The 57671-nt window shown below is 62.8% G+C and carries 41 protein-coding genes and 1 pseudogene (1 of these 42 running past the window's edge); 16 read left to right on the plus strand and 26 right to left on the minus strand.

The window, feature by feature from the left end:
• Positions 1-26 precede the first annotated feature (26 nt).
• The gene (locus tag PLU72_15305) at positions 27-986 is read left to right on the plus strand and encodes an exopolyphosphatase (protein ID HOT29541.1); all 960 of its coding nucleotides are present in this window, start codon (positions 27-29) and stop codon (positions 984-986) included.
• A gap of 136 nt (positions 987-1122) precedes the next feature.
• Here PLU72_15305 and PLU72_15310 read toward each other — a convergent pair whose 3' ends face one another.
• Both PLU72_15310 and PLU72_15315 read right to left on the minus strand, forming a co-directional pair.
• Positions 1123-1983 carry a hypothetical protein gene (locus PLU72_15310; protein HOT29542.1) on the minus strand — a complete coding sequence of 287 codons (861 nt, stop codon included), beginning with the start codon at positions 1981-1983 and terminating at the stop codon, positions 1123-1125.
• Between the two features lie 27 nt (positions 1984-2010).
• Positions 2011-3318, minus strand: a complete 1308-nt coding sequence (locus tag PLU72_15315; protein ID HOT29543.1) for a glycosyltransferase 87 family protein — start codon at positions 3316-3318, stop codon at positions 2011-2013.
• Between the two features lie 119 nt (positions 3319-3437).
• Here PLU72_15315 and PLU72_15320 point away from each other — a divergent pair, with 119 nt between their 5' ends.
• A complete protein-coding gene (locus tag PLU72_15320) occupies positions 3438-5027 on the plus strand; it encodes a peptide chain release factor 3 (GenBank protein HOT29544.1) in 1590 nt (529 codons plus the stop codon).
• 293 nt (positions 5028-5320) lie between these two features.
• Here PLU72_15320 and PLU72_15325 read toward each other — a convergent pair whose 3' ends face one another.
• Positions 5321-6091 (minus strand): alpha/beta fold hydrolase, encoded by a 771-nt coding sequence (locus PLU72_15325; protein HOT29545.1) that lies wholly within the window; start codon positions 6089-6091, stop codon positions 5321-5323.
• A 113-nt stretch (positions 6092-6204) separates the two neighbouring features.
• Between PLU72_15325 and PLU72_15330 the strand changes: the two genes are divergently transcribed.
• From PLU72_15330 to PLU72_15340, 3 genes are all read left to right on the plus strand, one after another.
• Positions 6205-7485, plus strand: coding sequence for an MFS transporter (locus PLU72_15330; protein HOT29546.1), 1281 nt, complete (start codon positions 6205-6207; stop codon positions 7483-7485).
• Positions 7486-7553: 68 nt separating this feature from the next.
• On the plus strand, positions 7554-8813 hold the full coding sequence (locus PLU72_15335) for a hypothetical protein (GenBank protein HOT29547.1): 1260 nt from the start codon (positions 7554-7556) through the stop codon (positions 8811-8813).
• Between the two features lie 96 nt (positions 8814-8909).
• On the plus strand, positions 8910-11243 hold the full coding sequence (locus PLU72_15340; protein HOT29548.1) for a hypothetical protein: 2334 nt from the start codon (positions 8910-8912) through the stop codon (positions 11241-11243).
• A 205-nt stretch (positions 11244-11448) separates the two neighbouring features.
• Here the strand turns inward: PLU72_15340 and PLU72_15345 are convergent, their stop codons facing one another.
• From PLU72_15345 to PLU72_15425, 17 genes and pseudogenes are all read right to left on the minus strand, one after another.
• Positions 11449-12888: an alpha-amylase family glycosyl hydrolase gene (locus PLU72_15345; GenBank protein HOT29549.1), complete on the minus strand. Its 1440-nt coding sequence runs from the start codon at positions 12886-12888 to the stop codon at positions 11449-11451.
• A 213-nt stretch (positions 12889-13101) separates the two neighbouring features.
• Positions 13102-14700, minus strand: a complete 1599-nt coding sequence (locus PLU72_15350) for a FumA C-terminus/TtdB family hydratase beta subunit (GenBank protein HOT29550.1) — start codon at positions 14698-14700, stop codon at positions 13102-13104.
• 79 nt (positions 14701-14779) lie between these two features.
• A complete protein-coding gene (locus PLU72_15355; protein HOT29551.1) occupies positions 14780-15784 on the minus strand; it encodes an alanine-tRNA synthetase second additional domain-containing protein in 1005 nt (334 codons plus the stop codon).
• A complete protein-coding gene (locus PLU72_15360; GenBank protein ID HOT29552.1) occupies positions 15781-16143 on the minus strand; it encodes a DUF4387 domain-containing protein in 363 nt (120 codons plus the stop codon). Before PLU72_15360 ends, PLU72_15355 begins: the two co-directional genes overlap by 4 nt.
• Positions 16140-17516: an acyclic terpene utilization AtuA family protein gene (locus PLU72_15365; GenBank protein ID HOT29553.1), complete on the minus strand. Its 1377-nt coding sequence runs from the start codon at positions 17514-17516 to the stop codon at positions 16140-16142. The genes PLU72_15360 and PLU72_15365 overlap by 4 nt, the downstream gene beginning before the upstream one ends.
• 149 nt (positions 17517-17665) lie before the next feature.
• Positions 17666-18907, minus strand: coding sequence for a methylaspartate ammonia-lyase (locus PLU72_15370; protein ID HOT29554.1), 1242 nt, complete (start codon positions 18905-18907; stop codon positions 17666-17668).
• A 157-nt stretch (positions 18908-19064) separates the two neighbouring features.
• Positions 19065-20504 (minus strand): methylaspartate mutase subunit E, encoded by a 1440-nt coding sequence (locus tag PLU72_15375; protein HOT29555.1) that lies wholly within the window; start codon positions 20502-20504, stop codon positions 19065-19067.
• 6 nt (positions 20505-20510) lie between these two features.
• The gene (locus tag PLU72_15380) at positions 20511-21980 is read right to left on the minus strand and encodes a glutamate mutase L (GenBank protein ID HOT29556.1); all 1470 of its coding nucleotides are present in this window, start codon (positions 21978-21980) and stop codon (positions 20511-20513) included.
• A gap of 128 nt (positions 21981-22108) precedes the next feature.
• On the minus strand, positions 22109-22555 hold the full coding sequence (glmS, locus tag PLU72_15385) for a methylaspartate mutase subunit S (GenBank protein ID HOT29557.1): 447 nt from the start codon (positions 22553-22555) through the stop codon (positions 22109-22111).
• Positions 22556-22571: 16 nt separating this feature from the next.
• Positions 22572-23570: a GntR family transcriptional regulator gene (locus PLU72_15390; protein ID HOT29558.1), complete on the minus strand. Its 999-nt coding sequence runs from the start codon at positions 23568-23570 to the stop codon at positions 22572-22574.
• A 147-nt stretch (positions 23571-23717) separates the two neighbouring features.
• A pseudogene (locus PLU72_15395) lies at positions 23718-24965 on the minus strand (malic enzyme-like NAD(P)-binding protein).
• The gene (locus PLU72_15400) at positions 24962-27472 is read right to left on the minus strand and encodes a transporter substrate-binding domain-containing protein (protein HOT29559.1); all 2511 of its coding nucleotides are present in this window, start codon (positions 27470-27472) and stop codon (positions 24962-24964) included. Before PLU72_15400 ends, PLU72_15395 begins: the two are co-directional and overlap by 4 nt.
• Positions 27473-27769: 297 nt before the next feature.
• Positions 27770-28648 (minus strand): hypothetical protein, encoded by an 879-nt coding sequence (locus PLU72_15405; protein ID HOT29560.1) that lies wholly within the window; start codon positions 28646-28648, stop codon positions 27770-27772.
• Positions 28649-28732: 84 nt separating this feature from the next.
• Positions 28733-30082: a uracil permease gene (gene uraA, locus PLU72_15410; protein ID HOT29561.1), complete on the minus strand. Its 1350-nt coding sequence runs from the start codon at positions 30080-30082 to the stop codon at positions 28733-28735.
• 100 nt (positions 30083-30182) lie between these two features.
• Complete coding sequence (locus PLU72_15415; protein ID HOT29562.1) at positions 30183-31328, minus strand: cation:proton antiporter; 1146 nt, start codon at positions 31326-31328, stop codon at positions 30183-30185.
• Positions 31325-32980 (minus strand): maltose alpha-D-glucosyltransferase, encoded by a 1656-nt coding sequence (treS, locus tag PLU72_15420; GenBank protein ID HOT29563.1) that lies wholly within the window; start codon positions 32978-32980, stop codon positions 31325-31327. The genes PLU72_15415 and treS overlap by 4 nt, the downstream gene beginning before the upstream one ends.
• A 21-nt stretch (positions 32981-33001) precedes the next feature.
• Positions 33002-35200 (minus strand): bifunctional alpha,alpha-trehalose-phosphate synthase (UDP-forming)/trehalose-phosphatase, encoded by a 2199-nt coding sequence (locus tag PLU72_15425; protein ID HOT29564.1) that lies wholly within the window; start codon positions 35198-35200, stop codon positions 33002-33004.
• Positions 35201-35450: 250 nt separating this feature from the next.
• On the opposite strand from PLU72_15425, the gene PLU72_15430 reads away from it, so the two are divergent.
• From PLU72_15430 to PLU72_15440, 3 genes are read left to right on the plus strand one after another with little or no spacing between them, the layout of a single operon-like run.
• Positions 35451-35981 carry a hypothetical protein gene (locus PLU72_15430; GenBank protein ID HOT29565.1) on the plus strand — a complete coding sequence of 177 codons (531 nt, stop codon included), beginning with the start codon at positions 35451-35453 and terminating at the stop codon, positions 35979-35981.
• Positions 35982-36021: 40 nt separating this feature from the next.
• Positions 36022-37353 carry a DUF2157 domain-containing protein gene (locus PLU72_15435; protein ID HOT29566.1) on the plus strand — a complete coding sequence of 444 codons (1332 nt, stop codon included), beginning with the start codon at positions 36022-36024 and terminating at the stop codon, positions 37351-37353.
• The gene (locus PLU72_15440; GenBank protein HOT29567.1) at positions 37350-37877 is read left to right on the plus strand and encodes a GDYXXLXY domain-containing protein; all 528 of its coding nucleotides are present in this window, start codon (positions 37350-37352) and stop codon (positions 37875-37877) included. The genes PLU72_15435 and PLU72_15440 overlap by 4 nt, the downstream gene beginning before the upstream one ends.
• Here PLU72_15440 and PLU72_15445 read toward each other — a convergent pair.
• Both PLU72_15445 and dnaK read right to left on the minus strand, forming a co-directional pair.
• Entirely contained in the window at positions 37874-38449 is a 576-nt protein-coding gene (locus tag PLU72_15445) for a phospholipid scramblase-related protein (protein ID HOT29568.1), read from the minus strand. The two genes, PLU72_15440 and PLU72_15445, sit on opposite strands and share 4 nt — an antisense overlap.
• 183 nt (positions 38450-38632) lie before the next feature.
• Positions 38633-40492, minus strand: coding sequence for a molecular chaperone DnaK (gene dnaK / locus PLU72_15450; protein ID HOT29569.1), 1860 nt, complete (start codon positions 40490-40492; stop codon positions 38633-38635).
• Positions 40493-40747: 255 nt separating this feature from the next.
• On the opposite strand from dnaK, the gene PLU72_15455 reads away from it, so the two are divergent.
• From PLU72_15455 to PLU72_15470, 4 genes are all read left to right on the plus strand, one after another.
• Positions 40748-41305: a flavodoxin family protein gene (locus PLU72_15455; GenBank protein ID HOT29570.1), complete on the plus strand. Its 558-nt coding sequence runs from the start codon at positions 40748-40750 to the stop codon at positions 41303-41305.
• Positions 41306-41361: 56 nt separating this feature from the next.
• The gene (locus PLU72_15460) at positions 41362-42843 is read left to right on the plus strand and encodes an MATE family efflux transporter (GenBank protein ID HOT29571.1); all 1482 of its coding nucleotides are present in this window, start codon (positions 41362-41364) and stop codon (positions 42841-42843) included.
• On the plus strand, positions 42840-44426 hold the full coding sequence (locus PLU72_15465) for a radical SAM protein (GenBank protein HOT29572.1): 1587 nt from the start codon (positions 42840-42842) through the stop codon (positions 44424-44426). Before PLU72_15460 ends, PLU72_15465 begins: the two co-directional genes overlap by 4 nt.
• 77 nt (positions 44427-44503) lie before the next feature.
• Positions 44504-46345 (plus strand): hypothetical protein, encoded by a 1842-nt coding sequence (locus tag PLU72_15470; GenBank protein HOT29573.1) that lies wholly within the window; start codon positions 44504-44506, stop codon positions 46343-46345.
• Positions 46346-46351: 6 nt separating this feature from the next.
• Here the strand turns inward: PLU72_15470 and PLU72_15475 are convergent, their stop codons facing one another.
• Positions 46352-47275, minus strand: coding sequence for a DNA/RNA non-specific endonuclease (locus PLU72_15475; protein HOT29574.1), 924 nt, complete (start codon positions 47273-47275; stop codon positions 46352-46354).
• 150 nt (positions 47276-47425) lie between these two features.
• On the opposite strand from PLU72_15475, the gene PLU72_15480 reads away from it, so the two are divergent.
• From PLU72_15480 to PLU72_15490, 3 genes are read left to right on the plus strand one after another with little or no spacing between them, the layout of a single operon-like run.
• Positions 47426-49894, plus strand: coding sequence for a HEAT repeat domain-containing protein (locus PLU72_15480; GenBank protein HOT29575.1), 2469 nt, complete (start codon positions 47426-47428; stop codon positions 49892-49894).
• Between the two features lie 44 nt (positions 49895-49938).
• Complete coding sequence (locus tag PLU72_15485; GenBank protein ID HOT29576.1) at positions 49939-50316, plus strand: STAS domain-containing protein; 378 nt, start codon at positions 49939-49941, stop codon at positions 50314-50316.
• 15 nt (positions 50317-50331) lie between these two features.
• Positions 50332-53220, plus strand: a complete 2889-nt coding sequence (locus tag PLU72_15490; protein HOT29577.1) for a SpoIIE family protein phosphatase — start codon at positions 50332-50334, stop codon at positions 53218-53220.
• A gap of 426 nt (positions 53221-53646) precedes the next feature.
• On the opposite strand, the gene ispH is transcribed toward PLU72_15490, so the two are convergent.
• The gene (gene ispH, locus PLU72_15495; GenBank protein HOT29578.1) at positions 53647-54492 is read right to left on the minus strand and encodes a 4-hydroxy-3-methylbut-2-enyl diphosphate reductase; all 846 of its coding nucleotides are present in this window, start codon (positions 54490-54492) and stop codon (positions 53647-53649) included.
• Between the two features lie 132 nt (positions 54493-54624).
• On the opposite strand from ispH, the gene PLU72_15500 reads away from it, so the two are divergent.
• Positions 54625-55893 carry a 4Fe-4S binding protein gene (locus PLU72_15500; protein ID HOT29579.1) on the plus strand — a complete coding sequence of 423 codons (1269 nt, stop codon included), beginning with the start codon at positions 54625-54627 and terminating at the stop codon, positions 55891-55893.
• 10 nt (positions 55894-55903) lie between these two features.
• Here PLU72_15500 and PLU72_15505 read toward each other — a convergent pair whose 3' ends face one another.
• Positions 55904-56950: an NAD-dependent epimerase/dehydratase family protein gene (locus PLU72_15505; protein ID HOT29580.1), complete on the minus strand. Its 1047-nt coding sequence runs from the start codon at positions 56948-56950 to the stop codon at positions 55904-55906.
• A gap of 175 nt (positions 56951-57125) precedes the next feature.
• Positions 57126-57671, minus strand: partial view of a fatty acid CoA ligase family protein gene (locus PLU72_15510; GenBank protein ID HOT29581.1) — the final stretch only. The gene runs 1128 nt beyond the window's last position; the window shows 546 of its 1674 coding nt (coding positions 1129-1674); its start codon lies beyond the right edge, outside the window; it ends in the stop codon at positions 57126-57128.

Raw genomic sequence — 57671 nt, forward strand, 5'->3', positions numbered from 1 at the left:
CATGATTATCAGGGAGGAAGTGGAGAATGACCGATACTGCCGTTGTCGAACATCAGGAGGGAAAACGGTTCCGCCTGGTCACCCGGAGTGATTTCGATGGTCTCGTGTGCGCCGTCCTGTTCAAGGAACTCGGGATGATCAACGACATCAAGTTCGTGCATCCGAAAGACATGCAGGACGGAAAGGTCGAGATTTCCTCGAACGATATCACCACGAATCTTCCCTATGTGAACGGCGCGCATCTGGTGTTCGACCATCACCTGAGCGAAACCCTTCGCAACTCGAGCCTCCAGCCGAACCATATCATCGATCCCGACGCCATGTCTGCGGCCCGGGTCGTGTATAACTACTACGGCGGGAAAAATCGCTTCCCGACCGTGTCTGAAGAGATGATGACGGCGGTCGACAAGGCCGATGCGGCGCGTTTCTCCGTGGACGAGATCCTTCACCCGACCGACTGGGTGCTCCTCAACTACCTGATGGACCCTCGAACGGGCCTCGGCAGATTCCGCAACTTCCGGATTTCGAACTACCAGTTGATGATGGACCTGATCGACTGCTGCAAGAACATGACGATCAAGGAAATTCTGGAGCTGCCCGACGTGAAGGAACGCGTCGACATCTACTTCGAGCACGAGGAAAAATTCAAGCAACAGCTGCGGGACTGCTCGACGATCCACAAGAACCTCGTCATCCTCGACCTCCGGAAGGAGGAGACGATCTGGGCCGGCAATCGGTTCATGATCTATGCGTTGAATCCGCAGTGCAATATATCGATACATGTGCTATGGGGGCTCAAACAGCAGAACACCGTTCTCGCGACGGGCAAGTCGATCGTGAACCGGTCGTCGAAGACCAACATCGGCCAGCTGATGCTCAAATACGGCGGTGGCGGTCACCACGCGGCCGGCACCTGCCAGGTCGACAACGACAAGGCCGAGACGGTTCTTAAGGAACTGATCGCCACGATCAACGCCGACGGCTGATCTTCGTCCGGCTGCTTTTACCGGGAAAAACGGCTTCCAATCCGCGACGGCGGGTGGGAGCCGTTTGTTCTCCCGGATGTTTCGGGGGTGATGTGTCGCACGTTCCGATTCCATGGCCAAAGCGGAAACAGCTGGGTTAGTTTCCCTCAGGCCCCTCCGGGGTTCGCGGCGGAACGTTTGGGGAACTCGGATCCTCTTCCCGAGTCGGTCGGCTGGAGCGGGGCGGCGGGACGATGGGGTCGGACAGTGGGGCGTCGGGAGAGCGGTCGACGGCGTCGGCGATGAACGAGACGTCGTCGATCGTGCGCAGCAGGGGGCCGATCTCGCTCTCGTTCTGCTCGAGGCCCGACAACTTGAGGCGCAGGCAGTTGAGCTTTGTGGCGAGCTGGATCTTTCCCGTCTCGAACTTTTCGACCGTGCTTCGGCGGCTGCGGAGGGCGGAGCTGTTCGCCGTCAGCGACTCCATCAGTTCCCATATTTCCTGTTTCTCACTGCCGGGCGGGGATCGGTGATACTGCTTCGACAGCTCGCGGAACCGCTCCTCGATGCGGGGCAGTTCCTCGCAGAGCAGTTCGTCGAGTTCCTCGACGCGGTCGCGCTCGAGGAACAGCCGGTCACGCATCGCTTCGATGCGGTGGCGGTAGGTCGTCATGCCTTTCCGCTTGAGAAGGGCAAGGAGGGGTTCGATCTCGTCGCGCACGGTCTCGATGCGGCGCCATCGATGCTCCCGGGCCCGGCGCATCCAGAGCCATCCTGCAAGGAGCACCGCGGAAGCGCCGAGGCCCCAGGCGGTCGTCACGGAGAGCGTCGCGAGGCCCTGGACCAGGGCTGTTGCCGCCGCCCAGACGAAGGCGAAGACGCTTTGGATGAGGGAAACGGCTGCGCCGAGTGCGAGCCTCGAAACGACCAGGAGCAGCACGAGCGATACGCCTGCCGCCATAGCGAGCCAGAACACGCATGCCGCGCAGCTTTGCTGGGTAAATCGCTTGATGGCCATGCTGAATCCTCCTGTGGGTGGCCGGGTCTACGGCCGGTGATCCGTGTCCGTGGCGAGTTTCGTCACGACACGCAGAAACAGGACCAGCCCGTAAAACGATGGGGTCAGGAACAGCCCGCGCCATCCTTCACGAAGCCATATATTCAATGATACATATTTTTCCGCCCATCCCGGGGGCCACCAGCATGCGAGCAGAAACGCGACGCCCGGCAGAATGAAACAAGACCGAAGCGTGCCGGCCTGCGACAGCCGGCCCAGGACGGCAAGGGCGGGGAACAGCAGGAGTGTGTGGTTGTAGAAGCCGTTCAGCGGCGAAAGCAGGAGCATGCCGACGAGCCAGGCGGAAAAAACGAGCGGGTCGGCGTCCGATACGCCTGCAGCCGACGACCGATCCTGAGTGGTTCCGCGCCGGGGGGCTCCGATCGACAGCCGGAGGCATGCGGCGGAAACGACCAGTGCGGCGGCGGTGGTCAGCACCGTGGCCGCCTGCGGCGCGTCGGCGATCGCCCGCACGTGGGGATTTTCCGAGAGCAGACGGCGGAAAAAGCCATTCAGGGAAATGTTGAATTCTCCTGTGACGGGGTAAAACGATGAGGCGAGGGTGGTCTGGAAGAACGCCGACCACTGACTGGCCCCACCCGCAAACGTCACGATCGCCGCAACGATGACGATCCAGGCGGCCGTCCAGGGGATCGTGCGGGGCGCCGTGCGGATGAATGCGAGGCAGAGAATGGCGGGGAACAGCTTGATGTGCGTGGCGACGGCCAGCAGTAGGCCGGCCGCGGCGGGAAACGTCGACGAAAGGCGCCAGGCCGGCAGGATCAGCGCGGAAAGCAGGAGACTGACCTGGCCCAGGTTGAACGTCATCAGCACCGGAGGCGAGAGAAAAAACAGGACGAAAGCCGGGATTTTCCACCCTTCCCACGTGGGCGGGGCCAGGGCATGCCAGGCAGCGAGAAACGAAACGACGAGCAGGCCGAGATTCACGAAAAACCAGAGATCCCGCGCGTGTTCCGGCGTCAGGAATCCGAACGGCCTGAAAAGATACGCTGCAAAAGGCGGATACAGAAAAACCTTCGTCTCGGCGGCCGCTTCCCGGCTGAGCTTCCCGGCCGCCTCCGGGCCGGGGGTCGAGTGATACGGGTTGCCGGTTGCCGTCAGGTCGACTCCGGCCTGCCTGAAAATGCGAAAATCGTCTTCCGCGGCGGGCATCCGAAGAACCCAGACGAAGATGACCAGCAGCGGAATGACGATCCGCGAGGCAGAGCGGAGCAGCCGTGCGGCGGCCTCGGAACCTGGCTCCGCAATGGCCTGTACGGTGCTGTGGTGATCCATCGGCCCAAGAATAGCATGTCCGTTCGCGACATGCACCCGCCCGTTGCTTGAGAAATGATTCAAATCGTGGTATAATCAACGTTTCCAAGGTATTCAACGCAGGATAAGGCGGGAAAGTCGTGAACGAGAAACACCTGGGCGAAATTGCAAAAAGACGCACGTTCGGCATCATCAGCCATCCCGACGCCGGCAAGACGACGCTGACGGAAAAGCTGCTGCTGTTCGGCGGCGCCATCCAGATGGCCGGCGCGGTCAAGTCGCGCAAGGCCGCGAAATTCGCGACCTCCGACTGGATGGCGATTGAGCGCGAGCGTGGCATCTCGGTCACGACCTCGGTCATGAAGTTCCATTACCGCGACTTCGAGATCAACCTGCTCGATACCCCCGGCCACCAGGATTTCTCGGAAGACACGTTCCGCGTGCTGACCGCCGTCGACAGCGCCCTGATGGTGATCGACAGCGCGAAGGGCGTCGAGACGCAGACGAAGAAGCTGATGGAAGTCTGCCGCATGCGCAACACGCCCATCATCACCTTCATCAACAAGCTCGACCGCGAAGGCCGCACGCCGCTCGAGCTCCTCCAAGACATCGAAAACACCCTGCAGATCGAATGCACGCCCCTCTCGTGGCCGATTGGCATGGGGCGAGACTTCAGGGGGGTCTACAACCTGTACAAGAAACAGATCCAGTTGTTCCGCGCCGGCGGCGAAACGAAGCCGCAGGATACGATCCTCATCGAGGATCTCGGCGATCCCAAGCTCGACGAACTGCTCGGCGACCAGGCGAACGACCTGCGCACCGACATCGAACTGCTGGAAGGGGCCGCGAATCCCTTCGACTTCGAACATTACCGGCGCGGCAACCAGACTCCCGTCTTCTTCGGAAGCGCTCTGAACAACTTCGGCGTGAAGGAACTGCTCGACGCCGTCGTCGAACTCGCCCCCCAGCCCCAGCCTCGCGCCGCCGTAACCCGCATCGTCGATCCGGCAGAGCAGGGCTTCTCCGGCTTCGTGTTCAAGATCCAGGCGAACATGGATCCGGCGCATCGCGACCGTATCGCGTTCCTGCGCATCTGTTCGGGCCGTTTCACGCGCGGCATGAAGGTCATGCACCATCGCCTCGGCAAGGAGATCGTCATCAAGGATGCGACGATTTTCATGGCTCAGGATCGAACCAACGTCGAAGAGGCGTATCCCGGCGACATCATCGGCATCCACAACCACGGTACGATCAAGATCGGCGACACGTTCACCGAGAAAGAGGTTCTCAAGTTCACGGGCATTCCGAACTTCGCCCCCGAACTGTTCAAACAGGTGCGGCTGAAAAACCCCCTCCGGGCGAAACAGCTTCAGAAGGGCCTACTGCAGCTTTCCGAGGAAGGCGCCGTCCAGGTGTTCCGACCGATCCTCAACAGCAGCGACTACGTCCTTGGTGCCGTCGGAGCCCTGCAATTCGACGTCACGATGGCCCGCCTGCGCGACGAATACGGCGTTGACGCCGTCTACGACCCGGTCGATTACGCCACGGCCCGCTGGCTCGTTTGCGACGACAAGACCGTGCTCGACGAGTTCGAGCGCAAGCACCGCTCCCGGATGGCCCTCGATTCGGAAGGGCATCTCACGTATCTCGCCGCCGATGTCTGGCGCCTGGGCAAGCTCATCGACGACTGGCCGGGAATCAAGTTCCAGACGTTCCGCGAACACTGCTGAGGCGTTCCAGAGAGCGCACCGCAAGGACGAAACAACCGAGATACAACCGTAGGGGCGGTTCGCGAACCGCCCCTACAGCGCGTATGCGGGAAAAAAAGAAGACCGGATCTTGTGGATCCGGCCCGAAATTATAAGGAGGCAAACAAAACCATGAACCTTTTCGGCCTGAAATGAGGTTTTCCGAAGGGTTCGCCGGCGGATGACCGCGTACGGGGCGAAACATTCCGAAATCATTCCGAACGTCCGCGGACGTCCGCAGACAAACTCGGACAAGCGAAATGCTGAAAATTTTTTCAGAGGTGCTCGTTCAGGAAGAGAATCGCCCGTTCCCAGGCATCGTCCCAGTCGTTCTCGCGCATCATGTGCCCCGAGGACGGATAGCCGGCGTGGAGGAGGGAGCCCGGGGCGGCGGCATACAGCGGGCGGAGCGTTTCCATGAACGAGACGGTCTCATCAGGCGGCACCACCGTGTCGCACCCCGCGGTAACGGCCATGAGGGGAACCGGGAAAAACCTGTCGGGGTTGCAGACCGGCCCTTTCGGCGGGAGTCCCGCCAGGCGCTGGTCCGGGGTGCGCCAGTCCGGGGATGCAAGGAAGAGGATGGCGACATCCGGCCGCGGGTCGTGCAGAAACGAGGCGAACGTGGTGAATCCTCCCATCGAGATCCCCGCCACGGCGACTCTTCCCCCCAGGCTGTGCCTGAAGTGGTCGATCAGCAGAGGAAGTTCCGATGCCGCTTCGGATACCATGCCGATGAACCGCTCATGCCGCTCCGTGCCGGTCGATGCGTCGAGTCGTTCGAGAAGACCGTCCCGACGCTCACCGTGGTGAGGGGCGTCGGGGCATACCGCGATGAACCCGGCCCTGGCCAGGCGCTCGAGTTCGGGGCGCTGCACCTCCTTGTCGACGCCGAGCCCGTGCGCGACGATCACGACCCGGGAAATGCCGCAATCCGATTCGGAAACGGCTCTTCTTGCGATCAGCAGAGGAATCGTTGTCGTGCCGAGTTTGAGGGTTCGGGCTGCCCAATGAACCGGGGGCGAGGCGTGGCCTGTCGGTGACATGAGCCGATTGTATGATGCGGGATCACCCGTCGGCAAGATGAGCCTGCGGCGGCAGGCGTCGGCGAAGCCCTGATTTGCACCCGGATCGCAAAAAGGGGTATCTTGCACACCAAATGGGATTGCACGACGGCCATGAATCCATCGCATCCGGCATATCCGGCGCAGCGAGCCTGTTCCCGGCCCTGGGATCGGCGAATTATCGTGCTTACTTTATAACCAACGGCTTCTCGCTGATCGGCACCTGGATGCAGCGGCTCGCCGTCAGCTGGCTCGTCTACCGGATAAGTCTCTCCCCGACGATGCTGGGGGCGGCGGATTTCGTGAGCCAGTTCTCGGCATTTCTCCTGATGCCGGTGTCCGGCGTGATCCTCGACGGTCGCGAATTGCGGCGCAGTATCTGGATCACCCAGATCGCGGCCCTGGTCCAGGCGACGATTCTCGCCGGCCTTACGCTCTCGGGCATGATCAATCTTCCGGTGCTCTTCGCCATGTGCGCGGTACTCGGCGCCATCAACGCCTTCGACATGCCCGGCAGGCATGCGCTCGTTCCGCAACTGGTCGAACGCCGCGAGCATCTCGCCAACGCGATCGCGCTCAACTCCTCCGCTTTCAACGCGGCCCGGCTCGTCGGGCCTTCTCTCGCGGGGCTGGCGGTTGCCGCCTGGGGAGAGGGAATCTGTTTCGCGCTGAACGCGCTGACGTTTCTGCCCATTGTTTGGGTATTGCCGCGGATGACCTTGCCGCAGAGTTCGATACGTCAGGGAAAAAAGCCTTTCCTGAACGAGCTGCGGGCCGGAATGTCCTACGCATGGCGGCATGAAGGGATCCGATCGATCCTGATTCTGATTTCCATCTTCAGTTTCACGGCGATGCCTTTTGCCGTGCTGCTGCCGGTCGTGGCGAAGGACGTCCTCGGCGGCGGGGCCGAAACGTTGGGCTTCCTGTTGGGGGCGCTCGGCCTCGGTTCCCTGGCCGGAGCGCTTCACCTCGCCATGCGGCAGAATGCGGAAGGGCTTGCGACGTATGTGCCGGTTGCGTTCACCTGCTGCGGCCTGTCGTTAGTGGCGTTCACGTGGATGTCGAGTCTGTGGCCGGCGATGATCCTCCTCGTGATTTCCGGATACTGGATGACGAGCGGCTGGGCGAGTGCCAACACACTTCTGCAGATGCAGACGGACGACGACAAACGCAGCCGGATCATGAGCCTCTATATGATGGCCTTCATGGGGATGTCGCCGTTGGGCAGTCTCATCCAGGGGGCGATAGCCCATCAGGCCGGCGTGGCCGCGACGTTGAGCGGCGGCGGAGTGCTTTGCATTCTTTCTTCCCTGGCGTTCATGCGCAAAAGCGGCTATTTCGGTTCCCGTCGCCAACGCCGTTCCTCCGGCTCGTGACCCTGCATGTGGCAGATGGAGTTTCGTGTGACCGCCGTTCATCATTTCATCGTTCGGGGAGATGCGCCGTGACTGCAAGACTCGCATTGATCGGCATCGTTCTGGTGCTTGCCGGACATGTCCTCCTCCAAGCCGGGGCGGAGATGACGTCTTCGATGGCATCTGGAAGCCCGCCTGCTGCCGCGACGGAGATCGTCGGAGGATCGGGAAACGGCGAAGCGGATGACGCCGGAGAGGCGACCGGAACCGCGGCTGCCGGTTTCCCGGAAAAGCCGCTTGCGCCGGGTGAGTGGGAGCCTTTCGTGGAGATGGACTCGCAGATTTTCCCATCCTATATTTTCGCGACGGCCCTTCTGAAAACGGATGAGGAACCATCCGCATCGTCTTCTCGCCTGCTCGGAGATCGCTACGGCCTTCTCGGGGTCTCGGTCTGCAGCCCCCGCGACAACGCGAAGATCAGGGTCGAACTGAAGCCGAACGCGATCATGGACGCCGTCGTCTTCGAAGGCGCGCTGCCGTTCGCGAGCCAGACATATTGGGTGTATCCGCAGGTTATCTACAACTACGACGCGGTGAAGGAACGCAGGCAGGCTGCGCCGTTCAACGTCGTCTTTTCGGTTTCGATCGACGGGGCGCCGCCGCAGGTAAAGGCGAAGACGGTGATGCTCCGTTCCGTCAATGACTGTGTCTACGGTTTCGTGAGCGCCGACGACGGTTCCTATGAAGACCACAGCTACATGTTCGCGGCGTACGTGAACGAGAACCATCCCATGGTGGACAGGCTTCTCAAGGAAGCCCTCGACACGAAGGCCGTGCAGTCGTTCGACGGGTATATTTCAGGTTCTCAGGAAACCGTGCTCGACCAGGTGTACGCCATCTGGCTCGCCCTCCAGAAGCGGGGAATCAGATACAGTTCGATCACGACCCCGTCGGCGCACTCCGACATCGTGCAGGTCCAGAACGTCAGGTTCATCGAGGAGTCCGTCGGGAACGCCCAGGCGAACTGCGTCGACGGCTGCGTCCTGATGGCATCGATGCTGTATAAAATCGGGATCAAGCCGTTTCTCGTGATTCTCGAGGATCATGCGTATCTCGGAATATATCTTGATGAGGCGAAGGAAACGTTCGTCTGCCTCGAGACGACGATGCTTTCGCAGGGAAAGGGACGCGGGTTCTTCGATTCGGTCATCGAGGAGACCACGGCCGAATACCTGAAGAACGAACAGAAATTCGAAGAGGACACGGATCCAAACTTTCAGATCATCGATATCGAGGATGCGCGCAGGCTTGGCATCACGCCGATCGTTTCGCCCAATGCGGCACGCTGATTTTTCGGGTGGTATGATATGTGACGGGCGGGATGAATTTCCGGAACGACGTCATTATATATAGTAAAATACATGTGAAGAGGAGAATGCTTGCGTATGTCCGAAGCACAGAATCCCTCGAAAGAGCGACACTCCTGGCGATTTTTTCGCTCCGGCGGCGTGGATCAGGTCTGTCTCGACTCGGGAGCCGATCTCGAGGCTCTGCGTGAGCTCGATCCTAAGCTGTGGATGGCCCTGAGCTGCCCGGTTCAGGGACTCGAACTGGACGCCGCGACCCTCGCCCTGATCGATTCTGATAAGGATGGGCGAGTTCGCGTGCCGGAAGTTCTGTCCGCGGTCGAATGGGTCTGCAGCCGGCTGAAAAATCCCGAGGATCTTCTGAAACGCTCGGAAACCCTGGCTCTGGCCTCGATCAACGACGCCGATGACGAAGGAAAACGGCTCGTCGCTTCGGCCCGCCGCATTCTGGCCGGGCTCGGCAAGCCGGATGCAGACACGATCGCCGTGACCGACGTGGCCGATGCCTCGAAAAAGTTTGCGGCGACGCGTTTCAACGGCGACGGCATCGTTCCTCCAGCCGCCGCCGGAGACGAGGCTGGGCGCAAGTTGATCGAGGAAATCATCTCCTGCGTCGGCGGTGTCGATGACCGAAGCGGTGTTCCCGGGGTGGACGAGGCGCGACTCGGCGTTTTCGTCGAGGCTTGCAGGGCATACGACGCCTGGTGGCGGGCGGGGGAAGCGGATCCGGCGATTCTTCCCTACCGGGGAGATACCGTTGCCGCGTATGCCGCGTTTTCCGCCGTCAGAGCGAAGATAGATGACTTTTTCACGCGCTGCCGGCTGGCGGCGTTCGACGCTCGTTCGACGGGACCCCTCAACCGGTCTGAAAAGGACTACGAGCAGATGGCGGTCAGGATGTTGTCTTCGGGAAGCCCCGAACTTGCCGATCTGCCGCTGGCCCGGATCGAAGCCGGATGGGCGCTTCCGCTGAACGATGCGGTCAACCCGGCCTGGACGAAGGCGATCGAAACCTTCAACCGGCTCGTCGTCCTGCCGCGACTTGGGGAAAAGACCGCCCTGACCTCGGCCGAATGGGACAAGATCGTCGCCACCTTCTCGGCACACGAAACATGGCTCGCCGGCAAGACCGGCACCTGCGTCGAGCGGCTCGGCCTGCCGCGCGTCCGGGCGATTCTGGGGGTCTCGCTCGACCGGAACGTTCGCGAACTGATCGCCCAGGACAAAGCCCTCGCTTCGGAGGCGGCCGCGATCGACTCGGTCGAACGGCTGGTGCGGCTGCACCGCGATTTATATACGCTTCTGAATAATATGGTGTCGTTCCGCGATTTCTACGATCGCAAGCGAGGCGCCGTTTTCCAGAACGGCACGCTGTATCTTGACGGGCGCAGTTGCGATCTCTGCATGCGCGTCGACGATGTGAGCAAACATGCGGCCATGGCGGCGTTGAGCCAGACCTACCTCGCCTACTGCGACTGCGTGCGCTCGGGAAGCAGTGAGAAAATGTCGATCGTCGCCGCCTTCACGGCCGGCGATGCGGAACTGCTCGCCGTCGGCAGACATGGCATTTTCGTCGATCGGCGCGGCCGCGACTGGGATGCGGTCGTGGTCAAGCTGGTCGAACACCCGATCAGCATCGGCGAGGCGTTCTGGACGCCCTATCGCCGGATCGGCCGGATGATCACGGAACAGGTGGAGAAGTTCGCAGGCGCCGGTGACAAGGCGATGCAGGAAAAACTTGCGGGTGGTATCGCAGGCGCCGCGGAAAAGGCCCAGGCGGCGGCCGCTCCCGCAGCCGGAGGCCCCCCGGCCGCCTCGCCGGCGTTCGACGTCGGCCGGTTCGCAGGTATATTCGCCGCTATAGGATTGGCGATCGGCGCGATCGGGACGGCCATAGCGAGCGTCGTCACCGGGTTCCTCGCCCTCTCCTGGTGGCAGATGCCGCTGGCGGTTTTCGGGCTGATCCTACTCGTCTCGGGGCCCTCGATGATCATGGCGGCCATCCGGCTCAGGAACCGCAACATCGGCCCGATCCTCGACGCGAACGGCTGGGCGGTCAACTCCCGGCTGCTGATGAGCATCGCCTTCGGCGGTTCCCTGACGAAAACCGCCGAGCTCCCGGCCGGCGCCACGCGAAGCCTGGAAGACCCCTTCGCCGACGCGGAAAACCCCTGGCCGCGTCGCGTCATCTGGCTCCTCGTTTTTGCCATCCTTGCCGTCGCGGGGTATCGTCTGCATGCGATGAAACGATGGAAGAAACACCCCGGAAAGGCGCCTGCGGCCTGCTCTGTGCCGGCCCCAAAACCGGGACTCCCAGCCCCGGTTCCGTCCGCGCCTGCGGCCGCTCCGGCTCCCGTTGCGGCGCCTGAAGCCGCGGCCGAGGCGTCGCAAGCTTCCGAAACACCAAAATAAGGCGACGCATTTTTCCAGCCGCCGCCAGCATGCCGGCGGCGGCTGGCGGTTCTCTGGAGTCATGCGGAAAGAAAAACGTCCGTTCGCCCCGGACCTGCCGAAGGGCAAAGGCCTCTCCTGCTTCGAAAGGCATGGGATGAACGGGAAGGCAAAACCGGTTTTGTCATGCAGGAGACAAGGAGGCTGTCATGGCCCTCGGTCCTGGTCAAGACGGCTTCCAGCGTTTGAAAAAGGAATAGTTCGGCTTGACGTCCGTTCGCAGTTGCCAGATCGAGCATTCATGAGGCTCGAGCGGACAAGGGACCATGCCGGCGTTCGAGACGGCACGGCGCTTCGTGAATACCTCCTCGAGCACCAGTTCGGAAAACAGCCAGCCCCACGGAATCGTCAGGGTGACGGTGCGGGCTTCGGAGGCGAGATTCCACGCAACGACGGTCAGCCGGTCGGGGGCGGCGGGGTCGGCGCGGAAAAACGCGGTCAGGTCTGGAACGCCATCGACACAGAGCGGTTCCCAGAGCCCTCGCTGGAGTTCAGGGGAAGTGGCTCGAAGCCTGGCAAGCTGGCGCATCTCCTGCGTGAACGGAGCGGCCATGGCGGCTTCCTGCCTCTCCCAGGGGATCGTGGCGCGGTTCTGGGGGTCGCGCCCCCCCTTGAGGCCGAACTCTTCGCCGTAATACACCAGGGGAATTCCCGGAAGCGTGAACTGGAGCCTGAGCGCCGCGCGGTGAAACGCCGGGTCCGCGGCGAATTCGGTGTGGGCGCGCGGAATGTCGTGAGACGAAAGCATCTGGAACTGGTGAAACGCGCCCGTGCCGTATGCGAGGCGAAGATTGTGCTGGAACTGGGCCGGCGTGATGCTTCGGTGATACAGGGCCTTGACGGTGTTCGTGAAAAAATAGCTCTGCGTCGCGTCGAGCGCTTTCAGCCACGGGACCGAATAATTCGCGACCTCGCCGATGACCGCCGCCTCGGGAAAACGCGATTTGAGCGTGTACGAGATGAGCGCGCACGTCTGGAGGCTGAGGTCGTTGGCGCAGTCGAGCCGCACGCCGTCGAACCCCTTGCGAAGCCAGAAGGAGAGAACGCTGTCGTCGCCGGTGATCAGCTCCTGAACCAGGCGACGGTCGTTGAGTTGAAGCTCCGGAAGGCCGGCGTGGCCCCACCAGCAGAGATACGTGCCGTCGCCATTGAACCGGAAGTATCCTCGCTCCGGCGCTTGGGCATCCGCTTCTGCCCTGACGAACCACGGATGCTTCTTCGAGACGTGATTCAGGGCGACATCGAAGATGATCTTCATCCCGCGGGCGTGGACAGCCGCTGTCAGTTCTTCGAGGTCTTTCCAGTCTCCGAGCAGCGGGTCTATTGATTTATAATCAGTCGTATCGTATCTGTGGTAGGACGGCGCCGCGTTGATCGGCGTAAGCAGGATCGCGTTCGCGCCCAGTTCCCTGATGTGATCGAGTTTTTCCGTGATTCCCCGGAGGTTGCCGCCGAAGAATTCCTGGCTGCCCGCCTTGCTCGATGCCGGTTTCGCATCCCACTTCAGCAGCGTGTGCGGAGATTCGCCGGAAGACTCCGCGCGCCGGAATCTGTCCGGCACGATCTGGTAAAACACCGCCCCGCTCAGCCACGCCGGCACGCTCATCGTTCATGCCTCCGTTTCAGGTTTCGCAACCGCTATCACAGAGAGCACATAGAACACGGAGAATCCACGAAGGAATTCAAAAAAATCTCTGCGAAATCTCTGTGGCCATGGTGTTCTCTGTGATTTACGTTCGATCTTGTCGGGCACGAGCGAAAACCCCTGCCCTTGGCCTGCGAGTATAGGCAGAAGCGGGCGCAAAAAGCAAAAAGCCGTTCAGCGGCAGCGGACGGCGTCGTAGAAGGAGGAGCCTTTGTCGTCGACGAGCAGGAAGGCGGGCATGTCGCGAACGACGATCTCGAACATGGCCTCCATACCCAGATCCTCGAATGCGACGACGCGGCTGCTGACGATATGTTCCTTTGCGATCAGGGCCGCGGCGCCGCCGATCGTGCCGAGATAGAAGCCCCCGTGCGTGCGACAGGCGGCCGTGACCTCGGCGGAGCGATTGCCCTTCGCGAGCATCACGAGCGATGCGCCGCGCGACATGAACGCCTCGACGTACGAGTCCATGCGCTGGGCCGTCGTCGGGCCGAAACTGCCGATGACATGACCGCCCGGCGTCTTCGCGGGACCCGCATAATAGACGGGACAATTCATGAAAAGTTCGGGGAGAGGTTCGCCGTCGTCGAGCATCCGCTTGAGCCGGGCGTGAGCGATATCGCGGGCCACGACCAGCGGTCCCGACAGCAGGACGAGACTGCCGACCCGCAGGGTGCCGAGTTGCGCCCGGATCTCGGTCATCGGCCGGGTGAGATCGACGGCCGTCGGAGCGGTACCCGCGACTCTCTGGATCTTCGGCAGAAGACGCGCCGGGTTTCGGTCGAGATCTTCGAGAAAAACGCCGGCCGGGCTGATGCGGCCCAGAATGTTGCGATCGGCGCTACACGAAACGCCGACCGAGACCGGACAGGAGCCGGCGTGCCGGGCGAGCCTGATCACGCGCGCTTCGAGGGCCAGCCACTTCCCTCCGAACTGGGCGCCCAGGCCGGAAGCCCGGGCAATCGCCATGACGCGGTCTTCCCATTGCCGGTCGCGGAAGGGGATCCCATCCGCGGATCCCGCCGGGGGAAGATGGTCGAGGGCTCCGGCGGAAGCCAGTTTCAACATTTTGAGATTGAACTCGGGGGAGGTGCCGCCGATCACGGCCACCAGACGGTAGGGTGGGCACGCGGCCACGCCCAGGGCTTCGATCTTCTCGCGCAGGAACGCCTCGAGCTTCTCTTCGTTCAGCAGCGCCTTCGACTCTTGGAACAGCCCCGTCTTGTTGGCCGAACCGCCGCCCTTCGCCATGAATAGGAACTGATACTCGATCCCCGAGGCCCATCCGATGTCGATCTGCGGCGGAAGGTTCGTCCGGGTGTTCACCTCCTCGAACATCGACAACGGCGCGATCTGGGAATACCGGAGCGCCGACCGCCGATAGGCGTCCGCGACGCCCGCCGTCAGGGCTTCGGCGTCGTCGCCGTCGACGATAACGTCGCCGCCCCGTTTCGCGATGATCGTCGCCGTGCCGGTGTCCTGGCAGAGAGGAAGCTCGCCCTCGGCCGAGATCACGGCGTTCCGTATCAGGGCCGCCGCGACGTATCGGTCGTTCTCGGATGCCTCGGGATCGTCGAGAATCGCCGCGAGCATGTCCAGGTGGCGGGAGCGAAGATAAAAGGAGACGTCGTGAAATGCCTCGGCGGAGAGCGTCTGTAACGCCTCCGCCGAAACGACCAGTCGTTCGCGACCTCCCCATGTTTCGCTGCGGACGGCGTCTGACGGCACCGGGAGTTTTCGCATCCGCGTGTCTTTCGCGATCAGCTTGGGCATAAGAGATCTCCTCATGTTCAAAAAATACCGTTCGTTATGAACGCCGGCAGAGCCGTTCCGGGAGCGTCGCGATGCGCCCCTACTCGTTGTGGTCGGGGCCCGCCGGGGCGGGGGGGAGGGTGGGGGCCTTCGGGTCGGAGGACTCGTCGCCGAAATAGCTCAATTCCTCGATGCCCGCAATCTCGCGGCGGCCGACGATGCCGATCAACATCCAGTCCTTGCTCAGAGGATTATATTTGTACTCGTGTACGAGTCTGAAATTGTCGATCTGCCCGGTCGATTTCACGTGCGTTCGCGTTCCGGTGCAGAACAGGTCTGTCCTGCCTATTCTGATGCGATTCTCACCGACCTGGGAAACGGGAACGTCGCTTGCGATGACTTCCAGAACCTTCTGCTCGAGTTCGCAGATATCGACCGTCGGCTTCTCGGAAAACTTGATGACGAAGCCGTGCTTCACGTCCGAGTGCAGGACCGGACGCCGGTAGTTGTAGTCCCGCTCCATGATCGAGGTCGTGATGTCCTCGGCCGAATGGGCCATGAGGCGGAACTTGAGGGTTCGGTCGACCACCGACTTGATCGCCGCCGGAAACGGCCCGAATACCGACGGCCGCGCAATGATCACCTCTTCGCCGATCCCGAAGATGATATGTGCGTTCAGGTTGAGCGCATCGTAGATCAGGTCGAAATGCTCGACCACGACGCGGCGGCCATACGCCAGCGCCTCGCGGATCGCCTCGGCGATCTCGAAGGTCTGGTGGAACGCGAGCTCATACCGGATGTCGAGATGGTACGTGTGGGGCGCGAAGAAGTTGTCGGGCGCGAAGTCGTAGATCGGCGTGGGACGCAGGTTGACGCCCTCGTCGTCGTTCGTCAGCTCCAGGCCCGGGAAAAGGCCGCGGATCAGCGTCGATTTTCCCGAGCCTTCGGAGCCGATGATGCCCACCAGCAGGTCCGAGGGAAACAGATACCGCTGGCCCAGTTCGGCGCCGAGCATGTAGAGCCGCTGGCGGCCGCGAGGCGCATAGTAGGTCGAATAGATCAGCGTCTCGAACGTGTGGGTGTTGAAGGTGAACGGAATGCTCATGCGTCGAATTCGATCCCCAGCAGGGGCGCGTGCTGCTGCGCCCCGTAGATGTCGGTCTCGCCCGGATCGCCTGAGGCGATCCAGCGCTTGATCGTGATCTTCACCGCATGCGCCGGCTCGAACCAGATGATGCAGAGGATGTCCGACTCGGGAATCTTGTACAGCTTTGAGATCAGCGCAGGGTTCACGACGGCCTTCGCCTTGCACATGTCGTATTCGTCGCGGGAGCGGAAGATGATGTCGAGGGTCAGTTCGTAGGGACCCGAGTTCTTCGACCGGATGACCCGGGCGACGTCGGTGATGCGATACCTCTTCGCCGTGCCGGCGGCCTGCAGCCGCTTTTTCGTCGTCTTGCTCATTGTCGCACCTCGCCGTTCATATATGATTCGATATAGATCGGGAACATGCACGGATCGTCGACCTCGATCAGGTGATACAGCGAGAAAGTGTAGGCCGCGCCCATCGGAACGTCGGATGGGGAGAAGGGGAAAGCGAGATTGCCCGCCGTCGCGATGCGCCCTTCGTATCCGTAATGGAGCAGCGTCGAGCGGGTCACCGAACACAGCGTGTCGGCCGCCTCCTGGGTAGCGCACAGCGCCTCGATGATGATGCACAGTTCGTGGGAAACGGCGTCCGCGAGCGGCTCCATCGCGCCCATGACGCCGTTCTTGCCGTAGACGTGGAACAGAAGCCGGTCGTTCGGAGACGGGTTTTTCATCATGCTCCGCACCTGGGCCTCGACCTGCGGCAGAATCTCGTCGATCTTCGAGATCATGATCGGGTCGCGGGTTCCGGCGATGCTGACGGTGCGGTAGCCGATCTTCCGGACGCCCTCCAGTTTCAGAAAATAGCCTTTCGTCTTCTCGTAGCGGCTGCCCTTCACCTCGACGCGGCCGCCCGGCAGTTCGGTGAACGAGGTGGCGGTCAGATCGATGGCGCCGCCCGGGCCGGGAAGATGATACGGATCCGACTTTTCGTAAAGGGTGTGGGCGGCGGCGGACATCGGCGTGAAGACCCGCTTGTCGCTGAGCGGTTCGAGGATGAACGAGTCGTCGGTCAGCGTGCCGAGCACGCAGTCGGCGCCCGAACCCGGCGTAGCGGCGATCGCCCCGCATTCGAGAATCTTCCCCATGTGCATCGCCAGGCCCTTGTCGAATCCCTGTGTGATCGGCACGGCGGCGAAACAGGCCGGATCGTAGCAGCGGCCGGCCAGGACGACCTGGGCGCCCATCTCGAGGGCCTTGACGATCGGCTCGCAGCCCATCTGCGCGACGATGTGCACCGACTCCTCGACGTCCTTCGCGGTTGCCTCGGGAACGAACGAGAGCGGCTTGACGCGGCCCTGCGACAGGGCTTCGAGGACCGTCTTCTTCTCGATGTCAGCCGGGATGACGGCCAGCCTGAAGGTAAGGCCGTTCTCCTGCGCGATCTCGCGGATGATCTCGTGGCACCAGTCGAGGTGCGGCTTCGCGCCCGATCCGCCTGCCGATCCGATCACGACCGGGATGTTCTCGGCGACGCCCGCCGTGATCATGTACGTCAGGTCGCGCTTCACGAACGCGCGATTGGTGAAAGACTTGCCCGCACCCAGATAGTAGGGGCCGGGATCGGTCGAGCCGGCGTCGACTCCGATCAGATGCGGTTTGCGCGCCATTCCCCGTTTGAACGAGGCTTCGGGAAACCCGTAGCCCAGAATCGCCGTGGGCGACAACACCCTGAATTCCCTGCTCATATCTTCATCATTCCCTTCCTGAGACGACCTGAATCACAAAGGACACGAAGAACACGGAGAAACCACAGCAAAAATACCACGGGAAGGATCTCTGAAAATTCTCTGTGAAAGCTCTGTGTTCATTGTATTCTCTGTGCTGAAACGGTTTGTCAATTCCGGCTGCGCAGGATTGCGAGCGTGCGTTCCATTTCATTGTTGACGATATTGAACCCCTCGTCGAACCCCATGCCCGGCTTGGCCAGCATCCGGTCAGCCCTGGCGGCCACGGCGAGATGCACGCAGCAGCGCGCCGAGACGTCGGTTTCGTTGCATGTGCCGCCCTGGTAGGCTTCGACGCCCTTCTGTTTGCAGTAGAGGACGCTTTCGACGATGTCCTGGACGCCGCCCAGGTCGGGGGTCTTGATCTGGAGCATATGGCCGGCGCCCGCGTCCGCGAAGTCGCGGACGTCCTCGAACGTGTTGCACCATTCGTCCGCGACGACGCGCACCTTCGAACCCTTTGTTTTCAGCTGGCCGCAGATCGTCGCCAGGGCCTCGATCTGGCGCTCGCGGTGCTCGACGTCGACGGGGCCCTCGATATACAGGGGCAGACCGCCGGCATCCGGCTCCAGGGAGGCGAGATATTCGGAGACCTTCGTCAGGTCGCCGCCGAACGCTTGTCCGATAGTACCATATACATCGATATGTAATGCAGGCGCGTACGACGGATCGACCCTCAGTTCGCGGATGCGTTTCACGAGCCAGCGGATATACTCGCGCAGTTTCGAACCGTCGCGGCCCAGCTTCTCGTCGATGTTGTTGATCAGCCCGTGGGGAAGGGCCTCGACGCGCTTGAGGATCATCTTGTCGGCGTTTTCATAGCGGTTGTCGCCCGTCTGGGCGAACACGGGAACCCGCTCGGCGACGACGGGCAGGCCGTACTCGTCGCAGACGACCTCCGCCATCAACCGGTGCGTCGCCTTCGCGCGGGCGTCGAGCAGCGCCTGGGAAAGCCCGTAACGAAGCGCCGTGTGCAGCTTCCTCCCTTCGAACTCGAGCGTCATGAAGCGGCCGACGAGGTCCCGGAATTTCGCGATTTCGAGGCCCTCGAGCAGGGGGCGGACGTTCTTTTCGAGGAACGGCAGATACGTGTCGGCGAGGAAGAGCGGGTCGCGGCCGCCGGCGCCGGAATACTGGACCGCGCAGCAGTCGCCGAGGGCGATCTGTCCGTCCTCGAGTTCGAGCATCACCGAGATCGCCTCACCCGCGACGCGGATGCTGCGGAACCCCGGCGTGACCGGCTCGCCCCTGTAGACGAAACCGTCGTGCGTCGCGCCCTTCTTGATCGCCCGCTGATCGTCGAAGAAAAACGACGAAACCCCCTTCGCAAACATCGCCCGTCTGATCTTCATATATATTGTCTCCTATTGATAACCAACACCGTATGTTTCCCGCTTCAAGGAGATCATCCGCAGATGCCGCAGATGCCGCAGATGAAATCCTGAAAACGCGACACCGTTTCAAACGTCACTCTTCGAACTTCCCCGATGATCCGGGGCCCTCCCCGGTTCATCGGGGCCTTCCGACGAGTTTTCCCTTGCTGACCGCGTAGATGTCGTCCGTAACCATCTGGAAGCAGAGGGCGCGCTTCTCGGCGCTTGCGCGCTGGTGGAGACGTTCCTGGTGGAACGCCCAGACGTCGTCCGTCATCGGCACGTTGCCGCGCTGGAACAGTCGGATGCACCCTTCGTTGTCCCGGATCGGCAGAATCTTGCCATGATTGCAGGTCGCGGGGGCGAACGGCACGTCCATCACGCCCGCCGCGAACGCCGCGATGATGCCGGCTTCGATATCCCCGTTCCCGAGCCTCTCGACGGCATCCATCACCGTACGCACTTCCTTTTTGATGATCTCGATTTCTTCCTGAAGCCGAGGGCTCATCACGGCGCGCTGATCCGCCAGCATGTTCACGACCTGGCGCGTCGCCTTCAGCCCGGCGGCATTCGCCTCCTTCGTGGGAATGCCGCGCGCCTCGTGCGGGGTTTTCACGATCACCTTCGTCGCGCCAGACAGGGCCGCGACGGTCGAGCCCCAGCAGATGACCGAGAACGCCTTCGACTCGTCCTCGGGGAAGCCGCCCATCCACTGGTGAAACACGGTCGTCAGGTCGTAGCCGGAGAAGCCGGCCTTTCTGAAATACTCGTCGGCCAGTTCCCGAAGCGAAAGCATGGCCGCGACGTCCTGGATGAAGTTGCCGCCCTGGCCGTAGCCCAGCGTCAGGGACCGGACGCCCTGCCCGAGCGCCAGCAGGCCTTCGACGATGGCGACGACGTGGCTGACGAAGGGGGGCACGAGGGTGCCCGTCAGGGGGCCGAACGGCTCGCGATTGATGCTGACGCCGTTCTCCTCATACCAGCCGACGAGCCGGTCGACGTATTTCCAGTCGTCGATGCTCTTCTGCAGAGGAACTTTCTTTGCATAGGGGATGTTATAGGAAATGCCGCCGCCTTCATAGCTCGTGAAGCCGGCCGCGAGCGTGATCTCGGCGAGAAGCCGCGCGTCGGGGGTTCCGTGCCGGACCTGAACGGGGGATTTGACCGCCTCGACCACCTGCCGGCAGCCGGCGAGACCGTGATTGACGGCCGGAAACCCGTTGAGCAGGGAGGTTCCGGCCTGGAGCGACTTCTCGATCCCGTTGGCCGCCTCCTGATACCGGTTCTGGCGGGTGTATGCGTCGATCGTTGTCGGAAGCAGGTCCGCCTCGCCTTCCGTCTCGAGATACTGAAGGAGTTTGATGTGCTCGTTGACGAGCGCAACGCCGGCGCGCGGCTGCAGGAGGGTTCTGCCCTGCTCGTTCGCCCTCTTCATCGCCAGGGCGAAGTTGCGGCCGGGCGGAAGGGCTTTCTGATACGCTAGCGCCTCGTCGAGGCTGAGGCCTTTGCCCGTCGGCCAGGTGGCGAGGACGGCGTCGCGGATCGAGAGAAAATCGTTCCAGGTGAGAGGGTTCATACCGGGTCAGGCTCCTTGTGAAGTCTGGGTGATGGCGTGTCGTGAACGGCCGGTGGAGACCGGAACCAGCGACTGGCCGGCAAGCGCCGCGGCGAGTTCAGGATACGGTGAAGCGAGGTTGCCGAGCAAGGGAAGAAGTCCGTCCCGGTCCCGCACGATGCGTGGCGCCTCCGGAAGCAGCGGCATTCTTCCGTCGGGGGCGGGAGGGGATGCGGCTGCGATCGCGTCGAGATACAGCGACGCATCGTCCGACGATGCTAGATATCCGCCCGAGCCGATGATGGTGCGGACGCGGCGAAGATCCTTGCCGCGCTGCAGAAACACTTTTCCGCCGGGCGTCCAGCTTTCCTCGACGGTCCCTGCGTGCCGGGCGATCGAAAGGGAGACGCAGACGGCTGCGAGGATGCGGTCGAGAGCCGCCTGCCGGGATGTCACCGGCAGCCGGCTGGGGGTTTCGGAGACGTCGTCGGCCCACGTTTCGAGCTCGGAAGCCTCCATGCCGGCCTCGACGCGAAGCGTCTCGAGAACCGGGCCTCCGGAGGCGAGGACGGAGCGTGCGCTGACCCGCATGCCGAGGTCGCCCTCGACGGTGCGCTTGACGGCCGGCTCCGGCAGTCCGCGAAGGATGACGCTCCCGTCGGAGGCGGTCGGTTCGCTGTTCGTATACACGTCGGTCGTGGCGCCGCCCATGTCGATCAAAAGTGTATCGGCCCAGTCCGGGAAAACGGCGGCGAGGCGCTCCACCAGCTCGAGAACGGCGCGCGGCGTCGGTTTCGGTTCGGCGCCGAACGCGTCGATGACGCGCCGCAGGCCTTTCCCCTCGATCAGCCGGCGAAGGAACAGATCGCGGATGCGCATGCGCGCCGGCTCGATGTTCAGCTGGCCGAACTCGGGCATCAGATTCTCGGTGACGATCAGGCGCCCCTCGGGGAACATCGCCGGAAGCTCCGGCGCGACCGTGCGGTTTCCCGCGAACAGAACGGTCGCTTCGAGACCGGCTTCGGCGAGACGCCGAGCGTTTTTCAGGGCGTATGCGGCGTTTCCGCCGTCCGTGCCGCCTGCGAGCAGGATGATGTCCGGCCCGTCGCTCCTAATGCGTTCGACGTCGTCAGGCGTGAGTTCGAACGCGTAGGCCCCCGAGACCTTGCCGCCGGCCGAACAGACCGCCTGCCGGGCGACGCTGAGGGTCAGCTCGGGCACGAGACCGACCGCCGCCACTTTCAGGCCTCCCTTCGCCGAACAGGACAGGTGCGCCGGGAGATCGAGCGTCACCCCGTCGAGATCGTCGAGCCCGGCGGCGACTCTGTCCGGCAGCAGGCCATGCAGGACGTGGGCGACGCCGCGCGGCAGGTGATCGACGGTCGTTGGCGTCGAGGCGCGCGCGAGGATGGCGCGGCCGGAACGGTCGATCAGCGCGCCCTTGGTATACGTCGACCCGATGTCGATCGTCAGAACCCTGTTGTCGGTGCCTGGCATGGAAGAAGATGGCAAGCCGCGGGAGCGTTGCGACCCGGCGAAGCGGGAGAGAAGGTGCCGGATCGGCGTTGCCTGGCCTGGTTATCCTTTGATGTTAAATATTATATAACGTATAAAACAAAGCGCCGTCACCCGTGGCCGCCCTCGGAACAGCCGATGTGGCCCGACCGTTCGATGTCCTCGCGGATCAGCCTGGTGGCCTGTTCGAGGTCGATATCGGGCGGAAACACCCGATCGTAGCCCATGGCGATGAACTTCTTTTCGACCGTGTCGAAGGGGGTTTTCCCGACGACCAGGTTGCCGCCCACATACAGTTTGATGTGGTCCAGTCCTTTTTCGATGCACTTGTCCCGAAGGCCGGCGCAGTCGATCTCGCCGTGTCCGTAGAGAGAACTAACGAGGATCGCCTTCGCACCGGTCTCGATCGCCGCGCTGATGAACTCTTCCTGGCTGACCATGACGCCGAGATTCGTGACCTTGAATCCCGCCTGCGTGAAGAACGCGTCGAGGATCTTGTTGCCGACGGAGTGGCAGTCGAAGCCGATGACGCCGAGAACGACCGGGATGGGCTGCATGATGGACCTCCTGGATTTATGCGGCGGAGCGCTGGAGCAGGGCGGCGGTCTTTTCCTCGATATGGAGGAGAGAGCCGCGATCGATCTGGTATTCGAATCGGACGAGCTTGCCGCCGCGCCGGGTGAACTCGTTCAGGGTTTTCGAAACCTGGCTGGAAAGCGGGAATGCGTGGCCGGGAGGGAGAATGATTGCCTGGACGGTACCAGCGAGCCGGAGAAGGGCGCCCGGCTGGACGTCGAGCATCGCCGAAACGCGTTCCGGAGGGATGCCGATGCGCCTGAGGTGGATCCGGATGATCTCGTGAAACCGGCTGCTGCGGCAGATCACCGCGATCTTCCCCGCGGCGGCGAGGCCGGCCAGGGCCATGAGGGTTTCCGGGCTCGGCGAGACAGCGACGGGAAGGAGACGGTCGGCGACGGCCGGAGCGAGATCGACGAGTTCTTCCGCGTGCGTCGTGGTCGTGATGATCAGGGCGAACGGCTCGAGGCGGGCCGACGCATCCCCGGCCCGGCGAAGGTCTTCCAGGAGGAACGTTCTGAGCTTCAGGTGGGCGAACCGGCCGAGTTGCTGTTCGAAGATCGACAGGGCTTCGGGATTGCAGTCGACGGCCGCGATCGGAAACGTCGCCCGGAGCTTCGTCCGGCGCTCCAGCTCCGTCTCGAGCAGATGGCTGATTTCCTCCGGGGTGTACCGCAGGGCCTCGAGCTCGTCGACGAAGTGCTGAACCAGCATCTGGGCTTTTCCCTGTCGGGGGGGCGCCGCAGGATCGGCCTGGTCTGCGACGAAGGTGCCCCGGCCCTGGGTGATCGTGAGAAGCCGCTCGCGGGCGAGTTCCTCGTAGGCCTTCTTGACGGTGCCCCGGGCGAGGTCAAGATGTCTGGCGAGTTCGCGCTCGGGCGGCAGTCTGTCGCCCGCCAGGAGCTTCCTTTCCCTGATGAGCTGCCTGATTCTTTCTATCAGCTGGCGGTATGCCGGCAGATCCCGGCCCTTGTCTATCGCGAACTCGCCGAACATCTGATCCCTCTATTGGTATAGACCAAATTGATTTGGATTATACCTTTTCCATCGGCTGGCGTCAACCGGAACGACAGCGAAATGTGTCCCGGCGGTTCATGCCGCGAATCTGGCCGCGAGACGGCGGGCGGTGGAGCGGAGACGGCGGCGGTAGGCGTCGATATCGGCGATCGGGATCCGCGCTACGCCGCTCTCCATCGCGGCGATCGCGACGGCCGGCGAGACGGTCTCCAGAAGACGAGGATCGAAGGGCTTCGGGAGGAGATACTCCCGGCCGAACGCAAGTCGTTTCACCCCGTATGCTTTCAGGACCGCGGACGGAACGGGGCGACGTGCGAGGGCCGCCAGCGCCTCGCTCGCGGCGAGCTTCATCGCATCGTCGATCGTCGAAGCGCGCACGTCGAGCGCGCCCCGGAAAAGAAACGGAAAGCCGAGCAGGTTGTTCACCTGGTTCGGCAGGTCGCTGCGGCCCGTGGCGATGACGGCGTCCGGCCTCGCCTCGCGTGCCGCCTCGTATTCGATCTCGGGCACCGGGTTCGCGAGCGCGAAGACGATCGGATCGGGACGCATCTTCCCGAGCATCTCGGGAGTCACGATGCGGGGAGCCGAAACGCCGATGAACACGTCGGCGCCTTCCAGAGCGTCGGCCAGCGTCCCCGCCGGCCGCGAAGACGCCAGAGGGGCGAGCCAGCGATGCATGCCCTCCCTGCGGCCCTTATATACGATACCATGTATGTCGCAAAGAATGATATTCCTCCGTCGGACGCCGATCTCGAGCAGGTGGCGGGCGACGGCGATGCCGGCCGCGCCGGCGCCGCTGATCGTGACGCGGGCCTCGGCGGGGTGCCGGCCTGTGAGATGCAGGGCGTTCAGGAGAGCTGCGGCCACCACGACCGCCGTTCCGTGCTGGTCGTCGTGAAAGACGGGAATCCCCATCGCGGCCCTCAGGCGCTCCTCGATCTCGAAACACTCCGGCGCCTTGATGTCTTCGAGGTTGATGCCCCCGAAACTCGGCTCCATCAGGGAAACGGCGTCGCAGAACACCGCGGGATCGGCCGTGTCGAGCTCGAGATCGACGGCGTCGATGCCTGCAAATCGCTTGAACAGAAGGGCTTTCCCCTCCATCACGGGCTTGCCGGCGAGCGCGCCGATGTTTCCGAGGCCGAGCACGGCGGTTCCGTTCGTAATGACGCCGACCAGGTTGCCTCGGCCCGTATACCGCCACGCGGCCTCGGGATCGTTGCGGATCGCGAGGCAGGGTGCCGCAACGCCCGGCGTGTAGGCGAGGCTGAGATCCTTCCCGTCGGCGCAGGGCTTCGACGGGACGATTTCGATCTTGCCGGCCGGCGCCGAGGCGTGAAGCCGGAGAGCCGCGGGCGTAAGGCGGTCCTTCATGCGGCCTTCCTCGACGAACCGTCGCCGAAAATGGCGGCGAGGGCTTTCTCGACGTCGGACAGCGTGAACGGTTTGCTCAGGGCATAGCAGAAGCCGTAGGCCGTATGATCGGCCATGACGGGGTCACTCGAATATCCCGAGGCAACCATGATCCTGAGCCCGGGGTCGAGTTCGTGCAACTTCTCGGCCGTATCCAGCCCGCCCATGCCGCCCCTGATCGTCAGGTCGAGGATCGCGAGGCAGAACGGCGCCCCGCCGGCTACGGCTTTCCGGTATTCGATGACGGCTTCGTCCCCATTGGAGACGCAGACGCATTCGTATCCAAGGCGCCGCAGGATCCCCTCCATGACCGAGAGAATGGACGGTTCGTCATCCATGACCAGAATTTTTCCGCCGTCGCCGCATTGGACGGAAGAGGGCTCGGAGGTGTCCGCCTTTTGCGCGTCCGTTGCCGGCAGATACACCCGGAATGTCGCTCCGGCGCCCAGGGTCGATTCGACGGTGATATGGCCTCCGTGCTGCTCGACGATCGAGTAGACGGTCGACAGACCGAGACCGTGGCCCGTAGGCTTGGTCGTGAAAAACGGGTCGAACAGGTGCGGAAGGACGTCAGGCGCGATGCCGTTTCCTTCATCCGATACGCGGATTTCGACATACTTCCCCGGAGGAAGGCGATTGCTCCCGTTCGGGCGGGAATGTCCGTCGACCTTCATGCCGTCGCCCGACACGTCGATATTGACCGCCGATAATCTGATGGTGCCGGTAGCCGACATCGACTGCCGGGCGTTGATGACCAGATTCTGGATTGCCTGGCCGAGTTGCCCCTCGTCGACTTCCAGGAGCCGCAGATCGTCGGAAATATCCAGGTGAAGCCTGATCGGACTGCCTGACATGACGAGCCGCGCCGAATCCTCGAGAAGATTGCGGATCGACTGGACCCGCTTCTGGGGAGTCCCGCCCCGGGCGAAGGTCAGGAGTTGCCGAGTCAGACCCCGTGCGGTGGCGATAGAGCTTTCCGCCTCGGCCAGATAGGTGGACGCCTTCTGTCCTTTGGGGATTTCCGCTTTCGCGAGCGAGACGTGTCCGAGAATACCGGTAAGGATATTATTGAAATCATGAGCGATGCCGCCGGCCAGAATGCCAAGCGACTCGAGTTTCTGATGCCGTTGGAGTTCTCGTTCCATCTCCTCCCGGACCGTGACGTCCTGAAAGACGATGATGATGCCGATCTGCACGCCGCTGCCGTTCAGGATCGGCGCCTTCGTGCTGGCGATGCGACGCCTGGTTCCGTTACGATCGACCATGCCGGCCGCCTGACGCCCGGGGGAGGCGTCGGAGGTGATCGGCAGAATCTCGATGAGCGGCCGGCCGGCTGCTTCAGCCAGGCTCCACCCGGTCAGCTCCATGGCGATGCGGTTCATCATCGTCACGCGGCCGACGGTATCGGTGGTGATGACGCCTTCTCCGATGCTGGCGAGCGTGACGGCGAGACGCTCCTTCTCGTCTCTCAGGGCCTTTTCGATCTCGCGCTTGGCGGTAAGCTCGGCCTGGAGTTCGTCGGTCCGGAGGGCCACTTGGGCCTGCAGGGCGCGGTTCCAGACGAAAAAGGCGGTCAGGACGGCCGTCAGCAACATGGCCGCATATCCGAGAATCCGCCAGAAATACTCGCGCGAAACCCCCGCGCCGTCTTCGAGTCTGATCCATCTGCCGAAGATCTCCTGCCGCTCCTGATCCGTCAGGGAGGAAAGGCCCTTTTCCATGATCGTGAGCATGAGCGGCTCGTCGTTCCTGCAGGCGATGGCGAGTTGGTTCTTCTTGCCGGAGTCGCCGGCGACGCGCAGGTTCACAATCCCGTGTTTTTCTATCAACCAGGCGGCGATGGCAACGTTGATGACCGTCGCATCTGCCCTGCCGAAGGAAACCGCATGAAGGCAGGAGAGATCGTCAGGATACGGAACCAGCCTCAGTTCGGGAAAGCCGGTTCGGAGATACTCATGGAGCGCATTTCCGCTGGTTATCGCGATGCTCATCTCCTTCATGAGGCCGAACTCGAGCACGCCCTGCTGATCGTGGCGGGTGATGATGACGTTGGGAATGTCGGCGAGCGGCCTCGTGAAGGAAAGATACGCCTGACGCCCTGGCGTGATCTGGGCCGCCGTGATGCCGTCGACCTCCCGGCGTTTCGCCTTCTGGAGTACCTCATCCCAGGTGGCGCATCTGACGATCTCGAATCGCGCCCCGAGGCGGGTTTCGATGAGTCGGAAACAGTCTGCGACGAATCCGCGATACCCACCCTGCTCGTCGAACCACTCGAGAGGGGGGAAGGCCGGGTCGGGGGCAAACCGGATGACACCGCTCCGGGCCTTCAGCCATGCCTGCTCTTCATCTGTGAGAAGGACGGTGCCGGATGCGAAGAACGACGAGCTCCCGACCTGCGCAGAAACGGGCGACGACAGGCCGAAAACGGTCGTCGAGAGGATGATCGCAATGCAGATGACGGTTCTCATGGCTCTCATAGGTATGTTGGAGTGCGTTCTAAATCTATCACGCTGAATGAAAAACGATCAAACGTGTGGGATACGCTCCAGCATACGACAACCATGTCTATTATATCAAATTCAATAATTATGGCCGATTTCACGTCGCCAGGAATCGGTGGACGGTTGGGAGACGAAACACCGAGTGGGTCAAGCGCCCGGCTGCCCGACACGCTTGCGGGTTTCATCCGGAACCGGATGCAAGGAAAACCGCCGCACCCTGTCTGGTGCGGCGGTCGATCCTTCTGACGCTTGAAGTGTCTTCGATCAGGCCTTGCGGATGACACACTCGACGGAGCGATATTCGATGCCGCTCAACACCGGATGTCGTCTCGACGAGGAGTTATTCATCGCCATCAGCGAGTTGCCGTTGCGGGTGACGATGCCGATATGCTTGTGGCGGCCGCCCGGGGGAACGCCCCAAACCACGACGTCGCCTGGCTCGTAGGGCGGGGGCCGAACGATCCGCCAGTTGTTGGGAGCCGGCAGAGCCGTGAGTGCGCTTTTCACGCCGTCCACGTTGAGGATCCGGCCGATGCCGACGCCGGCATCCCGCAGGCACTGAGAGACGACGTCCGCACAGCCGAGATTGCCGTTTTCGGTACCGGGGGAATACCGGAACGAACCGGCCGTCGTATACCGGCTGGCATACGTTGCAGCCATGTCGCTGATCCGCTGCGAGACAGCGTTCTGCGTCGTCGGCGACGCAGAAAACTGGGATGAGACCTGTGTCGTCGGGCGTGCCCGTGATGTTCCCGTCGAGGTTGCGGGAGTTGTTCCCGTCGAGCCGGTCGTTTCACGCGCGGGGGCCTGGCTGGTCTGGCCGCCGAACGCATCGAAAAACGCCTTGAACAAGTCGGCGAGGGTCGTGAAGAAATTGCTGATCGACTGGAGAATTTTGTCGAACCCCTCATCGAATCCGCTCGAAACGGACTGATTCGACTGGTCCGTCGAGGCTGACTGTGCGGCCGATTCGCTGGAATCAGCCGTCGTGACCGTCGAGGTCTGCTGGTTCGTTTGTTCGGTGCCCGTATTTGGCACGAACCCATCTGATTCTTCGATCGCGCGGGCGCTGATGCCCGCCGCAAAAACGAGGAAGAGAACGAGGAATGCCAGACTGCGTCGGATTCCATATCGGCTTTTCATGTTGATTCCTCCGTTACGACGTGATCGAATACGGCTTCATTGTAACAAACGAAATGGTTCTGCGGAATGTTACATGAAAAAACGTCAATGAACCATGGGAGGGGGAGGAGCGGCGGTGGCATCCGACGGCTGCGGGTCGACTTCCAGGACGGCCGGTGCAATTTCCTGCATCAGGCCGAGTTTTCGGAACGCGGCGAAGCCGAGGCTGATGACGACCGAGACGACGGTGCCCAGCGCCATGCCCTTGAGTTCGATCGTGCCGAGCTTGATCGCGGCGCCGCTGACGCCGGTGATCAGGACGAGCGCGGTCAGGATGAGGTTGCGCGACTGGGTGTAATCGACGCGCTTTTCGATCAGCATGCGGATGCCTGCGGCCGCGATGACGCCGAACAGCAGCAGGCAGACGCCGCCCATGACGGGGGTCGGGATGCTCCGGATCATCGCCGCGAGCTTGCCGCAGAACGAGATCAGCACCGCGATGACGGCCGCACCGCCGATGACCCAGACGCTGTAGACGCGCGTGATCGCCATGACGCCGATGTTCTCGCCGTAGGTCGTGTTCGGCGTCGCCCCTGCGATGCCGGACAGCACGTTCGAGATGCCGTCGCCGAGCAGGGAACGGTCGAGACCGGGGTCCTTCACCAGGTCACGGCCGACGATGTTGCCGGTGACGACCAGATGGCCGATGTGCTCGGCCAGCACGACGAGGAAGGCCGGCGCCATCACCATGATCGCGGTCGCGTTGAACACGGGGGTGTACAGGTGCGGCGGCTCGAACCAGGCGGCCTGGGAAATCGCCTGCAGATCGACGATGCCCATCGCCAGCGACACCGCGTAGCCCGCCACCGTGCCGATCAGGACCGGGATGACGGCCAGAAATCCACGCAGGAGAACCGACGAGAGGACGATCACGGCCAGCGTCGCGAGCGAGACCGTTATCGCCTGGCCGGCGGTAAACAGGCTGCCCTCGGCGATCGCGCCGCTCAGACCGGCCATTTGCGCCGCGACCGGGGCCAGTTCGAGGCCGATGACCGCGACGATGGCGCCCATCGCCGCCGGGGGAAACACGACGTCGATCCAGGCGATGCCGGCGACCCGGACGAGCTGGGAAACGGCGATGAAAAATATTCCAAATGCTATAAAGCCTCCCTGGGCCGCCGCGTAGCCGCCCAGCTGCGGATCGGCCATGATGGCGAAGGTCGGAGCGATGAAGGCGAAGCTCGAGCCGAGATACGCCGGAATGCGGCCGCGTGAGACGATGAGGTAGACGAGCGTCCCGATGCCGTTCATCAGCAGGGACGTCGCCGGGTTCACTTTGAACAGGAACGGGACGAGCACCGTGGCGCCGAACATGGCGAACAGGTGCTGAAGGCTGAGGGGAAGGGTCTGGAGAAGCGGCAGCCGCTCCTCGACCTGGATGACGCGCTGGCTCATGGGTGTCGATGCCTCTCGTGATGGAGTCGGCGGCGGTTCCTGCCCGCCGCGAGGTGTCACGAGATTACCCCGTTCCGGCTTCAGGGGCAAGCCCTTGGATCTATTCCCAGAGGGCGGCGGGGGGGCGGGTTTGGGAGCCGGCGGATAGCGTGTCTGCTTGCGTGCGGGCCATGAGCGAGGTGAAAAACGAGCTTGAAATGATCACGACGAGCATCGAGAGATATTCGGAGGCGTTGATGATGCCCGTTTCGAGCCCGAACGAGGCCGTGACGATACCGAAGCTGAGCTGGTAGTTGAACAGCACGGCGGCGCGTTTCGCTTCCGGGGCCGGCAGATACTTCCTCGCCGCGAGCCAGGTGCCGGCGATCTTCCCGCCGAACGAGGCCAGGCCCAGGACTGCCAGCGTCGGGGCGAGGCCGGTGTGGAGGTTGATCAGGCGCACTGACAGCCCCGCCTTGAAGAAAAAGATGGGGGCGACCAGGCCGAAAACGATCGACTGGAGCTTGAGCTGGAGCTCCCCGTGCTCGGCGAGCACGTCATTCAGCATCATGCCTGCCGAGAACGCCAGGATCGAAACGTGAACGCTGGCCTGCTTCGAGGCGATCACCAGGCTGAGCAGAAGAAGGAGCACGAAGCGCGTTTTCAGTTCGATCTCGTTGCCGGAATATCGGACGAACAGCCATCGGCAGAGGTGGGGCAGACGGGTGAGCCAGAGCAGGACCAGCGCAAGAACTCCGAGAGAAACGACCGTAACGCCCTCGAACAAGACGGCAAGCGAGATCATGCTGATCACGTCGACGATCATCGCTGCGCCGAGCAGCGTCTGGCCCCGTTCTTCTTTCAACAGTCCCTTCTGTTTGAGCTCGCCATACACCAGTGCGAGCGACGTCGTCGAAAGACCGATCCCCGTGAGGGCGGCTGCCTCGAGGGACATTCCGAGAAGAAGAGCGGAGGCTCCGCCGACGAGGATGGCCGGCGTGAAGAACGAGGTGAGGCCGATCGTCAGGCTCGAGCGCCAGTTGCGTCGAAGCATCGCAAGATCCGTCTCGAAGCCGGCGAAGAACATGATGCCCAGCAGGCCGAACGCCGCCGTATGCTCGAGCCAGTCGGAGCTGCGAAGTCCCGCGAACGTTCCGGCGACGACGCCGGCGAGGATCTCCATGACCGAGACCGAGATGCCCAGTTCGAGCGAGAGAATTCCGGAGGCGAGGATCAGGAAACCGACGAGAATTCCTTCGTTGCTCATCTGGGAACGGATGTGTCGGGCGGGAGCAGCTCGAACCAGAAGAACGTGTGCGGCCCGAGCGTCAGGAAGTAGGGCAGGGCGCCGATCTTCGGGAAGGTCACGTTGCCGAACGGTTCGCGCGGCGTCCAGCCGTCGAACTCGGCCAGTTGCATCTCGCACGGCTGGGCGAATCGCGATAGGTTCGCGACGATCAGCATCTTTTGCTGGCCCAGTTCACGCAGGAAGGTAAGGACCCGGGAATTCGAGTTCGGAAGCAGTCGAAGCGTTCCGCGGCCGAACAGCCTGTGCCTGGCGCGGATACGGATGAGACGCCGGAGCCAGTTGAGGAGCGACGTCGGAACGCGGTTCTGGGCCTCGACGTTCAGGTGATGGTAACTGTAAACCGGATCGACGATGACGGGCGCATACAGCCGCGCCGCGTCAGCCTGGGAGAACCCGGCATTGCGGTCCATCGTCCACTGCATCGGGGTGCGCACTCCGTTTCGGTCGCCAAGATAGATGTTGTCGCCCATGCCCAGTTCGTCGCCGTAGTAGATGACCGGAGAGCCGGGGAGGGACAGCAGGAGCCCGTAGAGAAGCTCCATCTGCCGCCTGCCGTTGTCGAGCAGGGGGGCGAGCCGGCGCCTGATACCGAGGTTGAGCCGCATGCGCGGGTCGGTGGCATATTCCTTGTACATATAGTCCCGCTCGGCGTCGGAGACCATTTCGAGCGTCAGTTCGTCGTGATTCCGGAGAAAGATTGCCCACTGGCACTGCTCCGGAAGCTGGGGAAGCTGCTGGAGAATCTCCTCGATCGGTTTTTTTTCCTCGCGCCGCAACCCCATGAACATGCGAGGCATCAGCGGAAAGTGGAATGCCATCTGGAACTCGTCGCTGCCGTTGCCGAAGTAGGGGACGAGGTCCTGCGGCCACTGGTTCGCCTCGGCGAGCAGAAGCCGGTTCGGCCACTGGGCGTCGACGAAGCGGCGCAGTTCCTTGCAGAACGCGTGCGTTTCGGGGAGATTTTCGCAGTTCGTGCCTTCTCGCTCGAACAGGTAGGGGACGGCGTCGACACGGAAACCGTCGAGGCCGAGGTGCATCCAGAAAGCGACGACGTCGAGCATCGCGTCGCGGACGGCGGGGTTGTCGTAGTTCAGGTCGGGCTGGTGGCTGAAGAACCGGTGCCAGTAATACTGCTTTGCGACCGGGTCCCAAGTCCAGTTCGAAGTTTCAGTATCTTTGAATATAATACGAACATCTTTATAGATATCGGGCGTGTCGCTCCAGACATACCAGTCGCGGTAGGGGGAAGCGCGATCCTGGCGCGCCTGGCGGAACCATGCGTGCTGGTCGGAGGTATGGTTCATGACCAGATCGGCCAGAACCCGCAGCCCCATCGAATGAGCCTCGTCGAGGAACCGGCGGAAATCGTCGAGCGTCCCGTACTCTCGGTGGACGGCCTTGAAATCGGCGATGTCATACCCGTCGTCGCGGAGCGGAGAAGGATAGAACGGCAGCAGCCAGATGCAGTCGACGCCGAGGTCCCGGATGTAGGGCAGCTTTGACGTCAGACCGGTGAAGTCGCCGATGCCGTCCCCGTTGCCGTCCGAAAATCCCCGGACGTGGAGTTCGTAGAAGATGGAATCCTTGTACCAGAGTGGTCCTTCGCTCATGATGCCGTTTCCCTTCTTGGATTACTCGATCAGCTTGCGCAGAAAGGCGCGGGCTGCTTCGGGATCGGGAATCCGCCAGTTCGCCACGCTGTGGGAGGGGCCGATGTGAATGGCTGTCGCTTCGGGCGGAAGAGCCATGAACATGTCCTCGTCCGTCCGGTCGTCGCCCATGACGAGCATTCTATTGTCGATGGTACTGTTATCTATCAGTTCTTTCACGGCGATGCCTTTGTTGATGCCGGCCGGCCGGGTCTCGACGACGAACGCTCCTCGAAGAACCTCGCATCGGTCCTCGAGACCGTTGGCGGCGAGCAGTCGTTCGATCGCTTCGGCGAGGCGGCCGGCTTGCTCCAGGCCGAACTCCTGCTCTGCCGCGCGAAAGTGCCAGCAGAAACCGGCGCTTTTTTCCTCGAGCCGGCTTCCGGGGGTGCTTCGCGTGAATCGCCTGAAGAGCGGCCGCAACAGGTCGCGGATCGGCTCTTCGGGAGGAACGCGAGACTTCCAGCCGGTCACCGGATCAGGGTGCGTCCAGAGTCCGTGCTCGGCATGGAGGATGATCGGGAGACTGCCGAACCACTCGGCGAGTTGCTCGCGGGCTCGGCCGCTGACGATATGGACGAGCGTCTCAGGCCTGCGGGCGAGCCGCTTCAAGAGGGCGATCAGTTCCTCGTCCGGGGTCGCCGCTTCGGGGTCGTCGGAGAACGGGACGAGGGTGCCGTCGTAGTCCAGGAGAATTGTGAGGGAAGGCAGGGACTTCAGACGCTCCGCCAGCATGTCGATGTCGCCAGGAGGCGACAGGCGGGGGCGCGCCGGGACCGATGAGGAGGCCGCCTCTTTCAACCCTGCGATGAAATCCTCGGCCCAGGCGAAGGCGTCATACCCGATCACTCGCTGACGCAGACGTTTCATGCGGCGCTGAATCTCGCTTTTCGGCATCGTCAGGGCTCGTTTGATGTATTGGGCAAGCTGATCGACGTCGAACGGGTTCACGATCAGCGCTTCGGCCATTTCAGCCGCGGCGCCGGCGAACTCGCTGAGAATCAGGACGCCGTCCGCGTTCGACCGCATCGCGACATATTCCTTCGCCACGAGATTCATGCCGTCTCGGAGCGGCGTGACGAGCATCACCTCGGCCGCCGAATACAGCGCCGCCAGGGCCCTGTCGTCCACACTTTTGACGAGATAATGGACCGGGAGCGATCCGAACGTGCCGTGCGCGGCATTTATTCGACCAGCTATTTCATCGAGCTCCTTGCGGAGCCTGGCATACGACTCGACCTGGGAACGTGATGGAACCGTGAGCTGGAGAAACCTGATCCTGTCCCGCCACTCGGGATTCCGTTCGAGAAATCGCTCGACGGCCAGAAGTCGTCTTGGCAGCCCTTTCGTGTAATCGAGACGGTCGACCCCCAGAAGAATGCGCCGCCCGCCGGCTTCTTCGAGCAGGCGGGCCGTTTCCTTGCGAATCTCGGGATCCTCGGCGAGGCCCGTGAAATAAGGAGCGTCGATACCGATGGGAAAAACGCCGAGCCTGGCTTCGCGGTCGCCGATCGTGATGGATTCCCCGCGCGTGGCCAGCCGCAACACGCTCGTGACCGTCTGGCGAAAATGGCGGAGATAGGAGAACGTATGGAATCCGATCAGGTCCGCGCCGAGCATGCCCTCGAGAATCTCGTTCCGCCAGGGCAGAATGCGAAAAACCTCCGAGGACGGGAAGGGGATGTGAAGGAAAAAACCGATCGTGACATCCGGCCTGATTCGGCGGAGCATGGCCGGCATGAGGGACAACTGGTAGTCGTGGACCCAGACCAGGTCTCCGGGGGAGGCGCTCGCGGCCGCCTTCTCCGCGAACAACCGGTTGACCTCGATGAAGGTGTTCCAGTTCGCCCAGGCATCGCGCTGAACTTTCTCGGTGTCGTAATGATACAGCGGCCACAGAACACCGTTCGAAAACCCTTCGTAAAAGCGCTTCACCTGATTCGATGTGAGATACACGGGCACCAGACGCAGCTTCTCAAGCTCCTGTTCGATCAGTTTCGTCTGCTCGTCCGTGATGCGGCCGAGCTCCCCGGGCCAGCCGATCCAGAGGGCGTCGGAGTTCCGGTGCGGCCCCTTCATAGCCGTGGCCAGGCCGCCGGCGGATGGGGACACTGTAATCTGGGCGTGCTCGTGACGGACCGTCACGGGAAGTCTGTTCGATACGATCAGCAGTCGCGCCATAATACCTCCATGATTGGATGAAAAAAGGATGGCGGGCAGCTCCAAGACCAGTCTACCTCATCCCGGAAGGCCGGTGCAAACGGCCGCGAATCTGCTCATACAGGCGATGAAGAGGTGTCGGGGCTCGCGGGCAGCGTATTGCGCCATGATAATAAAATGAAAGCTATAATACTGCTGTAGGATGAGCGGACGATGAAACTGTGATACAAATGATCGGGATATGAAATTCCGAGGGGAAGAAGGGGAAGCCATGGAAGAAATGCAGAACGCGATGATCGCCGCCGCCGTCGCCGTCGGCATCCTTCCGGAACCGGCGCTGCGGACGGCCGACAGGCTCCGCGCGATGCTCGACGGGGCGGCCCGTTCCCTGACCCTCGTCATCATCCGCTGTTCCGGCGAACAAGGGGTCGATCACGGACTCGTTCATCGCGGCATGCGGTACATGTTCGCGAAGGCCGTCGAACTCGTCGCTGTCTGGGGCCGATCGAAGGACGGGAAGGTTGCCGTCGCGATCGACCCGCGCGAACTGAAATACCCCGAAGACATCCTGGTCGATCCTTCAATACCTGAAGATATTCAAAAAATCGTCCGGGACTCGGCGGCATCGGCGGACCAGCTTTTCAGGGCGTTCCAGCGCCACGTCACCCTGCGCAGCCAGGAAATCGAAAAGGTCGACAGGACCGCGGAGGTCTGCGCCGCCCTGACCTGGACGGCTCGCATCGCCCTCTCGTGGGCACTGACAGCCGAACTCCACGACCCTGACCGCGAAGGCGGGTCGTGATGATGAACTCGGGAGCGATGGAAACACACAGGATGAAAACATGGATGAACACCTGAATACCGGTTCGAAGTTCCGATCAGAACTTGCCCGTGAACTGCCCATCTGGGTTCGGCGCGGCGTCGTCGAGCCGCAGCAGGCCAGGAAACTCGAGCTCATGTATGAGCTCAGGGAGTTGGAAGGAGAGTCCGCGGAGCTGTTTTCCCGAACGATCATGGCGTTTGGCGGGCTTCTGCTGGGCGGCGGCGTCATGGCGTTCGTCGCAGCGAACTGGGAGGAACTGCCGAAATTCCTGAAGGTGATCATGCTGTTCGCCGCCCTGCTCGGCTTTCACGGAGCCGGCTTCTGGCTCTGGCAAAAACGCGATCAAGAACGGCTCGGCCGGTCGCTGATCTTCGCGGGGTGCCTCGTCTTCGGCGCCAATATCGGGCTGCTGGCCCAGATATTCAATATTCAGGGCGATACGTATCGAGGCTTCGGAGCCTGGGCCGTCGGAACGCTCGTCATGGCGTGGGCGATCCGCGGCGCGAGCTCGGCCCTGCTTGCCCTGGTCCTCTCCGTGACCTGGTATCTGGGCTTCATCCATGCGCATCACGGCCAGGCCGAGACGGACCTGCTGGTGGCCTCCTTCCCCGTTCTCGTCGCCGGCCTCTTCGGCTCCCTGGCCGTCGCCATCCCGTCGACACGCCTTCTGGGCGGAACGATCGTGGCGTATTTCATCGCCATGTCGATGGCGGGAACGCATGGGCCGCATCATCAATCCCCGCTCCCCCTGGGAATGACGATGATTGCCGCGGGCTGGTCCGCCGTTGCCGCCGGGCGCCTGTTCGAGACGGTTGCCAGGACGGCGGCGATGGGGCCGGTCGCCCAGGCCCTGGGCTGGGCCCTGGTCAGCATTGTCGGCGTCGTCATGTCCTTCATGAATCCGTGGAAACACGTCGGAGCGTGTGGGGTATTCCTCTGGCTGATCCCGATGGTCGCCGCGGCGGCTGCCGGGGCGTGGGCGATGCGCCGAAGCCTGTCGCGCAAGCCAGCGACGCCGGATGAACGGACCCAGCTCATGCTTCTGGGGGGATCGATCGGGGCGATGTGTCTCGCGTTGATCGTTTCCCAGCCGGTCATCTCGCCGATTCTCGGAAACCTCGCCTGCCTCGGGTGGGCGGGAGTCTGTCTTCTCAAGGGAATGAACGAGGCGAACCGTTCCTCGTTCTGGAGCGGGGCCATCCTGGTGTTCCTGATCATCGTGGCCCGGTTCTTCGAGTTCGACACATCGCTGATGCAGAAATCCGCCGCGTTTCTCGCCTGCGGCGTCGGGACCATCTATGCGGGAATCAAGTATGAGGCGTATCTCCGGTCGAAAGGGGTGACGGGATGACGTTCGGAAAACTCGAAAAGGCCTTCGCGGCCGCCGTCGCCCTGCAGGTTCTGATCCTCGTCATGGTGCCGATGCAGCAGATCAGATCGCTCGTCATCGGCCGGACGATCGAGCTTGCCGTCGAGCCGGTCGATCCGTACAGCATCATGAAGGGGTATTTCGTGACGCTCAGTTACTCCGTCTGCCGTCCCGAGCGCTTTTCTTCGCGCGGCGTTGACCTGCGGGACGGGCAGACCGTCTACGCGGTCGTCGAAGAGGGGGACGACGGCCTCTGGGTGCCGGTGTCGCTGATGACGTCCCCGCCGCGACATCTCGAACGGGGTCGTATCTTCCTGAAAGGCCGGAGAACGGGCTGGCGGGGCATCAGTTACGGCATCGAAGAGTATTCGATCCCCGAAGCCCGGAGGGGCGACGTCGACCGGGCTCTCCGGCAGCACATGGACAAGGCCCGCGTCAGGGTCAAGGTCGATGACGAAGGAAACGCCGCCCTGGAGTCGTTGATTATAAACGGCGTGGAATATTAATTTTCGAAGTGGATGAAGTCGATCAGGAGGGTGGCTGCGATCAACAGCTTCCTGAGGTTTCCGTCCCACTGCTCGGGGCAGGTGACGGAGAAGTTGTCCGCATCGGTGAACGATTCCCGCAGGAAGCCGGACCATTTCTTCGAGATCGTGCCTTTCTGTACGCCGTTTTGCAGGATATTGAACGTCCAGGGCCGCCAGATCGGCCCGGAAATCTGAAGCAGGGGGCGGTGCGCCGCATCCTCGATCACGTACTCGCGGTTGAAAAACGTGAAATTGCGCTGGATGGCGCCGAGCGGCCGATTGTTCTCGTCGCGGACTTCCAACCGGTGCAGGATGAACGAGAACTCCCTCTTGAGGAACATCAGCGGCTCGCCGTTCGGTCCCGAGACCGTCATCTCGAAGGGCCGCAGCCCCTTGAGGAACATCCGCGCCACCCAGCTGCTCGTCTCGATGGCGCTGGCCAGCGTGCGTTGCCGCCCGTCGATGACGGAGTAGCGGTTTTCCTTCTCCCACCCGACGACCGCCTCGAACATTTCCTTGTGTTGCTTGATGTAAAACGTGGTGTCCGCCATGATGCCGCCCTCCCGAAATGAAAATGTCGCCCTGACGTTCTCGATGCGGCCGGTTCAGCCGCTTTCCGGAAACACGATACCATGAAATGGTGATTTCACTCATGGATGATGCCTGTGTCTCCAGGAAAAAATGAACGCCGGCCCCGGGAAACCGGAGTCGGCGTGCGTTCGAACAGGGGAAAATCAGGACTTGCGGAACTCGGCGTCGACGACCTTTTCGTCTTCGGCGGTCTCGCGGCCGGGCTTGGGGCCGCAGCTTCCGCCGCATCCGGCGCCTTCCTGGGCCTGCTGGGCCTCGGCCGCCTGCTTGTAGATATGCTCGGCCATCTTGTGAGAGGCGGCCGTCAGGGCCTCGGCGGCCTTGTCGATGACTTCGGTGTCGCCGCCCTCGAGGGCTTTCTTCAAATCGCCCAGCTTCGCTTCGATCTCGCTCTTCTCGGCAGTTGGGATCTTGTCGCCCATCTCGCGAAGGGATTTTTCCGTGGTATAGACCAGCGTTTCGGCCTTGTTGCGCGACTCGATGGCGGCTTTGCGGCGCTCGTCCTCGGCCGCGTGCGCCTCGGCCTCCCTGATCATCCGCTCGATGTCCTGCTTTGGCAGGGCCGAGCCGCCGGTGATCGTGATTTCCTGCTTCTTGCCGGTGCCGAGGTCCTTCGCCGAGACGTTCACGATTCCATTCGCATCGATATCAAACGTCACCTCGATCTGCGGAACGCCTCGCGGCGCGGGCGGAATGCCGACCAGGTCGAACCGTCCGAGCGACTTGTTGTCACTCGCCATGCCGCGCTCGCCCTGCAGAACGTGAACGGTCACGGCCGGCTGATTGTCGGCGGCGGTCGAGAACACCTGGCTCTTGCGGGTCGGAATGGTGGTGTTACGGTCGATCAGCTTCGTCATGACGCCGCCGAGCGTCTCGATGCCGAGCGAGAGCGGAGTCACGTCGAGCAGGAGGACGTCCTTCACGTCGCCCTGCAGAATGCCGCCCTGGACGGCCGCGCCCATCGCGACGCACTCCATCGGATCGACGCCGCGCTCCGGTTCCTTGCCGAAATGGTCTTTCAACAGCTTCTGGACGCAGGGCATGCGGGTGGGGCCGCCGACCATGATGATATGGTCAACGCCCTGGCGGGTGAGGTTCGCGTCGCGCAGCGCGTTGTCGAGCGGACCGCGGCAGCGGTCGAGCAGCGGGCTGACCAGCTCTTCGAGTTTGGCCCGGGTGATCGTCATGATCAGGTGCTTCGGCCCCTCGGCCGTTGCGGTGATGAAGGGCAGATTGATGTCCGTCGTCGTCGTGGTCGACAGCTCGATCTTGGCCTTTTCTGCCGCGTCGCGCACGCGCATGAGCGCTTGCGAATCCTTCGACAGGTCGATGCCTTCGCGGTTCTTGAAATCGCGGATGACATGATCGATCAGAGCCTTGTCCATGTCGGTGCCGCCGAGCTGGGTGTCGCCGTTCGTCGAGAGAACCTCGAAGACGCCGTTTCCCATTTCGAGGATCGTGACGTCGAGCGTGCCGCCTCCCAGGTCGAACACGAGGATCTTGCCGTCACCTTTCTTGTCGAGGCCGTAGGCCAGCGCAGCCGCGGTGGGTTCGTTGACGATGCGCTTCACTTCGAGGCCGGCGATCGTCCCGGCGTCCTTCGTCGCCTGGCGCTGCGCGTCGTCGAAATAGGCCGGGACGGTGATGACTGCGCCGGTCACCTTGTCGTTGAGGAAGGCTTCGGCGTCCTGCTTGATTTTCTGCAGAATCATCGCCGAGATCTCCTGCGGGGTGTAGCTCTTGCCGTCGATCGTGACCTTGTGGCTCGTGCCCATCTTGCGCTTGATCGCCATGATGGTGCGGTCGGGGTTGGTGGCTGCCTGGCGCCGGGCTGGTTCGCCGATCAGTCGCTGGCCGTCCTTCGTGAACGCGACGACGCTGGGAAACGCCTTGCCGCCGATCGAGAGCCCTTCCGCACTTGGGATGATGACCGGTTTGCCGCCTTCGACGACGGATGCCGCCGAGTTCGAGGTGCCGAGGTCGATACCGATGATGCGTGCCATGGGTGTGTCCTCCTGTGTGAAATCGCACGACGCCGTCCTGCGACGGCGTGAAGCTGTTCGACCTGTTATTAGCAACGACCGTGCCAACCTGTCGGCATCTATGAACGACTGCATCAGATGCGCATCGCGGCAGCCACGGGAAGGCGCCGCGAGCGGCGGGAGGGCCTGTCCTGAAACGTGCGACGCACAATGCGACGTCGCAGGTCGCGGCTTCTGGTATACTTCCACGACCAATACTGGATTGGAGGATGTGACATGCAGCGAATCCATGGATTCGTCGGAAGTCCGAAGCGGGACGGCAACACGGGCATCCTGATGCAGCGGTTCATGAAAGGGGTCGCCGAAGCCGGCGGCGAGTCGCAGATCCATTACCTCAACATCATGAAGGTGACGCCCTGCCAGGCGTGCGGATACTGCAGGACGCACGATCATTGCGTCATCAACGACGATCTCGCGCCGGTCCTGCTCGAGATCCCCAGGGCCGCGGGCATCGTGATCGGGTCGCCCGTCTACTTCTTCCAGGTTTCCGCGCAGACGAAAGCCCTCATCGACCGGTTCTACAGCTTCCTCAACTCCGATTTCACCCACCGGCTCGGCGCCGGGAAACGCACCGCCATGATCTACGCTCAGGGAAGCCCGGAACGGCACGCGTTCGACACCTCTTTCGAGCTGAACGCCCGGGCCCTGAAAGCCGTGGGCATGAACGTCGTCTCGACGCTCGTCGCCCCGGATCTCCACGAACACGGCGACGTGCTCGGGCGCCACGAACTTCTCGACGAAGCCCGGCGGCTGGGACGGGAATTCCTTAAATAAACGTATTAGTAAATATTCACCGTTTGGGCCGGTGCGCCGGTTCGGAAAGCCAACACATGCAGACACAGCGGACGGAAACGGAACCTTCGCAGACGACGCCGGCCGGGCCGGAAGCATCCGGCGCAATTGCGAGGCGGGCGGCACCCGGAGCGCGCGGGGTCGATCTGACGAGCGGAAGCATCTGGAAGCACCTGATTGCGTTTTCCATGCCGATGCTCGCCGGGAGTCTCCTGCAGACCTCGTATAACATCATCAACGCCGTCTGGGTTGGCAAGTATCTCGGGAACGAGGCGCTGGCGGCCGTGACCGTCTGCTTCCCGCCGCTGTTCCTGATGATGGCGATGGCGAATGGCCTCGGCATGGCCGCCTCGGTGATGGCGTCGCAGGCCTACGGGGCGAAGGACGATTCCGGGGTCAGGGTCATCGTCGATACGGGGGTTGCCCTGACGATCGGCCTCTCGATCGTCTGCCTCGTCGCGGGCCACGAAGGGGCCGAATCGCTGCTTCGCCTGATGGGAACGGCCCCGGACGTCCTGCCGCTGGCCGTGCCGTATCTGCGCCTGTTATCGTTCACGGTGCCGGTGATGTTCGGCCTGTTTCTGCTGACGGCGCTGCTGCGCGGCGTGGGCGACTCGAAAACGCCGCTCTGGTTCCAGACCGGGTCGGTGATCGCGACGATCGTGCTGGATCCGGTGCTCATCTTCGGCCTCGCCGGGGCGCCCCGCATGGGGCTGAACGGAACGGCCGTCGCGACCCTTGTGACCCAGATCGGCGCTCTCATCGCCCTCGGGCTGTATCTGCGCGCGAGACGCCATATCGCGATGCCGGGAAGAGGGCTGCTGACGCCGAGTATCGCCGTCGGCTGGAGATTGCTGAAGATCGGGGTTCCCTCGATGATCCAGCAGGGGCTGGTGTCGTTCGGCATGGTCGTCCTGGTGAGCCTCGTGAACGGGTTCGGCCGGGATGTGACGGCGGCATTCGGCGCAGGCATGCGGATCGACCAGCTGGCGTTCATGCCCGCGATGAGCATCGGCACGGCCGTTTCCAGCATCGCCGGCCAGAATATCGGCGCCAGACTGTTCGACAGGGTCGACCAGGCGTTCCGCGCGGGCGTGGCGATGTGTCTCGTGTCGGGGGGGCTTGCCGCTGCGGTCGCTCTCTTGCTGCCCGAGACAGTCATGCGGGCGTTTCTGTCGGACCGGGCGAGCATCGAGATCGGCTGCGAATACCTCCGGATCACCTCGATCGGCTATCTGCTGTTCTCGGTGATGTTCGTCAGCAACGGCGTCATCAATGGGGCCGGCGACACGATGGCGACGACGTTCTTCTCGCTGCTCGGCCTCTGGATCATCAGACTCCCGATCGCGGTCGCCCTTTCGCGGGCGTGGCACCATCAGAAAGGTATCTGGTGGGCGGTGGTCGTCAGCTTCGGCGCGGCCATGACCGTCAGCCTGCTGTATTACAGGTCGGGACGCTGGAAGCGAGTGTTGAAGAACGCGATGCCGGCGGCGCAGCCGCAAGTGGACAGCCCCGGATGAGCCTCGTCCCGGACGAAACGGTGCTTCTCATCCATCCGCCTACGGTGCGCGCCTGTGAGCCGCCGGCGGGAATCGCGATGCTGGCGGGCGTCCTCCGGGCCGCGGGGGTGGCGTGCCGCCTCTGGGACGCCAACCTCGAGGGGCAGCTGACACTGATCCGGGAGTTTCCGGCATCGGCGGAGGTCGACACCTGGACGAGGCGGGCCGCGAGAGACCGTGGCGAACATCTTCGCCGACTGCGCGACGGAACGGCGTTCGCAAATCCCGATACCTACCGCCGGGTTGTCGGGGACCTGGATCGCCTGTTGGAAAAAGGCCCATGGAGGGGAACCGGCCGTCATCTGGGCCTGGTCGATGCGACGGACGACTTCCTGCGGCCGACACGGAGCGCCGACCTGCTCCGGGCCGCGGCGCAGCCGCTGGATGACCCCTACGTGGCGGCGCTCAGGCCTCGGTTCGAGGAGATTCTCGAGGAGAAGATGCCCGGGGTGATCGGGATCTCCCTCAATTATCTCTCGCAGGCCCTGAGCGCGTTCGCCTTTGCCGGGCTCGTCCGTCGCATCGCGCCGCGAGCCCGTCTGGTGGCGGGCGGCGGCCTCGTGACGACCTGGATGTCGCGCCCCGGCTGGCGTTCGCCCTTTGGCGGGCTGTTCGATGAGATGGTGTCAGGCCCGGGGGAGACCGCTTTGATTCGTATCGCAAAAAAGAAAATATCATCTGATGTTGAAATCGGAACGCCGGTTTCGACAAGGATGGCAGACGTCGCTCGTCATGCCGCGTTCGATCTCCTCCCGCTTCCCGACTACTTATCTCCGGGGGTGGTTCTTCCCGTGTCGACCGCGTCCGGATGCTACTGGCGGCGCTGTTCCTTTTGCCCGGAAAAGGCCGAAGGAAACGCGTGGCGGCCGGCAGAGCCGCGGGCGCTGCTGCAGGACGTTCATCGCATGACCGAGCGGATGAAGCCCCGCATGATCCACTGGCTCGACAACGCCCTTTCCCCAGCGTTTTTGCGTGCTCTGCCCGTGAATCCTCCGGGGATTCCCTGGTTCGGATTCGCCCGGTTCGAGTCGTTCCTTGCCGAAGACGGCGTGGCGGAAAGCCTTGCGCGCTCGGGCTGCGCGATGCTCCAGCTCGGCCTCGAATCCGGCGATCAGGACGTTCTGGACGCGTTGGGCAAGGGCATTCGGCTCGACGTCGCCGAAGACATCCTCGCAAAACTTCACCGGGCGGGGATCGGCACATACGTCTATCTGCTGTTCGGAACGCCTGCCGAAGATGAAGCGGCCGCCCGTCGCACCCTTGCCTGGGTTGCCGGCCATGCCGGGACGATCGGTTTCCTCAATCTCGCCATCTTCAACCTTCCGGTGTGTGCCGAGGAAACGGCTGGCCTCGACATCAGGCCGTTTTCAGAAGGGGATCTATCCCTGTATCTCGAATTCACTCATCCCCGCAGATGGAACCGCGGCGCCGTCCGTCGCTTTCTCGACGCTGAATTCCGCCGCAATGCGGCGATACGTCCCATCCTCCGTCGCGATCCGCCTTTCTTCACTTCGAGTCACGCTCCTTTCTTTTCGCTGGGATGAGCAGACACGGACCGGAACTCCCCATGCACGCCTGCACGGTTGCGACATCTGCGATGTGGAGGTAGTCTGGTGCGAATATGGAAATCGTTGTCGTGTTCTTCGTCATGGTGCTCCTGCCGGCATTCATCTATCTCGTAACGGCCGAGGAGATCGATGACTCGTTGAGTCACAAGATTCCGAGCGAGACATCGACCGATGCTTCGTCTCTGGAATGTGCGGACGACGTTCCCTCGTCCGATACGAAATCCCGAAAGCATCCGCGTCGAACGAATGTGGCGGATGAAGATGCCGGAAACAGACGGAGCACGCATCTGGAACGTCTTCGTTGGGTCATCCACAAGATTCTTCTCGTGATGCTCTTTCTGCTTGTTGGTATTTCCGTCATGGGCATCGGGTTTCTGGGGCTTCTCGCCATGTTGCACATTGCCGACAACGGACTGAGTGCTTTCCTGGAAATGCTGCTCCTGATCGGAGTGGCGTTGAAACTCTACGAACATTGGCCCCTGCTGCGCGTTCCCGATGCGGTGAGCGTGCAACCGGATGAACGTTCGCGTACGGATGCTCCGGTTGGCATCGAGCCGGCAACACGCGATTCGACGATCGTCATCGAACAGCGAACATTCCTTGGGACGCTGCTTCGGGGAATTCTCGCCGTTTGCGGCAGCATCGTGATCGTGGTGCTGCTGTTGCGCATGAAGGGCATCGAGGCGATTCCATCCTGGGTCATCACGGATGCAATCATCGGCTTCATTGCCGCCGCCGTCCTTATCCGGCATGCGAAAAGCGAATATCGCATCGATACCGCTGCGCGAACGATCGTACATGAAGAGATGACCCCCCTCTTCGTGCGCAGGCGGAATATCGCGTTCAAGGAGATCGCCGCAGTCAGCGTGCGCGGCATGCAGAGAGGATGGCCTCTTTTATATCGATACTACTATATGGAGTTCCAGGTCGTTCTCGTATTCGGCAGCGGCCTCGTGTTGCCTGTCTTCGACCCGGTCAAGGCCACCGATCATCTTTTTGCGATTCTGGAACGGGAACGCACCCGTGCCCTGGAACTGGCGGACCTTCTCGGGTGTCCGGTGTGTCCCTGGCGCCATCTCGGTGAAATTCCCTTCTACGCATGGAAAACGGAAATCTCCAGGCTCAGGGACGCCTCGGAGCATCCGAGCGATCTCGAGAAATCCCTGCTGGAAACGTATTTTTCCAGTCTCGGCCTCGGCATGATCGAGCCAAAACAGGTGAAAGCCGATATGACGACCAGATTCGAAATGTTCATTCTGGCGCTGGTCGTCGCTTTTTTCGGCGTGACAACCTGGTATGCGGTGAGCACGGAGTGGAAATTCCTTGCCGAGAATCCGCGTGTTCTCTATCTGATCCTGCTCGACTGCACGTCCATCGTCGTCACCGTTTTCGGTCTGTGGCATTTTCTCGTGGATGAATACTATGTTTTCGATGTCGATGCCGGGGCTATCGAGTATCACTCCCGATGGGCGTTCTGGAAAACCCGGCGATTGATCGGTTGGTTCGATGACATTCGAGACATCCGCATCAACAAGGTCCTCTCCCTCTCTTCGCCGAAGCGTCAGTTCGCCGTGGAAATCATGCTGGTGAACGGCGACCGTTTCCTCGTATCCGACAAGTCGCCGACACCCGGCGTTCCCGTATTCCGGGCTTTTGTCCTTACCCGGTTGCTCGGACGCAGGATCATCGACGATCCCGACGCCTTCGAGAATGGGGTTGGGGACATCCGACCGATCGACGATCCGCCCGTACCGAAGCCCAGGCTCAGCGGGACTCCTTCCTGGACGCCGACGGGGTTGGGCGGAATTCTCCCGCCTCCCGCCCCGGACATACCCGAGCCGCAGGGGTTTGGTGGACGACGAAAAAAGTCGCACCGGCGGAAAAGACGAAAATGAACGATATTACCAGATATTTGAAGGAACCATTTTTTCGATCGCGTCTTCGTGCGGATCGTTGAGCGCCCACAGGAAATCCAACCCCGTGAGTTGTTCGATCCGGTCGATGCTCGTGAGAAACTGGCGCGGCGTTTCGGTCCCTCGAACGTTCTGCGGAACGAGGAACGGGAGGACCCGCACGTCCCGGCCGTCCTCGTCGATCACGATCTTGTAGAACGCATCGGGGATCTCGACCCGCGAGCGGCTCCTGTCACGGTCGTTCGCTTCGCCGAGCAGCTGCCGGTCATCGTCGAACACCGGCCCCGTCAGGATCCACACCTTGCCGAACCGGGGCGCCCAGACGTCCGACTCGAGCCGCTCGAGCTTCTGCCAGACGCGCCTGTTCAGGTCGGGCTCCATGGGGACGATATTCGTCAGCAGAAACGTCTCTTTCTGAGCCTCGAAGCCCAGCCGGGCGGCAATTCCTGCGTTGGGTGCGAGATGCCCGCGGTCGTATCCCGTCGAGGTGAACTCCTCGTGGCGGACTCTGCTCTGGGTGCGTGGATCGGTCTCGAACTTCGACGGCCGCTTCCCGGCGGGGCCTTTCGCCGAGCCTTCGAGACTGTAGCCGACCCACAGGGGGTTTTGTCTGAAATCCGAGTATCCTGCGACGTATCCTTGGTTGCGGAGTATCGTCAGCGTCGGGTCCTTCTGTGCCGGTCGCGGAAGACCGGCGTAGACGAGGCCGCGTTCGGATTCGGTCTGCCGCTTCGCCTCGATTTCGGGCGGCCAGCCGCCTTTGGACGGGGGCGGGGCGCCCCGGTGAGGCCAGAAATGCCGGACGCCGACGGCGAGGCAGACGAGGGCGATGAGAAGGAATAGCCACGGCAGAACTCGGCGGAAACGCGATTTCGGCGATGACGTTTTCCCGACCTTCGAGGCTTTTGACATGACGTTGAAGCGTGTCTCCCGGTAAGTATATGAAGTGATATACAAAATATGCTGCCCGTCGGCATTCGATACGCCGCTGATACGTTCTATGGTAACATGGGGCGGAAACGGAGATGCCGGACGGTTGCGGCGGAGACATCGGGAGTCGGAATGGACGCGGAATTCTGGTGGCGACTTGATCTGAACAGCCCCATCGCCGATATCAGGCGGATGGCCGCGGTTCAGATGCTTCTCGATCCGCCCCCCGCCTCGGCCGCGGCTGAACTGGCGGACATCGCCGCCCGCGAGGACGATGCGGAAACGCGGGAGATTCTCCGACAGATCATATCTGGATTCGCCGGAGGCCCGGCCGGACCAGCGGCGCTATCCGACCCTGGGCCGGCCGAAACGAAAGGCCCCTGGGCGGGGTGGGCCGGCAGCCCGGCGCAACGTCTGGAATGGCTCGGCCGACTGTCCCCGGAAAAGAGAAAAGAGCTCGCCGGAGATGCTCCCGAGCGGCTTTCACGCGAACGGCATCCGCTCGTCGCCTCCGCGATGATCCGCATCTTCGGGCGGGCATGGCCGGAACGCAGCCTCGACACCCTCGTGCCGTACGTTTCGCAGGACAACGTCCCGGTTTGTCTTGCCGCACTCGAAACGCTCCGGCAGCGCAAGCCGGACCTCCTCCTCCCGGCCCTTCCGGCCCTCCTGACCTCCGGCAGTCCTCGCGTCCGAGGTGCCGCGGTCAGGGCCCTCGCGGAGGTCGACCGCGATGAGGCGCTCGCGCACCTGGAAGCCCTCCTCCTCGACGCCGACCCGTCCCGCCGTCTCGAGGGCCTGCGATGCTGTTTCCACGCGCGGTTCGAAGACGTGATGCAGCTCCTGCTGAAGGCGATGGCCGTCGAAACCGACCCCAGGCGCCTGACGGCCTACGGGACGCTGTTCGAGATCAACCCCTCCCTGGAGGCTCCGTTCAGACTGTACGAACTTTCCGAACGCGCGTCACCCCAGGGGGCCGAGGTGCTCAAGCGCCTGGTCGCGGCGTCCTGCCGTGCCGTCGGAGCCACGCTCCTCTCCCCGGCCGATTTTCAGAAATATCGCGACCGCCTCCAGGAGTGGATCGACAGGCGCGCCGCGGCCGGACTGGCCCAGGATATCGTTGCCCGGTCGGCGGACGGTCGCGGCATCGATCACGAGTTGACGGTGATGATCGAACGCGCCCGGAATCGCCCCGTCCTGTGGAAGGCTTTGCAGGATCTTGCGACCCTGCCGATGCCCCCCGCCGCCCGCGCTCTCTTCGTGAAGGCCGTTGGCGGCGCGTCTCCGGCCTCCGGCGAATCGCCTCTCTCCGCGCGCCCCGCGGAGGCAGGCTCTGCTCCCGCGACGGCGAGCCCGGCTCCGCCCGGCAGAAACGCGGAAGCCGTGAACGCTTCCTCGCCGACGGCGGCCCCCCCCGCCGGGGAGAAGCAGGGAACGCCGGCCGACAACCTCGAGCTGCTCGCTCTTCTCACCCCCGACGACAGGGAAAAGGCCAGCCGGGAGATCGTACGTATATTATCTGCTATGGATAAAACGTCCCCCGCTCTCGTCGCAGCCGCGTTTCGCGCAGCGACCAGGTGTTCGGTCGAGACCCAGGCCCCCTCGGCGCGTCGGGCGCTCAACGGTTCCGACCCCGGCGTCGTTGCGGCGGCCGTCGAGTATCTCGGAAAATTCGCCCCGGACGACATCGAACCGCTCCTCGGTCGCTTCCTGGCCTCGACGGAACCTCGCGTCAAATCGGCCGCCGTGCGTGTTCTCCAGCGCTCGGATCCCCTCCAGGCCGTTTCGGCTCTGAAGACGATGCTCCGGAGCAGGCAGATCGAACACCAGAAACTCGGGATCGCCAGCCTCGTGCATGTCGAGTTTTCCCTCGTCAGGGAAGCTCTCGCGGAGCTGCTCGAGACGAACCCGCCGGGGGACCTGCTCGAGACGGGCCTGTGCCTGTTCCAGACGAACGCCGATCCGGAAGGGGTGTATCGCCTGTATCTCCTCGAAAAACGCCTGCCCGTCGAAGCTGCCGGGTATGTTCGAAAGACTCGGCGTGAGATGATGACCTTTCTTGCCGGTTCCGGCCGGCTTTCCCATGACTTCGGCAAAGTCGAGAGCGAACTGCAGGAACGGGCGGAACGGGAGTCGAAAAAACGGACGACGACCCCTCCGGCGTATGCGTTCAAGATACTTCAGAAGCAGATTCCATCCTCAGACCCTCCGCCCCCTCCCCGCGGGGACGAGTCGAGCCGCCAGACGGTCGTGGCGGCGGTCGCCGTCTTCGTTGTCCTCGTTTTCGCTGCCGTCGCCTGGAACGTCATCCCGGGGACGGGCGGCGAGTCCCTCTCTCAGACCGCGTCCCGATCGGCGTCTTCGATCCCGGGAGGCCGGCTCCAGATCAGGCAGGTTGACGGATGGGTGCGTGAAGAACGTTCGTCGGCCGACGAGTTCAAGATCGAGGCCGAGACCGGCGAAGTCTTCCGCGTGCCCTGCCGCGATTACGACCCTGTGCCGTCGCTGGGAAAACGATTCAAGGGGGCCCTCATCCTGATGCGGAAGAACGATGACGGTTCCTGGTTCGCCAGACGGGCCGCCGCCGCCGGTTTGCGGTAGCATCGGGCGTGTGCTAGGATACCCCCGAAAGGCGGTCACCCCCAATGCCCGGACTCACCCTGACGATTGAGAACAGGCCGAACTGCGTCATCGTCCGGCTCGACGGATACCTCGACGGCGAGACCGGACTACAGCTCCAGCAGCTGCTCGAAGGGCTTCTCTGCCGCGGCGCGCGCGGCATGGTTCTCGATTTTTCGAAGTGCACCAGCATCAACAGCCTCGGCGTCTCCTGTCTGCTCGAGATCGTGATCCGGATCGTCGAGGATTTCGGCGGAAAACTGGTTCTCGTCGGGTTGAACGAACTCCAGCGCAGGGTCATGGTCCTGTCGGGAATAATACCTATGTCTATATCCGCGCCGAATCTCGACGAGGCGTGCCGTGCCGCCGGCGGCGAGGATGGCGGCCCGGGTGGCGACCGGTAACGTTCCGGCATCCGGATGAACGTCGAAGGCGGTTCTCTCCCGGCCAGGCTTGTCCGATGGATCGCCGTCTGTGTGTTCTTTTTCGCGTTTCCGCTGTTCCTGATCAATCTGGGAATCCGGCACGCCTACGAACGGAACTGGAATCTCCACGCGGCGGCGGTCGCCCGGCGAACGGGCGACATCCTGGAGCGACTGCGCGCCAGAAGCGAGGAAACCGCGTTCGCCTACAGGGAGCTGAAACGACTTGGTGAGCGGATCGACGCATCCGCCGACCCGAAAAAAGCCGCCGCGGTTCTGTGCGAAAAATTGGAACGGCTGGCGCCCGGACTGTTCGAGATCTTCGTTGTCGATCACGGAAAATCGGTTATCTGGCCGCCCCGCCTTCCGATGGGGGTTTCGGCGTATCAGATCCGGCAGTTGTGCAGGAATATCGGAAGCGACGGCAGCGGGTTCGTCAACAAGGCGTTCCTGAAGAAAAATATCAATCTGTTTACATACTTCATCAGCGACGCTCCGCCGTTTCTCGAACTCTCGTCGATGCCGATCCAGGAGCGCGTCGTGGAAGTCAATCCGGCGGGTCTCCGCACGTATTTCGGCTTCTGGTTCGGCAGGCGTGTCGGGCTTCTCGGGCTGATGAACAGAAACGCCTTGCGCAAATGGCAGTTCCAGAAACTCCTGATTGCGAAGGCAAACCGCAGGAAATCCGGAATCAGGTTCGGCATTTCCCGGTTCGGCGCCTCCTCGCCCGTCGCCGAATCGCGCGAGAGCCAACGGCGCCGGGAAGCGCTGGCTTGGCTCGAAGATTCCTCCGAAGACGCCTGGTGCGTACGCGATAACCGGCTGTTCATGAAACTCCCGCTCGACATGAACTGGCGGCTTTGGGGAGAGGCGGCTCTCGACGTGTCCCACCGGGGCGATACCGTCCTGTCGCGAAGCGGCGCGTTGTCCGTAATCCTGCTCCTTGGCCTTTCCGGCCTCAGTTTCGGCCTCTTCGTGGTCGGCTGGAAGGTGCCCATCGCCCTCCGGCTCAGGCTCATGGTGCTGTTCTCGATGGCGACGGGACTTCCGCTGTCCGGTCTGGCCGTCATCGGCTACGACAACCTTCAAAAGACCCGGGACGTTCTGGTCGAATCCGGACGGCGCCAGCTCCAGGAAAGCCTTCGGGCGATCGAAGGCGGCTTCCTCCGGTTCGGGCGGGGCTACGCCTCGCGCATGACGAGACTCCGGGACGAATGCTACCTGCCGGGGAAAGTGTTCGACGTACAGCGGTTTGCGGCCAAGCTCGGCCGAATGTCGAAGGAATTGCAGGCAAACACCCCCGTCGTCATCATGAAGTCTGGAGCGATGATCAGGCCGATCGCCCTGTCGGATCACAGCGGCGAGCGGGAAACCCTGCTCGAAGCCATCGGCACCGAGTTGATACGCCGATACAACCGGGCCGTCGGGATCCCCGAGGAGGAGAAGGAGAAGATCGTCTTCGCCTCGCTCATTCTGGACGACCGAACGGCGCGCAGGATGATGACGGGGGTCATCCGCGCGCGCGGCCAGGTGACGCATCTCAACTACGGCGACGGGGACAAGTTCATGTACATGAATTTCATCCTCAACGCCTCCGGGGGCGCCGCCGGCGCGTTCTTCCTCACGTGGACGCCCCGGGATCTCGCCTGCAGATATCTGCGCGAGAACATCCTCCACCGCCAGCGCCTCGTCCCGCACAGCCGGTTGTTCGCCGTTCACGACTGGCAGAAGAGTTACACGATTCCCGAGGGAGCGCACGGCGTCCCCTGGCTGAAACGCTTCGTCGAGCGGCTGCGATCGAGACGCACGGAACTATATGAGGAAATATCATTCGACGGCGCCAGGTGGCTCGTGGGCGGCGTCCCGGGGCGCGATCTCGAAGAATACTCGCTCATTCAGGCCCTGCCGCTCGATCGGCTGACGGAGTCCGTGGACGGACTGCGCTCGGACCTCCTGTGGGGCGGGGCGCTCTGCTTCCTCCTCTCGCTCGGCGTTGCGGCGGCCCTCGCGCGGCAGATCCTGCGCCCGGTCGCCGTGCTGACCTCGGGAGTCGATGCGATGCGTAACGGGCGATATAGAACCCGGCTCCCGGTGCTCGACCAGGACGAATTCGGTTCCCTGACCGTCTCGTTCAACCAGGCCTTGGAACGGCTCGAGGAACTGTCGACCGCGAAAGCCTTCCAGGAGCGCCTGTTCCCCGCCGATTCCCTCCTGGTCGGCGGAGCGTCCGTGACGGGCATTTGCCAGACGGCGACCGAACTCGGCGGGGATTATTTCGACTACTTCGATATCGGAGAGGGACGCATCGTGATCCTCATCGGCGACGTCGCCGGTCACGGCGCGGGCTCGGCCCTCCTCATGGCGATGGCGAAGGGGTTCGTCTCGGTGGAGAGCCGGCGCGATCCCGACCCGGCCCGCGTGCTGACGGGACTCAACGAGATGATCTTCACGGCGATGAGCCGCCGGCTCATGATGTCGATGTCCTACGGTCTGCTGGAGGTCGAATCAGGCCTGCTCAGGATCTGCAACGCGGGACACTGCCCGCCGATGCTCGTCAGAAAAGGCGCGACGGCGGCCTCCGAACTCTCGACCGGCTTTGGATACCCGCTCGGAACACGGCGCAATGCCGTCTACCGGTGCGAGGAGACTCATCTCGAGCCCGGCGACCGCGTCTGGTTCTTCACCGACGGTTTTCCGGAAACCATGGGCGTGGGTGATGAGCCGCTCGGCTATTCGGCTCTGGCCTCGCTCGTCGCCAGGGTCGAGGGGGCCGACGGCAGGTCGCGATGCCGCGAGCTGCATCGCACCTGCACGGCCTTCCGGGCCGGAAAGCCCCAAGCGGACGACATGACCTGCATCCTCCTGGAATACCGGGCGGGAGCGTGACGCTTACCAGCCGAAGAAAACCTTCGCGCCTCCGATCAGGAGAATCGCGACGACGGCGAAGACGAGCTTGGCCTTGAGTTCGTTCGGGTCCTGTTGGTTCATATCGAGGTCGGACATGGGAGCCTCCGTTCAGACAGCGTCTGCGCCGTTCGCGCCGGAGCGCAACGGTACGCAACGGGCTGGAGGCGGTCGTCTCGGTACAAGACAAAGCCGCCATCCGCGTTCAGCGAATGGCGGCCCGACCATTCTTACAGCCTTCGGATGAGAACCCGAACCCTTCATCTTGAGTATAGCGTAAAACCTCTCCCGATGCAAGAGAGCCCGACAGAGCGAAGGTTCAGGGCCGGAAAAGTAAAAAATCGACTACGATATACAAGATCCGACGCCGGCGTGCTTCGGGACGGGGCGGAGCGCAGGTGAAAACGGTCAGGAGGAAAACGTTTCGAGGCGCTCGATCACGGACCGGGTGATCCAGGCCGGCGTCGATGCCCCGGCCGTGACGCCCACGGTTTCCGCGCCCCGGAAAAACGCGGGGTCGAGCTCGCCCGCCGTTTCGATGTGAACGGTGCGGACGCCTCTCGCTTCCGCGATCTCAGCGAGCCGTCGCGTGTTCGCACTGTCCCGACCGCCGACGACGACCATCGCATCGACCTCGGAAGCGAGCCGTTCCACCTCGGCCTGACGGTTGGATGTCGCCTTGCAGATCGACTGGACGATGCGGCAGTCGGCAATTCGTTCGGAAACGGCTTTCGCGATCAGGGCATACTGCTTTTCGTGAAACGTCGTCTGGGCGATGACGATCGCTTTCGGCACCGCCGGGAGCGTTCCGACCTCCTCGACCGAGGAGATCACCAGGTGGTTGCCCGGGGCGAAACTCTGCAGGCTCAGGATTTCGGGATGACGCGGGTCGCCGACGATGACGACGAAATAGCCCTCTTCGGCTGCCTTCTTGATGCGATTCTGGCTCGAGACCACGTGGGGACAGGTGGCGTCGACGACCGTCAGGCCGCGCGCGCGCATTTCCCCGATCTCTTCGATGGGCATGCCGTGCGCGCGGATGATCATCGTGCCTTCGCCCACCGGCCGCCAGTCGGCGATGCTCCGGACCCCTTTGCTTTCCAGTTCGGCGACGGCTTGCGGATTATGGATCAGCGGACCGCAGGTGTAGATCGGCTTCCCGTCACAAGCAGATTCCGCCGTGCGCAGCGCCATGTCGATGGCCCGTTGCACGCCCATGCAGAATCCCGCCGTCTTCGCGAGCTTGATGCGCATCTTTCCACCGCTTCCTTCCGGTAAGATGCCCCATCATAGCCGGTTCCCTCTTCCCTGCGCAACACCGCCCCTATCTGGCGAACGGACCGGGAACGAGGTATACTTTCCGGGAGATTGGATATCGGAGAGAATATGGCGCACCATACGATGAAAGGCGCCTACGCACGCCTGAGCGAACGCCTGAACCGGCATCCGCAGGGCGCGCCTCCATCCGACCTGCTTGCCGCCATTCTGCGCATGCTCGTATCGGAACGCGAGGCGGAGTTGATCTCGCTTCTGCCGCTCAGGCCCTTCACCGTCTCGGCTGCGGCCGGACGCTGGAAGATGGACGAGGCGGGCGCGGCGGGAGTGTTGAACGAGCTGGCGCATCGTGCCCTGCTGGTCGATATCCCGGGACCCGACGGCTTCGTGTATGTCCTGCCGCCCCCGATGGCGGGCTTTTTCGAGTTTTCCCTGATGCGCGTCCGGGATGACCTCGACCAGAAGGTGCTCAGCGAGCTGTTCTACCAGTATATCAACGTCGAGGACGAGTTCATCAGAAACCTCATCGTCGGCGGAACAACGCATATCGGCCGGGTCTTCGTCGACGAGGAGGCGCTGCCCCCGGGACCTGCGCTCGAAGTTCTCGACTGGGAGCGCACCTCCCGCATGATCGCCGACGCGACGGCCATCGGCATCGGCACCTGCTACTGCCGCCACAAGATGGAGCATCTCGGAAAGGCCTGCGATGCGCCGCAGGAAACCTGCCTGACGCTGAACATGGTCGCCGACTCGCTGGTTCGGCACGGCCATGCGAAAGCCATCTCGAAAGACGAAGCCATGCGCGTGATCGGAATGAGCCGCGAGCATCACCTGGTCCAGTTCGGCGAGAACGTGCGCACCGGCGTGAACTTCATCTGCAACTGCTGCGGCTGCTGCTGCGAGGCGCTGGTCGGATTCAGGAAGTTCTCGGCGCTCACGCCGGTTCATCCCGCCCCGTTCCTTCCCGGACTTGCCGGTGACGGGCTGTGCCGGGCGTGCGGCCGGTGCGAGAAACTCTGCCCGGTGAACGCCTGGACACTGCATGACGGCCGGCCCCGACTGAATGCCGAACTCTGCCTCGGTTGCGGCGTCTGCGTGCGCGGCTGCCCCTTCGGCGCATTGCGCCTGTCGAGGCACGAGCGCGGCCCGATCACCCCGGTCGATACCGCCGAGCGGGTCGTTCGCATGGCCGTCGAACGCGGCAAGCTTCAGAATTTCATCTTCGACAACCGGCTTCAGTTCAGCCACCGTGCGATGGCGGCCCTGATCGGCGCCGTCCTGCGCCTGCCGCCGGTGAAGCGGGCCCTGGCGACGAGCCAGCTCGGCTCAACCTACATCGACCGCCTCGTCGAGCTCTCCCGCATCCCGGTAAAAGAGTGAGGAAGGCCCTTCACACTTCCTTCATCGCTCCGGATCTGATCCAGTCGGCGAGGCGCCGCATACCCTCCTCGATGCCTACGCGGGGCTCGTAGCCGAGGTCGCGGCGGGCGGCGGTCAGGTCGAACCAGTGGGCGGTCGACATCTCCCGCGCCATGAACCGGGTCAGCCGCGGTTCGCCGCTCAGTCGGAAGAGCCCATAGACGAGCTCCATCGCCCCGCCGATCAGCCAGCCTATCGTGGGTGATATAGAACGCGTCAGCGGCGGCAGGCCGGCGGCACCGATCATCATGTTCACGATGTCCCACAGGGGCCGCGGATCGCCGTTCGAGATGAAATACGCCTTGCCGGCGATGGGCGAGCCCGGCTCGAGCCGCTCCGCCGCAAGGATGTGGGCGTCGGCGGCGTTGTCGACGTAGACCGTGTCGACCTTGTTCTTGTTGTCGCCGATCATCACCAGCCGGCCCGCTTTTGCTGACGCGACCATGCGCGGCGCCAGGTGATTGTCGCCGGGTCCCCAGATCAGGTGCGGCCGCAGGGAAACCGTGGCGAGCTGCGGGCCGTTTGCGGCGAGCACGAGCTTCTCGGCGATCGCCTTCGTCTTCGGATAATGGGTTTCATAGTGGTCGGAATACGGCACCGACTCGTTCGCGTTCTCCATGTCGTTCCCGTCGAAGACGACGCTCGGCGAACTGGTATAGACCAGCCGCCGGATACCGAGCTGTTTGCAGGCCTCGACGACGTTCGTCGTGCCGACGACGTTGGGCTTGTAATACTCGTCATACGAACCCCAGATGCCGGGCTTCGAGGCGACGTGAAACACGAGGTCGCACCCTCGGCACGCCTCGAGCACGGCGGCCGGATCGGCGAGATCCCCGTTCACGCACTCCACGCCCATCTGCTCGAGTTCCGGATACCGGCCCCGCGAAAAGCTCCGCACCGGCAGCCCCCGCTCGCGCAGCATCTTCACGATCGCCTTTCCCAGAAAGCCGCCGCCCCCGGTGACGAGGATTTTGCGGGAGTCCTTCAGGCCCGGATGCGGTAATGGATCTGCGTTCATCTGGTTTCTCCTGGGAATGTTCTTCATCGGTTGACGTTCGTCGAAGAATATCACGATTCAAATGCGTCGAGAAGAAAAACGGGCAGTCCCTTCAGGGACGGTGGTGCTGGATGAAAAAGATAGTTTCAAACGGTATGTGGCAGTACAAAAAATGCAGGAAGCGAATTCGGCATTGTCAGGCCGGTGATTGTGCGCGAACGATTTCTGACGCCCACAAGGCAAGCTGTTCGCGGCCGATCTTGGCGTTGTGCCGGACATCCACCGGAAAGGCGGGGTGGAAAAGAATTCGGGTGATGTCACGGGTATGGGAGTGCGTGGCGCCGAGCGCCCGCAACTCGGTTGCGAGGGCCGTTTCATCGAGGGCGCCGGCGCTTTTCTCGAGCTCGACGCAGAGGACGGGGGTCTGACTGCCGCGCGGGCCGATGCCGACCAGGGCGGTGCGGAACACCTTTGGATGCTGGTTAAAGACGGCCTCGCAGGGAATCGTGAACAGCGTGCGGCTGCCGGTCTCGACGCGATGTGCCTTCCGGCCGCAGAACCAGAGCCTTCCGGACGCGTCGATGCGGCCGCAGTCGCCCATGCGGTGCCAGATCGTCCCGTCGTCGGCGCGGATCTTCGCCAGCGCCGTCGCCTCGGGACGCTTGTAATACTCGCGGGTGACGATCGGGCCGCTGACGGCGATCTCGCCGATCTCGCCGGTCGGCAGGACGAGGTCGTCGGA

It is taken from the genome of Candidatus Ozemobacteraceae bacterium, from assembly GCA_035373905.1.
Taxonomy (GTDB): Bacteria; Muiribacteriota; Ozemobacteria; order Ozemobacterales; family Ozemobacteraceae; genus MWAR01.

What these genes read in the sequence shown, in the direction of transcription:
- PLU72_15405 (HOT29560.1), bottom strand. Translation starts at nt 28,648, where the DNA reads ATGAAAAGCCGATATGGAATCCGACGCAGTCTGGCATTCCTCGTTCTC.
- PLU72_15475 (HOT29574.1), bottom strand. Translation starts at nt 47,275, where the DNA reads ATGTCAAAAGCCTCGAAGGTCGGGAAAACGTCATCGCCGAAATCGCGT.
- PLU72_15365 (HOT29553.1), bottom strand. Translation starts at nt 17,516, where the DNA reads ATGAGCAGGGAATTCAGGGTGTTGTCGCCCACGGCGATTCTGGGCTAC.
- PLU72_15355 (HOT29551.1), bottom strand. Translation starts at nt 15,784, where the DNA reads ATGAGCATTCCGTTCACCTTCAACACCCACACGTTCGAGACGCTGATC.
- PLU72_15445 (HOT29568.1), bottom strand. Translation starts at nt 38,449, where the DNA reads ATGGCGGACACCACGTTTTACATCAAGCAACACAAGGAAATGTTCGAG.
- PLU72_15485 (HOT29576.1), top strand. Translation starts at nt 49,939, where the DNA reads ATGCCCGGACTCACCCTGACGATTGAGAACAGGCCGAACTGCGTCATC.
- PLU72_15380 (HOT29556.1), bottom strand. Translation starts at nt 21,980, where the DNA reads ATGCCAGGCACCGACAACAGGGTTCTGACGATCGACATCGGGTCGACG.
- PLU72_15340 (HOT29548.1), top strand. Translation starts at nt 8,910, where the DNA reads ATGTCCGAAGCACAGAATCCCTCGAAAGAGCGACACTCCTGGCGATTT.
- PLU72_15435 (HOT29566.1), top strand. Translation starts at nt 36,022, where the DNA reads ATGGATGAACACCTGAATACCGGTTCGAAGTTCCGATCAGAACTTGCC.
- PLU72_15415 (HOT29562.1), bottom strand. Translation starts at nt 31,328, where the DNA reads ATGAGCAACGAAGGAATTCTCGTCGGTTTCCTGATCCTCGCCTCCGGA.
- PLU72_15430 (HOT29565.1), top strand. Translation starts at nt 35,451, where the DNA reads ATGGAAGAAATGCAGAACGCGATGATCGCCGCCGCCGTCGCCGTCGGC.
- PLU72_15310 (HOT29542.1), bottom strand. Translation starts at nt 1,983, where the DNA reads ATGGCCATCAAGCGATTTACCCAGCAAAGCTGCGCGGCATGCGTGTTC.
- PLU72_15330 (HOT29546.1), top strand. Translation starts at nt 6,205, where the DNA reads ATGGGATTGCACGACGGCCATGAATCCATCGCATCCGGCATATCCGGC.
- PLU72_15345 (HOT29549.1), bottom strand. Translation starts at nt 12,888, where the DNA reads ATGAGCGTGCCGGCGTGGCTGAGCGGGGCGGTGTTTTACCAGATCGTG.
- PLU72_15370 (HOT29554.1), bottom strand. Translation starts at nt 18,907, where the DNA reads ATGAAGATCAGACGGGCGATGTTTGCGAAGGGGGTTTCGTCGTTTTTC.
- PLU72_15500 (HOT29579.1), top strand. Translation starts at nt 54,625, where the DNA reads ATGGCGCACCATACGATGAAAGGCGCCTACGCACGCCTGAGCGAACGC.
- glmS (HOT29557.1), bottom strand. Translation starts at nt 22,555, where the DNA reads ATGCAGCCCATCCCGGTCGTTCTCGGCGTCATCGGCTTCGACTGCCAC.
- PLU72_15360 (HOT29552.1), bottom strand. Translation starts at nt 16,143, where the DNA reads ATGAGCAAGACGACGAAAAAGCGGCTGCAGGCCGCCGGCACGGCGAAG.
- PLU72_15455 (HOT29570.1), top strand. Translation starts at nt 40,748, where the DNA reads ATGCAGCGAATCCATGGATTCGTCGGAAGTCCGAAGCGGGACGGCAAC.
- uraA (HOT29561.1), bottom strand. Translation starts at nt 30,082, where the DNA reads ATGAGCCAGCGCGTCATCCAGGTCGAGGAGCGGCTGCCGCTTCTCCAG.
- PLU72_15325 (HOT29545.1), bottom strand. Translation starts at nt 6,091, where the DNA reads ATGTCACCGACAGGCCACGCCTCGCCCCCGGTTCATTGGGCAGCCCGA.
- PLU72_15460 (HOT29571.1), top strand. Translation starts at nt 41,362, where the DNA reads ATGCAGACACAGCGGACGGAAACGGAACCTTCGCAGACGACGCCGGCC.
- PLU72_15440 (HOT29567.1), top strand. Translation starts at nt 37,350, where the DNA reads ATGACGTTCGGAAAACTCGAAAAGGCCTTCGCGGCCGCCGTCGCCCTG.
- PLU72_15350 (HOT29550.1), bottom strand. Translation starts at nt 14,700, where the DNA reads ATGCCCAAGCTGATCGCGAAAGACACGCGGATGCGAAAACTCCCGGTG.
- PLU72_15375 (HOT29555.1), bottom strand. Translation starts at nt 20,504, where the DNA reads ATGAACCCTCTCACCTGGAACGATTTTCTCTCGATCCGCGACGCCGTC.
- treS (HOT29563.1), bottom strand. Translation starts at nt 32,980, where the DNA reads ATGAGCGAAGGACCACTCTGGTACAAGGATTCCATCTTCTACGAACTC.
- PLU72_15425 (HOT29564.1), bottom strand. Translation starts at nt 35,200, where the DNA reads ATGGCGCGACTGCTGATCGTATCGAACAGACTTCCCGTGACGGTCCGT.
- PLU72_15480 (HOT29575.1), top strand. Translation starts at nt 47,426, where the DNA reads ATGGACGCGGAATTCTGGTGGCGACTTGATCTGAACAGCCCCATCGCC.
- PLU72_15315 (HOT29543.1), bottom strand. Translation starts at nt 3,318, where the DNA reads ATGGATCACCACAGCACCGTACAGGCCATTGCGGAGCCAGGTTCCGAG.
- PLU72_15305 (HOT29541.1), top strand. Translation starts at nt 27, where the DNA reads ATGACCGATACTGCCGTTGTCGAACATCAGGAGGGAAAACGGTTCCGC.
- PLU72_15400 (HOT29559.1), bottom strand. Translation starts at nt 27,472, where the DNA reads ATGAGAACCGTCATCTGCATTGCGATCATCCTCTCGACGACCGTTTTC.
- PLU72_15470 (HOT29573.1), top strand. Translation starts at nt 44,504, where the DNA reads ATGGAAATCGTTGTCGTGTTCTTCGTCATGGTGCTCCTGCCGGCATTC.
- PLU72_15490 (HOT29577.1), top strand. Translation starts at nt 50,332, where the DNA reads ATGAACGTCGAAGGCGGTTCTCTCCCGGCCAGGCTTGTCCGATGGATC.
- dnaK (HOT29569.1), bottom strand. Translation starts at nt 40,492, where the DNA reads ATGGCACGCATCATCGGTATCGACCTCGGCACCTCGAACTCGGCGGCA.
- ispH (HOT29578.1), bottom strand. Translation starts at nt 54,492, where the DNA reads ATGCGCATCAAGCTCGCGAAGACGGCGGGATTCTGCATGGGCGTGCAA.
- PLU72_15390 (HOT29558.1), bottom strand. Translation starts at nt 23,570, where the DNA reads ATGTTCGGCGAGTTCGCGATAGACAAGGGCCGGGATCTGCCGGCATAC.
- PLU72_15465 (HOT29572.1), top strand. Translation starts at nt 42,840, where the DNA reads ATGAGCCTCGTCCCGGACGAAACGGTGCTTCTCATCCATCCGCCTACG.
- PLU72_15505 (HOT29580.1), bottom strand. Translation starts at nt 56,950, where the DNA reads ATGAACGCAGATCCATTACCGCATCCGGGCCTGAAGGACTCCCGCAAA.